The following is a 41,247-nucleotide window of genomic DNA, read 5'->3' as shown; positions in this document are numbered from 1 at the left end:
GGCGCGACCTTCGGTTACAACGCCCAGACCGGCGAGTATGGCGACATGATCGCCATGGGCATCGTCGACCCGGTCAAGGTCGTGCGCACCGCTCTCCAGGACGCGGCCTCGGTCGCCGGCCTGCTCGTCACCACCGAAGCCATGATCGCCGAAGCCCCGAAGAAGGAATCTGCCGGCGGTATGCCGGGCGGCATGCCTGGCGGCGGCATGGGTGGCATGGGTGGTGGGATGGGCTTTTAAAGCTCCACGCATCTCGACAATTTCGAAAGGGCGGCAAGCAAAGCCGCCCTTTCGTCGTGTCCATTGCGCCGGTTGTCGGCGACCCGCAAGCGGGGATATAGGCCCGACAAGGGTTAAGCTTATGTTTGGAGCAACTGCCCGACAACGCGGGACTCTGCTATTGATGATAATGCAAATTTGCATTATCTAATCGTGTCGATGAATTGGAGCTGTAAGATGACGACATTGACGGTGACGGCACGGGGACAGGTGACCTTTCGCAAGGACGTTCTGCAGCATCTGGGAATCAGACCGGGCGAGAAGATCGAACTTGATCTGCTCCCCGACGGCCGGGCGGAATTGAAGGCGGCGCGGGCGAAGGGATCATTCAGGGAGCTCTCCGGTTTTCTCAAGGGCAAGACGAATGGCCGCGTGTTGAGCATTGAAGAGATCAACGAGGCTATTGCGGAAGCGGGCACTGCAGCTGGATCGAGCAAGGAATGAAAGTCACGGCCGACACCAACGTTCTGCTGCGTGCCTATGTCGCCGACGATGAACAACAAGCGGAAGCAGCCGTCGATCTCCTGGCGAAGGCAGACATCGTGGCCGTTAGCCTTCAGGCCTTGTGCGAGTTCGCATGGGTTTTGGCCCGACAATATCAAACCGCACGCTTAGATATAGTGGCGGCAATCAGGGCCTTGTCGAACACCGCGAATGTCGTCGTCAACCGGCCAGCTGTCGAGGCAGGGCTTGCAGTGCTTGAGGCCGGCGGTGATTTTGCGGACGGCGTGATTGCCTTCGACGGCGACTGGCTGGGCGGGGAGACATTCGTCTCCTTCGACCGCAAGGCGGTTAAACTTCTGTCTGCGCAAGGACATCCTGTTCGACTTCTTTCGTAGCCGTCTTCAGGAGTGTCGCATGACCGCGCTTGGCGGTTCCGCGGTGACCACAGTTAACCATTGCGCGCCGATGGTCGCGCGCCGCCATCGGGCTGCGCAAGCCGAACGCCCGGGCCGCCGCCATTTTGCGCAATGAACTCGATGCCTGCCACCTCAAAGGCCGCGGTCGCCGTCGGCACCCCTAACCGGGAACGTGATGCCATGCTCCGACACCATGTTCCCTCGCTTCACCAAAGAACGTGCGCACGGCCTTGTCCGATAGGTCGATCTCCTTCCAAGCAACCAATGTCACAGCACGCAGCCCATGGCGAAGCACGGGATCGATGTCGAAAAAACCTTCTCGACGTAGCGTTTCACCCAGTCAGGCGAATAGGTGGTCACATAGAATGGCTTGCGCGGTTCCTCATAAACCGGCCTGACGGTAAGAAAGGCCGCCGTCTCAAGGCCGTAGACGGAGGCGATGGCCAAGTCGCCGAGGTTGGACACCCGGAGAGTAAACGGTAGCGAAACTGCTGATGGGCGCGCCACGCAAATGGGGCGCGATTGCAGACATCGCGTGACTACTCTATTCTGCGCTTTTGTGCGATTTGTCTGACTAAGAGGAAAAACGTTGGCCGAGGGTGAAACGAGCAACGCGTTTATTGAACTAACCGCCGAAATTGTTTCGGCATACGTATCCAACAACCCGGTTCCAATGGGAGAACTTGCCTCTGTGATCGACCGGGTATACCGATCGTTGAACTCGTTGCCGTTTGGTGCCCAGTCCCAACCAGAGGCAGAGCCGCTGAGGCCGGCGGTTCCGATCAGAAAATCTGTGACGCCGGATTTCATCATTTCGTTGGAAGACGGCAAAAAGTTCAAGTCTCTCAAGCGTCACCTGGCTACGAGCTATGGCATGACACCTGCCGACTATCGTGCGAGATGGAGCCTGCCTTCCGATTACCCTATGGTTGCACCGAACTACGCGGCAACTCGCTCGTCTTTGGCGAAAAAGGCGGGCTTAGGGCGAAAACCACCCCAGCAGGCTGCAAAAGGATCGTCGGTTCAGAAATCTGGCAAGCAGAAGCCCAAAGCCTGATCGAACGTTTCCAGCAAAGATCGCTCCTTCACTCAGGGAAGCTCTGCACCGAGGACTGGCACGCGTTCTACAGTGCTGCTCTCTTCAGTAGTGGTTTCCTTGTTCAATTGGCATGTAATCAAGGAAGAAGTTATGACGCGGCAAACCCGACCGTTTATCGTGGAAGTCAAGCAAAGGCGCGGCTATCAAAAACGCGACAATTCCATTTGGGGCGACATGGATCTCTCAGCCGCTTTCGCCGAGACGACACGGCAACTCGAGGAGATGGACATGTCAAACCGTAAGTTTGTTGATTCCAATATCGTGACCTTTAATGCTGAACGTTTGGACCAGGAAAAAGTGGAGCATCACATGGCAGAGACCGAGCATACTGAATCGTTAAACGCCGCCACGAAAGGCGCTGCGAACATCGAGGCTCCAGAGACGAAGAAGAAGAGCCGCCCGCCGCGAAACACAAAGACGGATTTGAAATCACCTGCTCCTAAGAACGGCGCCTCATCCGAGGCCAGTAAGGGGGTCGGATCAGTACGGCTCGGCCGCAAAATGTACTCCGAAGAGGAGCGCGTCAAAAAGCTCAGTCAAATCGAAAAGTTGCTTGGTGGCGGCGCCACTCTAAAGAGCGCCGTTAAGCAGGCCGGCACAACGGAGCAGACCTATTATCAATGGAAGAAGAGGGCCGCGGTGACCGCGGAGGCCGCGCCAGCGAGTGACGATCTCAAAGATCTTCTGGCGCTGGAGGAAGAAAACAAGCGGTTGAAGAACCTGCTTGCTGAACGTCTGCGCGCGGAGAACGCGGAACTGAAGAGGCGGCTGGGGCTGTAACATGGCAGTCCAACCCCCACGGGTTCGAATGGGAGCGGCGCCGTCGCCGCGTAGCCTTTGCGCCATGCAGAAAAAAATCGGATATCGCCGGCTCCTGAAAGGCGCGGAAGTCAATGCGGCAGCTCGTACATCCGCCTGTTCAGCCGATCGGCCGATCGGGCGAACCCGCTAGCAAATTGCGCACTCGGAGTGCCCTCACCCTCCGGGCCACTTCTAACGTATCTGGTGCTCGCCCCTTGCTGCCAAAGGCATAAGCCTGATCAGTCGCCAGGTGGTCCTCGCTTGCCAACAGGGTCAGATCCGGTGTCGATCGGCTGCTTGCCTCCATCACTCCAACACTCGGATCCGGCTCGCGCTTTCGCCAGAGGGGCAAGCACAACCTACCTTCGTAAACTGCCTCTTTCGCGGCTTAAGATCGACCGATCTTTTGTCCAGGATCTGCTGACCGATGCCGACTGCGCCGCGATTGTAAGATCATTGATTGAGCTAGCGCATGAGCTTCGAATTGAGGCAACAGCCGAAGGCGTGGAAACTCCCGAACAACTCGCCTGTCTGCGCCCACGTCAGATGCGACGAAGCTCAAGGCAATCTGATCTGGAACCTGTGGTGATAGATGACATCCTGGCATTGCCGCGAAGCCGTTTGGTCAGGAGCTAAGACCTTGAATAACAGGACCGGCGCTTTGGCGGCGTGGTCTTGGTTGGGCATGCCGCGGTCGCCCTCAAGACGTGGCTTATGGCTCGCTCAGCCCATTGCTATTCTCGGCCGATAGGTCAATGACGAGGAAAGTAAGGGTTGGCCGTGCCACGTTACGTTTGAGGAGAGGGGTCGCAAGCAATCTGATCTTGGAACAGAAATGTCGTGGGATCCAGACATAGCGACTTCGCGATGCCAGCAATTGTATTGACACTGATATTTCCAGCGCCGCGTTCCAACTTCGCTAACGTCATCTCCGAGACGCCGATCAACTTTGCCATCTGATAGCACAGAAGATTCCGGCGCTCGCGCTCGCTGTTGATAATGGTGCCAAGACGCCTCCGGATTGATTGGTCTCCAAGCTCATGAATCCAGGGCTCGATATCGGTTTTAGCTGTCAACAACGTGGCAATCGAGATCCGAAGCGAACGGGCCATCATGTCTAAGGTACGCAAGGTGACATTGTTCCTACGCTGAGCAGTTTTGATATACGTCCGGTAGGCGAGACCCTTACCAGGCGACGTATGAAACAACTGCGCCATGTCCTGGAGACGAAGCCGCCTTTGTCGGCGTTCGGCCTCGAGGACCGTCGTATGTTGACGCGAAGCGGGTTGTCCACTTCGCCCTTTCCATTTCGCTTCATAAATCGATGCGTGCGCACAACCTGCCTGTCGCTCGGCCCTTTTTGCCCTGACGATATAGCCCATAGTAAAATGACAGACAAGATAGCCCGAACGCCTGTCATTTTCCCACCCCGGCGTTCATTCGGCAACTTTAGCGATTGCGGCTCACCGGGGATGTCAGCGTCGATGGTAGTGCACCAAAATTTCTATGCAATGTCGCTCGTCGGATGCCGCGTAGACCACGGTTCCAGCCAACTGGATAATGACGCGTCTGGCGTTATCTCGCCCTAACATGTCCCCTGAGAGTCAGGGTGTCGCATGTCTTTGTCGTAAGTGGTAATTGTCTTTGCGACAGGAAACCCCCACCATGATGATTGGCTATGCCCGGGTCTCGGCCCAGGGCCAGGACCTCGACCAGCAGCGCGCGGCGCTTGGCGCGGCCGGCTGCATTCGCCTGTTTGAGGAAAAGGTTTCCGGCAAAGCGTGATCGGCCCGAGCTGGCGAAGCTCCTCGATCATTTGCGTCCAGGCGATGTCGTGGAGCGCACCAGCGCCGGCCGGATCGCGACCAGGGCGCATGGTGTGCGGTTCGGTCCTTCCCCTGCCCTATCGGCCGAGCAGATCACACACGCCCGCCAGCTCTTCGCCCAGGACAAGCCCGTCATCGAGGTTGCACGGCTCCTGAAGGTGCATCGAGCAACCCTCTATAGGGCGCTCGAACAGCGGCTTCGAGAAGCTCGCAGCGGTACCAGGCAAGGCTACCCCCGAAGCCGCTGAGTTCGTCCAGTCGGATGCCGCTGCGGCATAGCGCGCTTTCAGCTTGCGATTGCCCCATGGTCCAGCCTTGCCGAAATCCAGCAAGTCAGGACCGCCCAGCGTCAACTCGACACTGAGGCCCCTCCCTGGCCCATCGGGCACCGGTCCGGATACGAGCACCCTCCCCTCCCACATCGTATGATGTCAGAGGCACTTGCACAGCGATTTGCAAGATAGTTTATTGACTCAATGACTCTGGAGAGGGCGATTCATGGGAACCAGTAATCAACTTTGCGTCGTGCACCTACGGCGGCATCGTCGGCTGCGACCTGGGCCAGACCGCGACGCTGGGAAAGCAGACGTGGCCTTATGGCGTTGTCGCCATGGCATGGCCCGCTCCACCGGAAATCCTCGCCTGCAATGACCCCCGATCCAGATATGCGTTCTTGTCGTCACATCCTCCACCTCGTCGCATCCGCGGCCCTGCTCGCCGGTTGCGCCGGGCGAGTGCCGGATGCTTCACATTCGGCCGGCCCCGTTTCGGTTACGGACTCCTATTGGAAGCCCGATCGGGTCAGTCGCAGCCGGCAAGAATATGCGCCCGATTTGGGCCGCTTCCCACCGGTCATTACCCAGCGAACCGGCTACCCCACCGAAGCTCAGGCGAATAGCGCCTTGCGCCGCTCGCATTGGAGCTCCGTGCCTGTGCGCACGCTCGTTACCAAGGAAGGCATCCAGACGATCTCCGTCCCTGCGGAAGCCCCGCACACGATCGCCGCAGGCGTTCGTGTCTTTGCGTGCCGGCCCGGAGCGCTCAACGGCTATACCGGCCGCGTGCAACACTACGACGGCCCCGTCGTCGTCTGCGCTTCCGACCTCCTGTCTGCCGATCGTCGCGTGCTCGCCCGAGTACCTCTCAACTTCTACTACTGGCAGAAGGCTTGGCGCGTCCAAGACCCGAGGCCCTCCTACACGTCCGTACCGTGGGCTGATCAGGAACCCTCGCCACCCAAGAGCAAGGGCTGGTTCGGCAACCGCTATTGAGCAGCGGCCGTCACACTGACGCGTGTCGGCTGGCCAGATGCGCACAGAAGCCGACGGCCAAACCAATGGCAAGGCGCCACGGAGGCCGCATCGCTCACCTCCAGCCGAAAAACCGTGCTCCCGTAATTTTTCTTTTAGGCACAAGCCCGGCGAGCGACGTTTTCGCAAGGCTTTCGCTCAATCCCTTTACGTAGTGAAATCAGTGTCAGTGCTCGGCATTGCTGACGGTCGCCCAACTCTCAGGGTATCGCGCATTCGGCATTTCGGGGATCAAGCGGCGGGCTGCCCAGCCTCCCAACATCGTAGCTACTTCACGGTCCTATCGGTTAGGTTCTGCTCTTCTGCTGGGGGCTCGCTTCGTACGAAAATGTCCAGCACTTGAGCGATATCGACTCCTGACGGCGATCCGTTGCGCACCATACCCCTCGATACCGCCGAGCGCATGGCTCCAATGACGCAGCAGGCCGCCACGAGCGCTGCCACGGCATCGCCATCGGTCTCGGTCAATAGCTGCTCCGCCAGCGCCCTCGCTCCTCGCGGAATTTGATCGACATCTCCACCACAAAGCGACCACTGACGATTTTTTTCCGTCACGGCGACAACTCCCCGACTGTTCGATTTGACCATTGGCGGCCGAGCTGGCGGAGCGGATCTCCGATCGCCGCTGTCAGCACATGAGACAGCCCGATCGCAATCGCGATCGAGAGCGTTGCCGTCGCCGGAGCGCCCAGGAATTGGCCAAGGGACCATTTGAACAGCCCCAGCACCGGTAGATGGATCAGATAGAGAGCATAAGAGATGTCTCCCAAGTGCCGCAGAATCCGCCTTGGCCAGTTCACAGAACCATTCCGCAAGGTCGCCCTTGTCACGACCCATCCGCACATCAGCGCCAGTGCGGCAGTCGCCACGCCATGTGTCGCCGGCGGCAAGATCGCCAGCATGAAGGCCCCGACCGTCATCCAGAACGCCGCTTCCATGTTGCCGATCTCCCGAAGGTGTTCCGCTAGCCGTGGCCATGCGCTCGTCCCGATGATGGCGCCGCTCGCCAGCCCGACCGCGATTGCATCGATGCGGAACGTCCAGAGCGTCCCGCCCCATGGCCGCGGCGTGAACGCCCCGGCCACGAGAACGAGCCCGGCCAGCGCGACGAGCGCCCGCCGCGGTAGCAAGAACACCAAGAGCGGAGCCAGTAGATAAAATTGCATCTCGGCGGCGACCGACCAGAATGGCCCAAACGCAAAGGCGTTACCGCATCCTGTGGCGCCCCCGAAACAGGGCGCCCAATGCGCATTCGAAATGAAGGCGAATGCCGCCTTCGCGTCTGCAGGCTCAACGCCGCTTCCCGGGATGATTAACCCGATCGAGAGAATGGCGCCGACGCACCAGGCCAGCGGCACGATCCGCATGGCACGCCTGATATAGAAGGCGGAGGCCGCATCGAGCGCTCCGCGCTCGAGGCGAAGGCTTCGCAATGAGCGTTCCACCACCAAGCCGGAAATCACAAATAACAAGTCGACCCCGACGCTCCACGCTGGCGCAAGCAGCAAAGCGGCGACCGTCCCGCCTTCTCCGAAGACCGGCCCGACATGCGAAAGCACCACCAGCCCAATCGCCAGGCCTCGCAATTCATCCAGCCCGAATAGGCGGGCTTCTTGTTTCATTCAAATATCACGCTCGACAATCACTACGACATTGATTTAATCATAGGGCATGAGAGCGAGGAAAGGAATGCATGGACGGCCTGACATTTGTCGCAGTCGCGACTGCCCTTACATTAGCGCCCCACGCTTCGGCTCAGTCGCTCACGCATGATCCGAACGCCTGGCGCGCCGTCGCGTACGCCGATCTCGAGCTCCCGAATTCGGAAGCCGTGCCCTACGCCTCCCTATGGGCGGATCGACTGAAGAAAAACAACGACGCCTATGTGGCTAAAGGCGATATGCGCTTTGCGGTCGCCAATGCGCCAGCTTCCGAGAGTCACATCGTCGTTCGCAGCCCGACCAAAACCGTCGTCCTCTCGGTCCTGCACACGCTCACCGGCTGCTCGCCCATTCGCACCGATCCGGTCGGCAAAGCCACGCTGAAACGGTGTCCCATGCGCTTGGCGATTTATCAGAACGGCCGATCCACGGTCGCTGACGCTGGCTCCGGCTGTTTCATCGAATATGGCGCGCAACCGAATAGCGTCCGCCCTGACCTCGCTCGGAATGGTGCAATGGGTGCGTATGACGTTCAGGCCAAAAGCATTCGCGCCGGCATCGTATTCCAAGGTGAAATCGCCCCGGAATGCCAATTCCGGGTCCCTATCCCGCAACCCTAGGGGAAGCCGCGATGCCTGGTTTGATTCCGGCAACCTCGATATTCGGAAGGAGCGCAACCATGATCGACGTGGAAAACCTGACCTTATTCGGTACACCAGCGTGCCACGGGCCATCGCCAGCGGATCAAGGCTTCTTTCACAACGCGCGATGCGCGGCATTGACCGCGGCTCCCGCCGGCGGTCACGGCGGGATGATGTTGGGGAGATTTGGCATGGCCAGCCCGACAATCTTCGCGACTCTAGCCGTCTTGATCTCGCCGGCGATCGCGCAAGCGCTTGATCCGCTGAAGGCTCCGCAGGGATCATATGTAGTTTCCACGCACACATGTGCCGATCTCGACCAAGGCGTCGGCGCTCTCGAACTTGCGGAGTTCGACGGCTCCGCAATCACCGTCGGCCCGAGTACCTGCAAGATAGCAGGCACCCGTCATGCAGACGATGCGTTCCAAGCCTCATGTACCGAACGTGGCAGCAGCTCCCCGGTTATCACGCCGATGAAGATTACGCGCCCATCCAGCGACGCGCTCTCCATCAATGGCGCCATCTATAATTTCTGCCCGGGGAAGTAAGATGCTGCGTCCCTTCCCGTTACTCCTCTCCGCGCTCCTGGTCGTTGGACAAGCGCCTGTCGCGCAAGCGAATTCCTTCGATCAGGATGCAAGTTCTTGCGACCTCCATGACAAAACAACATTGCGTTCGCTTTGTACGAACGGAGCGGGTCTGCCGAGCTATCCGTCCACACAGGAGATGATCGAGCGCAGCCCGAACATCGCCAATATGATTGTAGACGCCGCCAACAAGTATGGCGTTGATCCCAAGCTCGCTCTTGCCGTATCGGCTCACGAAGGCGCGATGTCAGCATGTGCCGGCTCTTTCAGTGGCGTTCTTGGGCCGATGCAGCTTACGGGGGCGACCGGCCGGACCTACGGAATGGATCGGGGTATCTTGTCCGAAAACATTGAAGGCGGCGTAATGACGCTTCGCGATGCCGTCAAATCCTGCGGCGGCACGTCAAGTATTCGCTGCCTCGCCGATCGCTACAACGGAAGCACTGAAAGCCAGCGCCGTAACTGGACGAACGACGTAAACCGCCGCTATGCCGCCCTCAATTCGGCTGGCCAATCCATTCCTCAGGGATGCGGCGCGCAAGCGGTCTGCCAAATGGGACCAGGCGACTTTCCGACGCCCAATGGCGGTGACACAAAACTCGCTTCATCCGCTCCCGGTCCCGCCGGCAGCGACATCAACGTTGCCCCTGGTCAGGTGTAACCCCGCCTATTGAGGGCCACGCCGCCGGCCCGCGGCCTTCAATGCGAGAGATTTCGCGACGAGAGCTTTCCAACCCCCCGTTTCAGATGGCTTGCCAGCTCCTGGCGCACATCATCAGGCCATTGCTCCATCTCAACGCAGTTCACTTCGGCGGCAACCAGCGACCAGTACAGCAGATCCGCGTGTCGTCCTTCGAACAGAGCCGCCACAATGAACTGTCCGATCACCAACGTGATCGTCTCGGGCTTGCCTTTCTGCCGTAGAAAATCCGAAACCTCTTCCACCCATGGTTTCGGGTGGCAATCGACGAACGCGGCCGCTTCTTTATAAAGCGCATCGTCTCCTGTGACTTGCCAGATATTCGCTCGCATCGTGAACCCTTCAGCAAAATAAGGCCATTGCATCGACGCTGGCGGATTTCTTGGCGCGAGTCAAAGAAATATAAAATAGATTTCCTGCCAATCGTAGCAAATGAATCTACGCTCGTTGTTTAGCGTCTCCTACTTTACTTGTATCTACTGGTTTGCCCTGCGTCCCTTTTTGGCCGGAGGCAGCCGCTTCTTCTCAGAGGTTGCCCCAGCGGGGTTGGCTGCCTCTTTCAAAGAAGGAACACCACTGAAATCCGTCATCGAGCGCTTCACAGCCCGCGTGGCCTCAATATGCCGCGCAATCTCGGTGAAGCTGAAGCCGAACGTCTCGATGTCCCGCTTCACGCTGTCGTCGTCACCAGTCCGACCAATGAGCGTCCACACCGGAACCTTCAGGTGCCGCGCCAGCCGCTCCAGGGTGACGAATGTCGGGTTCCCCTTCCCCGTCCGCAACTGGTAGAGAGTGCCGCGCGATAGCCCCGTAGCGTCGGCAAAACTCGCATAGTCCGGGTACTCGTTCTCGATTTGCCGAAGTCGCAGCGCCAGCAGGATCGAAAGCCAACCATCGCTGTCTTCTGTCTTGTTTTTAAATATCGGCACAGCTGCCCCCCTTGCTATCGGTCGGAATATGACGGCCATTTTTTGCAGAATGTCTAGTGCTCAGGGCTTGTAGCCCAAACGATAGCTCATTGCCCTATTAAAGTGTCTCGGCATTCTCCCCGTCGGAAAGTGACGGTGCGCGGCTTTTGACCCGCTAAATCGTTCGAGATGCACGACGGCATTTGACAATCCGCATGCCTTTTTGAAAGCAAATAATTAAATGAATCCAGCTTGGATGTCCGGGAATCCCTACACTATCAATTTGTCATGTGCCACCTCATCTGGAGGGACAACCCTGATCTCTGCCCTTGCGGTAGGGAGCCCTGCAATCGTTGCCAAAATCCCTCGAAAGGCCCGGTTCAGGTCGACCAGACGCGAGACCTCGGCGCCGCTGGATTTGGCGATTGCGAAAAGCGCTTGATCCAACGGGGGCCATCCTATCTCCATGATCATTATAATGACGGTCAATCTGTGATATTATAATGATCAACATCGAAAATAGGAGACTCTCCGTCATGTTCATGAGGTTGGCGTTCGCAATTTTCTCCGGCGGCGTGCTCGCTTTCTTCGCCCTGCCCGATCAGGAAGCCGGCCTTCGCATGCTCAGCTTTTCCACTGCTTTCTTGATCCTGTCCCTCGCCGCCGTCTGTGTCATCGAATTGGTAAGCCGCAGTATCGGACATTTTCGTCTTCGGCCGTCGTCACAATCGCCGCGCTGTGATGACGATCTTCCTTTGCAAGACGCTGCAGAGGTTGAGCGCTCCGCCTGGTCAACGTCCGGCGTCAACCCCAAGGATTCGAAACTGGCCTGGCAGTACCGCGTCAACGATCAGCGTCTTGGCCGCTTCAAACTCTAACAGGCTCTGCGTGCCAGGATCTGCCCAACACGCACACAGACGATCCTGCCGGTCCGTCAGGTCTGCGAGCTCTAGATACGGTAGTCCCAAATGATTCGAGGGTTTCGCAACGCAGCGTCCCGAATTCCCAAAAGGCCCCGACCGAGCCGGCCAGGAACGCCACAAATGTGCCGATCGTCTAAAGGGTTCCGCGCCCGCGCGCAGTCACAAGGCGTTCCTGCGCAGACACCACCATGCGGTTCACGCGCAAATGGTTCTCTTAACTACCTCATGCAACGGCTCCTGATCGCAAATCTCGAGTGATGGCGCTCTCAGCGATGCAGGGCTTGGGCTACCTGCCCGAGGCGATCCTGCCGTCAGGACGGCTAAGTCCTGGCCCTTGAACCGCCGCGGCTATTTCACCGGCAATGTTCATCTCGCTATTAAGTCATTCTATTGATCCGAAAGCGGGTTGGCGGCATTATCAGGTCCATGACAAAGGTGTCGTGGCCAAGCGCTGCGCAGGTATATAGCGCTTTAGGAGGGTACCCGGCGCGCGGGAGCTACTTGTGCCGTTGCCCAGTACCAAGTCACGGGCAGGGGAAAGGCGACCGCCATCCCTCCCTCTCTGTTCGTGACGGGGATTATCGTCTTATGCTCTACTGCTTTGCGGGCTGCGATCCCGTCGACATTGAGACCGCCATTGCGGACCTGGATTTGTCGAAGCGCGCGGCCGAGCCTCTGCGTCGTGTTCGTCCGGCGGCGCCCAAAACCACGGCGACGGACGCGCTCGCGCTGTGGTCGAGAGCGATTGCGCTCGCCGGCACGCACGCCGAAGCTTATCTTGCCTCTCGCCGTCTGCCGGCGACATTGCCAACGTTGCGCTATCTGCCGGATTATCGGTTGGGGAAGAATCGCTTTCCCGCGCTGGTGGCTGCTCTGCAGGCCCCAGACCGTTCAATCTGTTCGGTGCAGCTCACTCTCTTGCACCCGACACGGCCAGAAAAGGCAAGGCTGGACGAGCCGCGCCGCATCATCGGCCCGAGCCGGGGCTTTGCCTTGCGGCTCGCCCCAGCGGCCGCCGTCCTTGGTATTGCCGAAGGCTATGAGACCGGCCATGCTGTAATGCTGCGATACGGCCTGCCCGTCTGGTGCTCACTGGGAGCACCACGTTTGCCGTTTCTTCAGCTGCCCGAATGCGTACAGCGGATCGTCGTCTTCGCCGATCCGGACAAGCCCGGCCTCAGCGCGGCCGAGCGCGTTCGCGAAGCCAACCCTGAGCGCCAGGTCCTCATTCACAGACCGCCCGACGATCGGGATTTCGCGGAACTGTGGGAGAACGATCCGACGCCCGAGACCTTACCCTTGGATCTTCTGCTGCGCGAAACACTCGGCGAAGACACCTGAACCTCTCGGCGAACCAGCTTGCCATCAACTTTGATCACAAATTGGCACCACTTGTTCTGGCGAAGGGCGCCTTCGCTCAGTCGCTCAATGAGGACTCACATCGCCAAAGTGGAGGAAGGGAATTTTACAAGCGGACACAAATACGCAATTCTCTTTCTCTATAGATTTTATATACAAAGTTATCCTGCCCTCGTTGTCGCTGCTGCGGCCGCATTTTCAAGGAGAGGGACAGGACCGAATGACCAGACCCGCAATCGTCGGATTTTCCGGCAGCTTCAGTTCTCCTTCCCGAACCCGCGCTTTGGTCGAAGAGATCGTGAGGCGAACGGCGCAACAATACGACAGGAGCTTCGAGGTCATCGAGATTGGCCAGTTCCTGCCTTCGCTGGGCGCCGCGTCCCGCCTTTCTGATCTGGACACGAAGGCACGGAGACTTGTTGACCATCTCCTGCAGGCCGAAGCACTGATCGTCGCAAGCCCGGTCTACAAAGGCAGCTACGCTGGCCTGTTCAAGCATTTCATCGACCTGTTGGAGCCCACCGCTTTCCTAGGCAAGCCGGTACTTCTGGCCGCGACCGGCGGCGGAGACCGACACGCGTTGATTGTCGAGCATCAGCTGCGGCCGCTCTTCGGGTTCTTCGAGGCGCGAACGCTGGCGACAGGCATCTATGCTTCAGAACGCGACTTCCTCGACCAGACCTCCGTCTCTCCGACACTCGCCGATCGGCTCGATCGGCTCGATCGAGCGATCGGGCAATTCGCGCCGTATCTGGCGTCAAGAACTCGAGACCAGTTGGTTGCACATTCAGACCTTCCTCAGGCGGACATCGCTATCGCCCGCGGCCAATGGCGCGCTTCGAACCGGGTTTCAAACGCAAATCTCGGCTGAAGCGCCTTCTCCAGCCCTGTCTGGATCTTCGAGAAATCGTCAGCCGCAGCCACAAAACTCAATCCGCCTGGAGACTAGCCATGACCAAGCCTGCTTTCATTGGTGCAACCATTCCGGAAGCCGATGTTGCTCCACTCACATCACGCGTCGGCGCAGAGATCCGCAACGTGCGTCTATCCGGTGATCTGCCCCATGCTGTCGTGGTGGCGATCAACGGGCTTCTGCTGCGCCACAAGGTCGTGTTCTTCCGCGACCAGGGACACCTGGACGATGCCGAGCAGGAGCGTTTCGCCCAACGGCTCGGCGATTTGGTAGCGCATCCGACGCAAGGGCCAATCGTGGGAACGGCCTCGATCCTCGAACTCGATTCAAGCCGCGGTGGAGGGCGCGCCGATCAGTGGCACACCGACGTTACGTTCGTCGACGCCTATCCAAAATTCTCGGTCCTGCGCGGCGTGGTCATTCCGCCGGCCGGCGGCGACACGATCTGGTCGAATACCGCGGCCGCCTATGAGAGTTTGCCGCCAACGCTCAAGCGCCTCGCCGACGATCTTTGGGCGGTCCACAGCAACGCCTACGACTACGCGGCGGTGCGACCGCGGGCGACAGAGGCGGAAACAAAACACTTCGACGAGGTGTTCACTTCGACGATCTACGAGACCGAACACCCGGTTGTGCGGGTTCATCCGGAGACCGGTGAGCGCACCCTCCTGCTCGGCAATTTCGTGCAGCGGTTCGTCGGCCTGTCCAGAAGCGACTTCCACCGGGTCTACGAATTGTTCCAATCCTACGTTACCGCACCGGAAAACACCGTTCGCTGGCGTTGGCAGCAGGGTGATGTGGCGATCTGGGACAACCGCGCCACGCAGCACTACGCCGTCAACGACTACGGCGATCACCACCGGGTCGTCCACCGCGCCACTGTCGACGGTGACGTGCCGGTCGCGGTTGACGGGCGGCGCAGCGTCTCGCGCACCAAGGCAGCCAAGCCGGCGAGGATCAAGGCGGCCTGAACACCAGGGGACGTCTCTTCAACTGATGCGACAAGAGGGAATTTGATAATGCCCAGACAGATCAAGCTCGGCGCCTTCCTGCCCGGTGGCGGACAGCATATCGCCGCCTGGCGCCATCCCGATGCGCCGGCCGATGGCGCCACCAATTTCGAGTTCCACAAGCAACTTGCGCGGACCGCCGAGCGTGGGCTGTTCGATGCTTATTTCCTTGCCGACAATCTGACCGTAGGTCTCGGCGCCCGCGAAGCCGGCAACGGCAAGATCGCGGGCTTCGAGCCGGTGACCCTGTTTGCGGCGCTGGCGCCGCTCACCAAGCATCTCGGCTTCATCGCCACCGCCTCCACCACCTATGAGGAGCCCTACACGCTGGCGCGCAAATTCGCCTCGCTCGATCTGTTGTCGAATGGCCGCGCCGGCTGGAACGTCGTGACCTCGGCCGGCGACGAGACCGCCAAGAACTTCAACCGCGACGTCCAGCCCAACCATGCCGACCGCTATGCCCGAGCGCATGAACATGTCGAGACGGTCAAGGCGCTGTGGGACAGCTGGGAAGACGACGCCTTCATTCGCGATAAGAAGACGGGCCGCTTCTACGACAAGGATAAGCTGCACGACATCGACCACAAGGGCGAGCATTTCAGCGTCAAGGGTCCGCTCAACGTGCCGCGCCCCGTGCAAGGTCATCCGGTGGTGGTGCAGGCAGGACAGTCCGAGGATGGGCGTGGGCTCGCGGCGGCCTCGGCCGAGGTGATCTTCACCGCGCATCAGAACCTGGCCTCGGCGCAGGAATTCTATCGCGACATCAAGGCGCGTGTGGCGCAGGCCGGCCGCGATCCCGAACAGGTGCTGATCATGCCGGGCGTTGCGCCCTTCGTCGGTCGCACCGAGGAAGAGGCCCGCGCCAAATACCAAGAGCTCAACGATTTGATCCTGCCCGAGGACGGTGTCGCTCTGCTCAACGCGCTCGCCGGTCAGACGCTCGACATAAGAGGCTATCCGCTCGACGGGCCGCTGCCGCCGAGCAAGGAAACCGAGGGCATGAAGAGCCGTCAGGCGCTGATCCGCCAGATCGCGGACGAGCATAACTTCACCATCCGCGAGCTCTATCAATGGGTGGCGACCGCGCGCGGCCATTACACGGTGATCGGCAGCGCCGTTCAGGTCGCCGACCAACTGGAAGAGTGGTTCAGCAACGGGTCCGCCGACGGCTTCAACATCCTGCCGCCATGGCTGCCCGGCGCGCTCGACGATTTCGTCGATCTGGTCATCCCGGAGTTGCAGCGGCGCGGCCTGTTCCGCACCGCCTATGAAGGCCGGACGCTGCGCGAGAATCTCGGTCTCAGGCGACCGCAGAATCCCTGGACGGCAGCACGTTCGACCGTGCTTGCCGCCGAATGATATCCTGAGGCCGGAGGCACGACGATGACCTTACAGCATATCGAAAGGACGTCCGGCATCGGCCGGCACGAGGGTGGCAGCAATTTCGGCACGGAGACGCTGCGTCTCCTGGCGCGGACTTCGGCGCGCATCCTGTCGCGTTATGGCGTGCTGCTGGGCTTCCTGGCGCTCTGGCAGGTCGCGGCGAGCAGCGGCTGGGTCAACGCAGCCGTGCTGCCGCCGGTCGATGCGATCGTCGTCGCGCTCTGGAAAGGCCTTGCCGGCGGCAGCCTGCTCGGCGACATCGCCATCAGCCTGCAGCGCGCCGGCCTTGCCTTCAGCGCGGCGGTCATCGTCGCCATCCCGCTCGGCCTGGTCATGGGCCAGACGCGCGCGGTGGAGACCGCGCTCGACCCTATCCTGCAGCTGTTCCGCCAGACCTCAGCGCTGGCGCTGTATCCGGTGTTCATCCTGCTGCTGGGACTGGGCGAAGCCTCGAAAGTGTTCGTCATCTTCTGGGCAACGCTGTTTCCGCTGCTGCTCAACACGATCAGCGGCGTGAAGGAGGTCGACCCGAAGCTGCTCGAGATGGCGCGCGCCTATGGCGCCCGGCGGCTCACGATTTTCCACCGCGTCGTGCTGCCGGGTGCGGTGCCCTCGATTTTCGTCGGCCTGAGGTTAGGGGCCACCACCGCGCTGCTGCTCCTGATCGCCTCCGAGATGATCGGCGCCAACAAGGGCATCGGCTTCCAGGTGATGAATGCGCAGTACAATTTCCAGATCCCGCTGATGTTTGCAGCGATCGTCATCCTGGCCGCACTTGGCCTGATCGCCAACCAGGCGCTGGTCAGCCTGCAGCGGAGGCTTTGCCGCTGGAGCAACCCAGCCGCCTGAGCCGCCACCCCAACATCGTTGTCTAAAGGAAGGCCCTGATCATGAGCATCACACGCCGTTCGCTTCTTCTGCGCGTACCGATTGCCGCCGGCCTCTTCGCCGCCGGCCTGCCATCGATAGCGCGTTCGCAAGCTGCATCCGTCAAAATCCGTTATCTCGCCAGCCGCGGCGGCATCTCGCCGCACGAGCTTGCCTATGAGCTCGGCTATTTCAAAGGCCTCGGCATCGAGCTCGAAAATGTCGGTTATGTCGGCGGTGGCCCTGAGTCACTGTTTGCGCTCGCTTCCGGCAGCGTCGACCTCGGTTCGGCCGCAACGCCGGCGGTGATCAACTCGATTGCCGGCGGCAACGACTTCGTCGCCGCTTATCCGAGCAACGGCATCAACAAGGATGTGAAAAGCGTCTTCTACGTGCTTGAGGACAGCCCGATCAAATCGATCGCAGACATTGCCGGCAAGACGATCTCGGTCAACACGCTGGGCGCTCATCTCGACTATACGGTGCGCGAGGCGCTGCACAGCGTCGGCCTGCCGCCGGATGCGGCAAAGCTGGTGGTGGTGCCGGGACCGCAGCTCGAGCAGACCTTGCGCTCCAATCAGGTCGACATGGCCGGTCTCGGCTATTGGCAGGCGACTTTTGCCGGCCAACTGGTCGCCAATGGCGGCGTGCGCGGCGTCTTCAACGACACCGATGTGCTGGGTGAGATCGCCGGCGGTTTCGTCGTGCTGCGGCGCGACTTCATCGCCCACAACCCGGATGCCGCGCGCAACTTCGTCGAGCAGTCGGCGCGCGCATCCGACTGGTCCAGGCAGAACCCCGACCAAACGCGCAAGCTGCTTGCCGACATCCTCAACAGGCGCGGCGAGAACGGCGACCTGGCGCGCTACTGGACCGGCTTCGGTCTGCGCGAGAAGGCCGCCGTGACGGATCGCGACATCGACTTCTGGGTGAGCATCCTGGAGCGCGACGGTCGCGTGCCGAAGGGCAAGATCAAGGCAACCGACATTCTCTACCGTCCCGGCGAAACCAAGATCAACTGAGCACGGAGGCCGGCGGCATGGCTACGTCACGCGGCGGCGAGGTCACGGTCCGCGACCTGTCGAAGTCCTTCAGCATTGCCGGGCGGAAGCTTGCCGTGCTGCGATCGCTCAACCTCGACATCCGCTCCGGCGAATGCCTGGTCATCGTCGGCGCCAGCGGCTCCGGCAAGACCACACTGCTGCGCATTCTTGCCGGACTGGAAAGCGCCAACAACGGCACGGTGGCGATCGACGGCAGAAAGGTCGATGGCGTCGGCGAGGAACGGGCGGTGATCTTCCAGGAGCCGAGGCTGCTGCCCTGGTTGACAGTGCTCGGCAACGTCGCCTTCGGCCTCGAGGTGCGCGGCGTGGCGAAAGCGCAAGCCGAGGAGCGGGCGCGCTTCTACATCGCGCTGGTTGGCCTTGCCGAGTTCAGCGACGCGTATCCGCGGCAGCTCTCCGGCGGCATGGCGCAACGCGTCGGCATCGCGCGGGCGTTGACAGTGCAGCCCGAAATCCTGCTGCTCGACGAACCCCTAGGTGCGCTCGACGCCATGACAAAGATCTCCATGCAGGAGGAACTGGCGCGCATCTGGAGCGAGGAGAACGTCACTATGGTCATGGTCACCCATGACCTCGAGGAGGCGATCTATCTCGCCGACAGGGTGCTGATCCTGCCCAGGGAGAAGGGCGGCACGGCACGGCTGATCGATATCGACCTGCCTCGTCCGCGCGAGCGCAGCGAAAGCCGCTTCGTGCGCTACCGTGAAGAGTTGCTGCGCGAGTTCGGCCTGCACTGACGGAAGCGAACAGATCGGTACCACGCATGAAACGGCAATACGCTTTGAGCCATATGCGATTGCTCTGGAGTAGCAGGGGAGGACAGAAAGCCCCTCCCCTTACGCGCCAAACAGCCGCCGGTCCCAGTAGACAGGCTGATGGAGACTCGTCTGGATCCTTGAAAAATCCGGATGCGCCGGATTGATCAGCACATTGCTATCGAGACGCGCCACGACGCTCGGCACCAGCAGGATGACACTGCGCCGCTCAAAACACCAGGTTTCGCCAAATCCCTTGCTTACCGTCGCCGGCATCGTGTCCCAGCCGGGCAGCGACGGCTGCGAAAAAACCTCGTAGCTCAGTCCGCGCGGAATTGTGATTTCGATGTAGTGTTGGTTGGGCGGCAGTCGGCCACTGCCATGCACCAGCTTTTCCAACAGGGCCGTCGAATAATGCTCGCTGGTGTATATGATAGGACTTCCGGGCGTGTTCCATCGCCCTGGCGCGATTGTCGAGCCGGTTGCGTCGAAGATCGGGTAGGTGCCGGCCGGATCGCCGATGCGAAAGGACGATAGCGTGCGATCGAGAGTCTGCGCCGTCACGCAGCACTGCCGTACTTCAGACTTGCGAGGATATCGACCACCATTTCGGCGCCGAACTCGCTGAGGATAACGATATCGATCGGTCGCTTGTCCTCAATCATCGGATGCGGCCTAAACAGGAAATCGCGTGCCTCCTCTTCGTTCTGCCAGACATCGACAGCAAGCCCCCAGACGCGCGCCACACGGGCCAGTCGTGTGCCCTCATCCGACGACAGGCGATGTGCCGTCTTGCGCCGCTCGTAGGTTGCTTTGGGGATCAGCCGGTATTTGAAATGAGCATCTCCCGGGGCAACGAGATGGGCGACGCGCTCGACCACCCCAATGGGAAGTCCGCTCTCGATGCGGGAGATCAGTCCGAATGGCGACCGCGCCGCCACCTCCTTAGCAGGCAGACCCAACACGTCGGCTACATTTCCGAACGCAAGCATTCCACTCTCCATTTCATGTGAGGCACAATATAGCCTCACATGATGCGCCCTGCAAGCGCAAACCGATCCGATCACCCTGCGATCCTTGCTGTCACGCGTCAGCCTTTGGCGCCCGCCAGCAGCATCAGTCCCACGACACCTCCCCTGCATAGCCTTGGAAAAGCGCAGAGGCGGCGAGTGCCAACCGCCCGGGTCGCGAAGGATTGACACCAGGAAAACGCGTTTGCGCCCGCGCTAACAAGCAAGCCCGGAAGAAAGAATGGCCGGGCTCGGATACGGCCCGGCCAAAGAAGGTTAAAGCCTTCAGGGAGGAACACCGTCCGGTGGAAATGGGAACCCATCGAACGATTTTACCTGTTTGGCCTTATTTCTACGCGTTGGCGACGAATGGGATTCCAAAAAACAGATAAGACGGCACAAATTCTTGCGCCACCCTACAGAAGGTCGCAAGCGCGCGGTTCGGGTCTGGAGAGGTCACACCAAAGTGGCGTAGCTTCCGGCACGAGTACATGGCCGCGTGCTCTTGATGCGCGCCATCCATGAAACATGTCGAGGATCGGATTGTCATCATGCCACACCATCCCGGGGGATCACGCCGCGGACGGCTACATCGCCGCCACAGCCGCTGTTTGCGGCTCCATGGTCGCCCACCTGAAACATCAGCCTATTCGAGTCAACCGGGTTAACCACTGTCAATCCATGGGAAGCATGGTTGACCAAATGGGTTGAACGAGACATCGGTTCAATGATTTAATCATAAGGCGAACGATCTAAGTCGGATGGCACCTTATGAGTGACTTTGCTATTCTGGGTCGCACGATTGGCCCCCAGCACCCGGAAATTCAGACGCTCTTGCGTCAGGCGCGGGATCAGCAGGCTCGCGTCTTGTGTTTGTGTCGGCATCCCGGAGTGCCGATGTACATCGCCGCCGTCGGCGAGGAATTGATCATCAAGCGCATGCCGAACACCGGCAAGGACCATGCGGTAGACTGTGATCGCTATGAACTGCCCCTCGCACTGTCGGGAAAGGCGGAGGTCCTAGGTCAAGCAATCGTCGAGGATCCAGCATCGGAGACGGCGCGGCTGAAGCTGGCCTTCGCACTGACACAAGGCAAGGCGCGACAGGGACCATCCGGCGAGGGGCCTACCCACCACACTGTGAAGGCCGATCCGAAGAAGCTCACGCTGCGAGGCTTGCTCGACTATCTCTGGGAAGAGGCGGAGCTGACATTAATGGCACCCGGCTTCGTGGGAAAAAGAAATTGGTGGTTGGTCCGGAAATTTCTTTGGGGCGCGGCCGATGCGAAGTCGAGCCAGAAGTTCCAGTTGCGCGAGCTGCTGTTCATGCCGGCAATGTACTCCCCTGAGCACAGGGATCGGCTAGCGGCGGATCGGGAGCAGGCTTTCGCGGCGGCAGCTAAGGCGGGTCACAAGAAGATCGTGATCGGCATTGTGAAATCGCTCGATCCTGCCCGGTTTGGCGGCAAGCTATCGATCAAGCATATGCCCGACGCGCCGCTCTTCATGGATGAGAAAATGTTCAAGGCAGTGCCGAAGCGTTTTGGAGCAGAATTCGACCTGTGGCGACTGCACGAAAATTCGCACCTGATCCTCATCGCAACGGTCACGCAGACGCCGTCCGGCATCCTGTCGATCGACGAAATCGGCTTTATGAACGTGACACAGAATTGGATCCCGTTTCAGCACAATGACGAAAAGGAATTGATCGAGGTCCTGACCGGGGAGCATCGGCGGTTTGTGAAAACGTTGCGCTATAACGTCCTGCCAGCGGTGCCCATGGCGTTCGGTCTTCTGACCGACGTTGACCAGCAGGGAACGGCACTTTTTGTCGTGCCGCATGATGCCAAGGAGGCGGTACGGTCGGAATTCGACCGTCTGGTCTCTAGCTGCGAGCTTGAGACCTGGTGCTGGGACGCTAGCGGTCCCCGGCCGGCGCTGCCGGGCAAACAGGAGCGGGTTCCCGGGCCGGACAGCAGACCGGCCTTGGAATATCAACGCAACACGTGAAAAGCAAAAGTCCGTGCGAGGGCCGTGACCGCAGTGCGAAAGGAGAATGCCATGCTGAAAAAATTCGAGATGGATCCGGGAACGGGCATCGTCATCGCAACAGTCTTGATTTTAGTGCTGTCCGGCGCCCGGCTTTTGAATCAGTGGGACAGCCTATCGTTTTGGCGAGAGCCGGGGCTGATCGCGACTATTGTTCTCGGCTTGATTTCGGCGATTGCGCTTGCCGTGGCGTTCGTGATGTGGCGGTGGACTCAGCGGGATGTCAGGCATGATCCAGCCCGCCAGGGACCGGTTATCGACTTGCAGGCGGATTCGAAGACTGACCAGCCGCGTTAGATGCGTTGCGGATGTTCTGGAGAATGATGGCATTGGGATCAGGAACGTCGGCGAACTGCCACAGGCCAAGGTGCTGCTTTTTAGCGACCTCCTGCGCGACAATATAGGGAGCATGAACCGGAGTGCCGTTTGGAGTGACGGCCGCAAAGGCCCAGCCGGTTGAGATCAGCGCCGTGCCGAGATCGATGCGAGAACCGGCCGCGGATCCTGAGACAGGCTGTGCGACGCAAACGACGAAGCGCGTTTTGGTCGCGTCCTGCCAGGCGGCCGTGTAGCACTGGGGTTTGAGATCCCGGATGAGAGCGACGAGCATGGCGAGGCTGGCCTCGCCGCAATCGACACGCCCCCCTGCCGCATTTGTGAAATAAGTGCCTCGCAGGCAGGCTTGAACGCCGTAGAGGCGGTGGGTCTCGCCGGCATAGGTCCAGGTGTCGCCGGTGCTGAAAGATGCTGCGGCAGGGATCTGAAACCAGGGATTGGGTTTGTCCTCGGCCCGTGCCGGAACACTGGCGAGGACGGCCGCGAGAAGGCCAACAACGGCTGAGAAGCCAGGCTTCATTATTGATACCTGCTCAGATCGAACCAGAAGCGCTGTTTGCCGTCTGTGGTCGTGAGATCGAGATAGTTTGGCTCCGTCCTCTTCTCGCGCGGCGTCACGGCGGATGTTGGAGGCGCACCGGAACCGGAACCTCTCGAGTAAGTGCCCCATGAGGCATTCGTTGCATTGCGCGGCGCGCAGAAAGCGCCGTTGCTGTTGGGCTTGTAGACAGTTTGTGATCGAGAACTGTTGTCGCTTCCGCCCGATTCCGTCTCGGGCGAAACGGCGATCGTGCCGTCCGGGCAGGGTTTGAATTTCTCATATCCGATACGACCGGAACTGCCTGCCTCGGGGCACTGAGGCCAGGGGTCCCCATGCGCGACCATACGGAAAGCGCGCTCGACCGGAGGCACACATTCCCCGACGCTCGCCCAACCCTGCGGGTTGAGGATGCACAGCAAAACCTTGCAGCCAAAATCATCAGCATGGGCCGGCGCCACCGACAGAGCCGACGAGGTCGGCAAAAACGCCACAACGGAAAGAACCCTGCTCATTTTCATTGCGCCAGCCTCATTTTCGCGATTGCGGTTCATCGATTCATTGTATTAATTCAGCATTTCAGAATCGGCAACGGCGCAGGATTATTTTAATGATTCGATCCCGCAAAACAGTACTGGCCGTGGGTGCGATCCTGGCGACGTGCCAGGCAGCGTCTGCACAGGAAGCTTCCGGGAACTTCCAGGGCAACGTCACGGCAACTACCGGTCGCATTGTCAACGCTGCTGTCGACGCAAAGGGCCGGGTGATGCCGGCCGTTGAGGTTGGCAGCCATGACGTGCAGCGGATCGGTTCGGCGGGAAGCGCTGACAGCGCGGCTGCTACGGTGACATCGACCAAGGCCGACAACCCCTGCCCCGGCGTCGCTGCCCTGTCGAAGGAAGACGGACAGCGTATCGTCGAAACGGTCGCGCGCCAGCAAGGCTTTGCCCCACCGCTCGTCCTCGCGGTTGCCCGGGCCGAAAGCCGCTTCAATTCCGGCGCGCTATCGCCCAAAGGTGCCTATGGCCTGATGCAGCTTCTGCCGTCCACGGCAGCAAGCTACGGGGTCGATATCTGCGACCCCGCGGATAATGTGAAAGGTGGGATCGGCTTTCTGCGGGATCTGCATCGCAGATTTCCGAACCCGATATACATGCTCGCCGCCTACAATGCCGGCGAGGTCGCGGTTCTCAAATACAAGGGCGTGCCGCCCTACCCCGAGACGGTTGGCTACGTCGCCAACGTCATCAACGATTTCTACCAATGGCCATCGGTCGGGTCCGAGGCAGTGATGCCAGGTGGGGCGGTGAGCCTTGACCTAGCCGGCGTTCAACCGGCTGCGGCCGGCGCGGCGGATCAACAAAATGTTCCGACATCCCGCACCAACGCCCGCAATGGCGGCACCACGACGTCTCGCGAAGCGACGGCGCCGGTCTGGCAGGGCGGGATGGTGCAAAACTTTGACTGAGGAGAAGCTTTGATGACCATGTGGAAGATGATTGCGACACGCAGTGCTGGTGTGGCGATGCCGCTCATGCTCTTGGCAACGCAGGCGATGGCCGGAGGCGGAAATCTCCAGCCTGTGCAAAGCACGCTGCAGACGTTGGTGCAGACCCTGACAGGGCCGATCGCGACGGCTTTGGCAGTTCTGTTCTGCATTTTCATGGGCTTCATGGCCTGGGCGGCACGCCTGTCATGGTTTGTGGCTGGAAGCTGGGTCTTGGGTATCGTGCTGGTCTTCGGCTCGGCACAGATCGTCGAATTCTTTCAATCCGCGGTCGGGAGGTGATCGGCATGGCAGACGGCCGGATCGATCCTGGCGAGCCCAGATTGTTGATCACTCCTCTCGTCAAGGGCCTGACCCGAGCGCCGACGGTGCTCGGCATCCCCTACGAGCTGGCGGGGTTCATCGGCGTGCTGACCGCCGTCGTGTTCCTTGCAACCCATAATCTGATCATGCTCTGTATCTGCGTGCCGCTCTATGCGGTTGCCAGGATCGCGATCATGCGCGATCCCATGTTCATCGAGATCATGTTCATCCGTTCGCGAAAGATGCCGCCCCGGAGCGCCAGCTTCTGGGGGGCGCGCAGTTACCGGGTGTGACGTGGCGATCGCACGGGCTCTGCGCGATGAACTGAGTTTCGGGGCCGTGTCTCGTCGGGAGAACCCGGTTTCAGCCCACATACCCTATTCGCGGCATGTGTCCGACGAGGTGATCAAGACGCAGGACGGCATGTTGATGTCCTTCGTTCACATGAGCGGGCTGTGCTTCGAGACGATCGACATCGCCGAGATCAATTCGCGCCTGCTCGGTCGCAACGATCTCATTCGGGGGTTGGCGAATTCCCGCTATGCGATCTACTCGCATATCCTGCGCCGCGAGGTGAAGCCGGCGATCGAGTCGAGCTTCGAGAATAAGTTCTGCCAAGAGCTGGATCAGCGCTATACGGCGGCCCTGCGCACCCAGCGCATGTTTGTGAACGACATCTACCTGACGATCGTGCGGCGCGAATTGCAGGGAACCGTCGGGACAGCGGATCTTGTGATCCGCAAGCTTTTGGGACGCAGGGCGGCGGACGGTCGCTCTTCGAGCGAGGAGCGGTCGCTGATCGAACTCACGGACGTGATGAAAGCCGTCCGAGAGAGCCTGCAGGCATATGGAGCGCGGGTTCTGACGGTCGTCAAGCGCAACGACGTTTGGCATTCCGAGCCGCTGGAATTCCTGGTGCAGCTTGTCAATGGCGGGTTTCCGCGGCCGATGGCACTGCCGCGCATGAAGCTCGCGGAGGCGCTGGCGACCAAGCGGCTGTTCTTCGGCCCGAATGCGCTGGAAATTCGCGGGGCGTTCCCTGGCGAAACGCGATACGGCGCCATCATTTCGGTAGGCGAGTACCCTTCCATTACGGGACCGGGTATGCTCAACCCAATGCTGAAGGTGCCGCACGAATTCATCGTGACGCAATCCTTCGCGATCATCGACAAGCCCCAGGCGCTGACCCAGATGGAGCGGGTCGGGCGCAAGATCGACATGTCGGATGAAGCCGGCTCGATTGTCGCCGATCAACTCGGCGAAGCGCGCGACGAGCTTTTATCTTCCGAAGCGCTTTATGGTTTGCATCATCTGACGGTGCTGTGCCTTGGGAAGACCATGGACGACGTGGCGCGCTGCGTGACCGACGTCGGCACCGCGCTGACGGAGGTGTCCGCCCTGTGGGTTCGCGAGGACCTCAATTGTGAACCAGCGTTCTGGGCCACCCTGCCCGGCAATTTCGCCTATGTGGCGCGCAAGTCGATGATCTCATCGAAGAACATGGCAGGCTTCTCGGCCTTCCATAACTATCCGAGCGGCCGGGCTGGCGGGGTGCATTGGGGAACGCCGATAAGCGTCCTCGAGACGACGTCGCAAACGGCCTACTTCTTCAACTTCCATGTTCGAGATCTCGGCAACTTCACCCTGAACGGTCCCTCGGGCTCGGGCAAGACGGTGCTGCTCGGCTTTCTCGCGGCACAGGCGCAGCGCATCACGCCGCGCCCCAAGTTGGTGATGATCGACAAGGATCGCGGCCTCGATATCTTCGTACGGTCGCTTGGCGGCCGCTATGAGGTTCTCAAGGCCGGCGAGCCTTCCGGCTTCAATCCGTTGCGCCTGCCCGATACGCCGCACAACCGGGAATTTCTCTTCCAGCTTTTCAGTTTCATGCTGCGTCGCGCCGACGGACACGCCCACTCGACGCGCGAGGAGCAAGTCATCCGCAACGCGATCGCCCAGGTGGCAAGCGCGCCGCCCGAAGGTCGAACAATGGAGGAGTTCGCCGAGCTGTTGCGTGGTGCGATGCGCGCCGGCGACGACGATCTTTATTCGCGCCTTCAGCCATGGATGAGGCCCGATCAGCGTGGTTGGTTGTTCAACAACGCCGAAGATTCGTTCTCGATGTCGTCCATTTTCGGCTTCGACATGACGAGCGTGTTGAGCGACGCGACGACCAGCACGGCCGCCCTGCTCTATATCTTCCATCGCATTGAGGAGCTGCTTGACGGGCAACCGGTCATGATCTTCCTCGATGAGGGCTGGAAGCTCCTGGACAATGATATTTTCAGCTACTTCATCAAGGACAAGCTGAAAACCATTCGAAAATTGAATGGCATCATTGGCTTCGGCACGCAGTCCGCGGCGGATATCGTGAAATCGTCGATCGCCAACACGCTGATCGAACAGACGCCGACCAATATCTTTTTCCCCAACCCGAAGGCAGATGAGGAGTCGCACAGGGCGTTCGGGCTGTCCGAGCGCGAGATCAAATGGATCCGCGAAACCCCGCCGGAAGCCCGCAAATTCCTGATCAAGCATGACCAGGACAGCGTCATTGCGCGCCTCAATCTGGGCGCGATGCCTGACGCGATCAAGATCCTCTCTGGTCGAATTGAGACGGTCCAGGAGCTCGACGCGCTGCGCGCGCGGGTCGGTGACGATCCGCAGGTTTGGTTGCCAATCTTTCTTGGGAGGGACCCGGAATGAATGCCATCGTTGGCGCGACGGCCGCCGTTGTGATGATTTTCGCCGGATCGATGGCGATGGCGGCCGTGCCGGTTTCTGACAGCTCTATTCTGTCGCGGCGGAGCGAGGACAAGGCCGACAAGGTTGAGATCAAGCTGATCCAGGAGGACACGAAGTCCGCAACGCAGGGCGTCAAATGCTCGGTGACGACCCCCAAAAAGGCGCAGAACGTGACGAGCCCCAAGCCTTCGCTTGATCCCGCGAGTGGCCGGGCCTCCCTGGAACAGGCCAATCCCGACATCAAGGGCTCAACGGCGTTCGCTTCGACAGGAACGGGATCAGGCGCTGTCGGCGGCAATGCCGGCGAACGAAGCCTTTTGGACAGCACCGGCCAGGTAGTCGGCGGCATGAATGGCAGCATGTCGACCGTGGGTCCCAACAAGCAGGTCTTCGAGACCATGGGCCAGGATATCGGGACCGATAAAACGGCCATGGAAGCCTTCGACCGCAACAGCGCAATCCGAGCCCAAGGCGGACTGACCTTCAACGAGGTGATTCAGGCAACTGGGTTCTTCGCCCAAGCTTTCAACGTGCGAAACATCGGCACGGCCGCACTGACAAGCCGGGGATCCTCCGGCCTCGTGGTGCCCAATCCCCCGCCCGCGCCGCCTGGCCCGGGCGGCTCGACGAGCTGTCCCGGACGGACGAGCGGCGGCACGGCCGCCAATACGTGCTGCCCCTCGACGGACAGCGCATGCCCGGTGCCGCGCACGACCGACACGGTTGAAAACGTGTCGCCCAGGCTTTCGCAAATCCAACGGGACGCCAACAGCGCTCCCGTCACCATGACGACCGACGAACTGATGTCGGCCGTCAAGCAATATCAGGCTCAATAGGAGAAAGCGCTATGCGTGGAATTCCGTTAACAGCGGCACTCTTGCTTGGCTTTGGCGGCATCGCCATTGCCCAGGTGCCTACGATCGACGAGGCCAATCTGGAACAGGCTCGGCAGATTGCATCGGCAACGAGCGAGATCCTCAGCACCGACCGCAACATCATGAACTATACGCAAGCGACACTGCAGGCCGTCACGGGCGACCGGTCGGGCGAGGCTGGTCAGCTCGCGCAGATCGCCTTGGGCAATGGCGGCTTCTCCATGGGAAGCGCGCCTTCGCTTGGCAGCGTGATCTCGGGCGGCTCGTTGTCGTTTGCCGGCCTCGGCAACGGATCGCAGGGAATGGTTTCAAACCTGATCAACGGCCTGCAGCTGGTGAAAACCATTTCGGGTCTGATCAATGGTCAGACGACGCAGATGGACAAGAACTACAGCGCCCTGGTGAACGTCGCGGCCACGGTCACCGGGCTGGTGGACTCCTCGCAAAATGGGGTGAAGACCCGTTCCAGCGCTTTTCAGTCGGGCGCTCAGCGGATCGGCACGGCGCAGGACATCAAGGGCTCGATCGATCAGAATAGCCAGATCATGGTGCAAACCGGTCTGACCGTGAACGAACTGATCGGCGCGGTGAACACCGCCACGGCGGCCGCCAACCAGGAAAACATCGATCGTATGAACCTGATCACCCAGGCCACGCGGGGGCTCGAATACAAGTCCGGCCAATGACGGTGCGCTTGCTTCTATCAGTGGCCGCCCTCATTGGCGCTCTCGTGACCTCGGGGTGCGGCCACAAGCCACTCAAGGCTCCATGCGCGCGCGATGAGGGACCGATGCAGCCGATGGCGTTCGCGGCGCCCGAACCAAGAACAGAAGCGAAGAAGCCATTCGAGTGTGGTCCGATGAAGGCACTCAATAGCGATCCATCGCTGTTTACAGGCGGGACGGCGAACAAATGAATTTCAATATCACGACGCTTCTGCAACAGGTCGACAAGTTCGGCAATAACTATGTATCGCAAGCCTACCAGAACCTCGCGTCGGCGCTGACCGGCGGGGGACAGGTGGGTGTCGCGGGCCTGATGCTGACGCTGTACGTGATATTTTGGGCCATCAGCATCTGGCAGGGAACCTCGACGGGATCGGGAAAAGAGATGGTCTGGCGCCTGTTTCGCGCCTTCGTCATCTACGCTCTGGCGACCAGCTGGGGGGACTTTCAAACATATGCGTATTCGTTCGCGAATGACACACCTTCCGCGATCGGGAACAGCCTTCTCACGAGTGTTTCGGCCAATGTGACCGGGACATCAGCCGGGCTGAACTCCGTCAACTCCGTGCAGACGGCCCTGCAGAATATCTGGGATTCGCTCGCCAACTCCACGTCCGCTTTTATCAAGAGCCTTGGGGTGTTGAACTTCGGCGGCTACGTGCTGGCGGCGATCATCCTTGTCGTTGGCGCGCTGCTCATCGGTTATGCGATCTTCCTCATCATCCTGTCGAAGATCTTTCTTTGGCTTTTGCTGGCGCTCGCCCCCGTGTTCATCATTCTCATGCTGTTCGGCTACACAACCCGGTTCTTCGCCGGCTGGATAACCGCGATCGTGCAGTACATGTGTGTGCAGATTCTGGTCTACGCCTTCTGCGCCTTCTTCATCTCGATCACCCAGACCTATTTCGACGCGGTCAACCGGTCGAATGGTGCTGCGACCACGACCTTGACCGAAGCCGCGCCGCTAATCCTGATCTGCCTCGTCGGCGTGCTGCTGCTGTCACAAATCACCAACGTTGCCGCCTCGCTAGCAGGCGGAATTGGTATTGGAACGCCTTCGTTTGGGCGCTTCTACGGCGGCGCCTTCGCGGCGATGGGCCAAGCCGGTCAGCGCAGGCTGATGGGACGCTTGGGCTGGAGCACGCGGCAGGAACGCCTGGCGGGTCGCGAGCGGGCGCGCGTCAGCCTCGCACAAAGAAGGTACGAGGATTCAGCGGAATATGCGCGGCTTTCCCGAAAGCTGACGGATCCCGCATAGTCTTGGGGCGCACCAATGAGCGATGTGAAGGAAAACGCTGGGGCACCGGCGAAGGAAATCCAGTCTCCCTTGCCGTACTATGTGGATGCGGCAATCTGGGAAAAAGATATCGCGCGGCGCAATCGTTGGTCGCGATCCCTGGCGTGGTGTGTGGCGAGCGTCGCCTCGGTCATTGCCGTAGCAGCGGTGGGCGCGCTGATCCTTGCGCTGCCGCTCAAGACTTATGAGCCCTATATGGTGGTGGTCGACAAATCCACCGGGTTTGTCGAGGTCAAGCGGCCGCTGGCCGACGGGCCTTTGCAGCAGGACGAGTCGATGGGGATGTTCGATATCGTCCGTTATGTGAAGGCTCGCGAGACCTACGATCCGAAGGCGCTGAAGGACAACTTCGATCTGGCGCAATTGCTGAGCGCCGGCGATGCCTCGAGGGAGCTCGTCGAGCTTTTCAGTCCGGCGAACAAGGTGACGAACCCCGTGGTGTTGTACGGGCGAAACACCGTCGTGGCGGTGACTGTGAAGTCGGTGACATTTCCTAACCAAAGGACCGCCCTGGTCCGTTTCATGACGGAGGAAAAGAGCCAGGCGAACACGGTGCAGCGGCATTGGGTATCGTTGATCCGGTTCCGCTACACCGGTGTGCCGGCCAAAAACGAGATCCGCTTTCAAAATCCGCTTGGCTTCCAGGTGCTCGAATATCGGCGCGATCAGGAGACGGCGCCGGCACCCACGGCGGAGACACCGCAATGAAGGTCGCCGGCATCCTGATGGCAATCGGGCTCGGCGTTTGCGCGGTTCAGCCGGCCCTTGCCGAACAGACCCCTCGGGCGGGATCTCGTGACAGTCGTATTCGCTTCGTCTGGTATCAGAAGGACGATGTGGTGTCGGTGCCGGCCAGCTACGGCGCCTCGACCATGATCGAATTCGGCGATGACGAGAAAATCGAAACCCTGGGCGCTGGAGACGTCCCGGCCTGGAGCATTGAGCCCAACAAGAAGGGCAATGTGCTGTTTGTGAAGCCGATCGAGAAGAATGCGGGCGGGAATCTCAATGTCCTGACCAACAAGCGCAGCTATGTGTTCTTCCTCAACGGCGAGTTTCGGCCGGTTGCACAACAAGTCTACGCGATCAAGTTCCGCTATCCCGAAGAGGCATCGGACGCGGCGCTGATGGATGAAGCCCAGGCCCGGGCGGCCCAGCCGAACCGGCAGGCATTCAAGGCCGAAAACGCCAACTCGTCCTATGCCTATAAGGGGGCGTCGGCAAATAAGCCGCTCGTGATCTACGACGATGGCGTGAAGACCTGGTTCCGCTTCGATCCGGCAAGGGAAGTGCCGGCGATCTATGTCGTCGACAGCGAGCGCAATGAGACCCTTGTGAACTATCGCCGCGAGGGCGCGTACATCGTCGTCGACAAGGTCAACTACCAATGGACCCTACGCAACGGCAACGACGCGACCTGCGTCTTCAATCTGAGGCTGAACAATGTGAACGAACCGACCGGGCTTGAACCTTACGAGCCGCAGCGTGTCGGCGGTGGGACTGTTCGGAAAGTGAGGGGACCCTATGCCATCTCCCAATGAGTACAGAATGCTCGCTGAGGAAGGCACAGCCGTCGCCGCGCCAAAATTCGGGGCGACCACATTCTTCAAGATCGCGGTGCCGCTGGGCGCGGTGGTGTTCGCCGGCTGGATGATCTATGCGGCGACGCGTGCGCCAGACAAGCCGCTGTTGACGGCGTCGGATGGCGAGGAGTTTCACACCACGCAGTTTCCCGCACCGGGGCTCGATACGCCGCGCCCCCAGCTTGATAACGGCACCCTGAAAATACCGACGGCTCCCGAGGAGCCGCCGGCAGCGCCGGCACAGCCGCCGTCGGCGGTCGAGGCGCCGCCGCCCCCTCCACCGGCCCTGCAACCGCCCGCAGCTCCACCACAGGTGCAGGATGATTCCGAAGCCCGTCGTCTGGCTGAGGAAGAACGGCGCAGGCAGGAAGAAGAGGAGCGGCGCAAATGGGAGCGCTTGCGCGCCAAGCAGCTCGTCGTCGATAGCGGCGACGCGCCTGGCAGTGCATCAGCACTGGCCGCCAATGGAGCGGATGCCGCGGCGCTCGGAAATGCAGGCGAGGGCGAGGAGGATCCCAACCGGCGTTTTTTGGCAAGGGCGAGCCAGAGCGGAGCGGATACATCGAAGGCCACGATGAACCCGCGCACGGACGCTCTGGTCGCCCAAGGGACGATGATCAAGGGCGTGCTCGAGACCGCCATCCAGAGCGATCTTGCAGGCATGGTTCGGGCCGTGGTCTCGGAGGATGTGTGGTCGTTCGACGGCCGCAGGGTTTTGATCCCCGCTGGCTCCCGCCTTATCGGTGAATATCGCAGTGGCCTCGCAACCGGCCAAACGCGGGTGTTCATTGTGTGGACACGCCTGCTTCGATCGGACGGCATGTCGGTGCAGCTCGGCTCGACCGGCACCGACGAGCTCGGTCGGAGCGGTATGCCGGGCGAGGTCGACAACCACTATTTCGAGCGCTTCGGCTCGGCGATCCTTCTGAGTGTCGTGGGCGGCGCGACGCAGTTCATCGCCAACCTTGGCAACGACCAGAACGGGTCGAACACCAACCAGACCTACACGGACCCGCAGACCGGACAGACGGTGACAATCCAGACGCAACCCAACCAGTACATGCAGAGCGCGCGCCAGATCGGCGCGCAACAGATTTCGCAAAGCCTCAACCGCATTGCCGAAGAGGCGCTTCGCAACTCGATCAATATCGCGCCCACGATCCATGTCGATCAGGGGTCGCGCATCATGGTGTTCGTCCGCCGCGACCTCGATTTTTCCGAATTCTATCCGGACCCGGTGCGCGAGGCGTTGAGGGAGATCCGACGTGAGCGGGCAGCAAAGAACCGTCTTTCTAAATAAGGCGCTGGAGCCCGTGCGGCGCTGGCTCGACGACGATCGCGTGGTGGAAATCTGTGCAAACGGGCCTGGACTTGTGTGGGTCGAAATCGTCGGCTCGACACATATGGAGCCCTTCGACGTGCCCGAGCTCGACCGCGCCGCGATCACCTACCTCATGGAACGTATAGCCGCATCATCCTCGCAGTCCGTCAGCGAGGAAAATCCCTTGCTTTCGGCCGCCCTGCCCGGCGGCGAACGCTTTCAGGGCGTGCTTGCGCCGGCGACACCGGCAGGAGGCGCCTTCGCAATCCGCAAGCAGGTCGTGAAGGAAATGCGCCTTGAGGATTATCGCAAACGTGGGTCCTTCGATACGATCTCCGTCCAGGATCTCGGCGAACTGAGCGACACCGACAGCGCCCTTTGCGAATATCTCGACGCCGGCAAGATCGAGGATTTCCTGCGCCTGGCAGTGCGGGAACGGTATTCGATCTTGCTTTCAGGAGGCACGTCGTCGGGCAAAACGACCTTTCTGAACGCGATTTTGCATGAGGTACCTTCGGATGAAAGGATCCTCACCATTGAGGACACGCGAGAGGTCAAACCACACCAGCCCAACTATCTGCCGCTGGTGGCGTCAAAGGGCGACCAGGGCCTGGCGCGCGTGACCGTTGAAACGCTGCTGCAGGCGGCAATGCGCCTGCGGCCGGATCGAATCTTCCTGGGCGAGATCCGGGGAGCCGAAGCCTATTCGTTCTTGCGCGCCGTCAACACGGGTCATCCCGGATCGATCACGACGATCCATGCGGACAGCCCGGCCGGTGCGTTTGAGCAGCTGGCATTAATGGTCATGCAGGCTGGGCTCGGTCTGAGCAAGGCGGAGATCATCGATTACGTGCGGTCGGTTTTGCCGATTGTGATCCAACAGACGCGCCGGGGCGGCTGGCGCGGCACTTCGGCGATCTGGTTCAACCGCATGACTGAATGGAGAGCCGCCAGAAAGGTTCCCCAGGATGTCTCGCGTATTGGCCTATAGACTTTTCCTCGGCCTCATCGGTCTCGCCGCTTTCTTTGCCCTTTGGAGCCTGGCTTACGAGCTGGTGGCGACATGGCGGTGGAATCCCGCCCTGCCTTCTGAAGGAGCCTCGCGCTGGGGGCTTTTGCGGTACCAGAACGCGCAACGCAGCCTGAGCGGCCTGTTCGTTGCCTGGCAGCACTTCAGTCAGCGCTTGGCCTATCATCCCACGCAAAGCGAGACGATCATCCGCGGCGCGGTCGCGGTCGCAATTGTCGTGGCGATCGGCGTCGGCTTGATCTTTGCAAGCCTGATCAACCGCAAGCCAAAGCACTACGGCGATGCGCGGTTCGGCACAATCATGGACGCCGAAAGGAAAAACCTGCTGGCAAAGCAAGGCTTGATCCTCGGCAAGATGGGCGGGGCGACGATCCGCTCGGACGATCCCGCGCACGTCCTCGTGGTCGGGCCGACCCGATCCGGCAAGGGCGTCAGCTTTGTCATACCGAACGGGTATATGTGGCGAGGATCCTCGGTGTGGTTCGATCCGAAGCGGGAGAACTTCGAGGCGTTCGGTGCACACCGGCAGGCTCTCGGTGACAAGGTCTTTTTCTTTTCGCCCGGCGAGCAGGATTCGCATCGCTATAATCCGCTGGATTTCATCCGGAGCGATGCGCGCATGCCGACGGACTGCGCGGTGGTCTCCTCCTTCATCATCCCGGAGGCGACAGGGAGTTCCGAGATCTGGGCGCGCGCCGGCCGGCAGCTGCTTTCGGCCATGATAGGTTATGTGCTGACGTCACCACGCTATGAGGGGCAGCGTCATTTGCGCGCCGTCGCGATGCTCCTTTCGACCGGTGTGGATTTTCTCAGGGTGCTGACGAATATCCGCAATGACGAGGAAAAATATCTGCCTTCGTGGGTCGTGCACGGGCTCAACCAGTTCATTGCGCTGGAAAAGGAAACGCGAAACTCGGCCTACTTCAACCTGACGGCGGCTCTCAACCCCTGGACCAATGATCTCGTTGCAGCCGCTACGGCGTCGACCGATTTCGATATCTCGAAGTTTCGCAAGGACCCGACGGCGCTCTTCATCGGCTGCTCGGTGGCGCAGCTCGACGTGTTCCGGCCCATCATCAAACTCCTGGTTCAGCAAATCCATGATGTGCTGATGGCTTCCTCGCCAGGTCCTGACGAGCCATATCAGGTCCTGGTGATGATCGACGAGTTTCGCCAGCTCGGCAAAATGGAGTCTATCGTTTCCAAGCTGGCGATCAACGCGGGCTATGGCTTTCGCATGGTCCTGATCCTGCAGGATCTTGCCCAGCTTGACGAAGTCTATGGAAAAGCGACGCGGCAGACCACGGTGACGGCGTGTCAGGTGAAGCTTTTCATCCGCATGAACGACGTTGAGACCTCGGAACATGTCTCTGAAATGCTGGGGCCGACCACGATCGAGGTCGCCACACCGATCATCAGGGCCGGGCAAGGTATATTTGGGGGCCGAGACAAGAGCTTAAGTTATCAGGAAAGACCGTTCCGGACGGCGGCGGAGCTTCGGCAGATGCCGGCGAACCAGGCCGTGGTTCTGGGCTCGAGCCCCCCTGGTTTTATGGTGCGCAAGATCACCTATTATAAGGACGCTCCCTATAAGGCTACCTACCAGCAATTTCGGCACCGGCGCTTGAAGGTTCCGCCTCTCTCACGATGGCAGGATCTTCCGCTGCGCTCCATGGCGGAGGTCGAAGCGGCGGCCAACAACGCGCCGGCGGCACCTTTCGAGTTGGGGGAACCCGATACCGTCGAAGCGCCGGTTTCGAGCGATACAGCCTATGCCGATGCGGTGCCGCCTGCGACTGGTGCGGCGGCTGAAAGGGCTGGTCCCGTCGAGTTAAAGCCGAAAGTAAAGAGCGACAGCGCGGACGCACCACAGGCGCTGCCAAGCTCAGGCCTTCCAACGGGCGGTGAGGCTGAAGCAAGGAGCGAGGTCGCCGCCGAGGTTCCGGAGTTGAAGCCGAAGCGGACCGATCAGACAGCCGATGATGCGCCGCGGCCGCTTCCCACCCTTGGCCGGCGATCGGCGCCGGCAGCATCAAAGGCGTCCGACCCGAGTGCGTCTGAAGGCAAGGCGAGTATCTTGCAATTCCAAGTCCGGCCGGGAAACAAGTCCACGTCGATCGCCGCGCTGCTCGCATCGCTCGATCAGGAAGTGGAGGCCGGCGCTCGTTCCCTGTCACCGTCAGTGGATAGCGGAGATGTCGACGGGGTACCGTCAGCCGCTCTTGAGGCGCTGCAGGATCAAATTAGACGTCACGGCGATCGCTAGGACGTGAAATTCAGTTGAATACAAATGAGCGATTTGTGCCTTCGGTGCCTATGTCGAGTGTGAGAACCAGACGAAACGTCCCTAATCCGATGGCGGGCGAATCGAGCCGGTTCGCGCGCCTCCCGGTTCTTGGTCGGGACGTGAGCTGATTTGCTCGTCCGTAAAATGCGATTGATTTTCACCCTAGGCAGCCTGTATCAAAACCGATACAGTGCACCGCGATGAAGGTGATTGAGTGGCTTGGAAGCAGTAGGCCGGATGTTCGAGCTTTTCCTGACGATGCGCGGATAGATGCCGGCTGGCAGCTTGAACTTGTCCAGCGCGGCGACGATCCCGACGACTGGAAGCCTATGCAGATCGTTGGGGCCGGCGTCAGGGAAATCAGAGTCCGGGAGGCATCGGGAGCGTTCCGTGTCATCTATCTGGCAACCCTGGAGGACCGCGTTTTGGTGCTTCATGCGTTCCAAAAGAAGACACAGGCCGCATCCAAGAAAGACCTCGATCTGGCGGCTCAACGGCTAAGACGATGGAAGGCAGAACGATGAACGTAGAAACCTATGAGAACGTCTGGGACGCCCTGGCGGACACCGAACAGGAGGCAGCAAACCTTAAAGCGCGCTCGGCGCTGCTCTACGAAATCCGTAAGGCAGTCCAGCGTTGGGGCATTCCCCAGGAGGAAGCCGCCAAGCGGCTCGGCCTGACGCGCCCTCGTATCAATGATCTGCTGCGCGGTAAGCTCGCCAAGTTCTCGCTTGACGCGCTCGTCAACATCGCCGCCTCCGCTCACCTGGATATAGAAATCCGGGTGAAGGAGGTTGCATAATCACGAGGTGTCTAATCCTCGTCTTTCCTCGGAGTACATCCGCGTTGGACGCGAGCGTGTGCCGAACGGAGCCGCTGCCAGAGCCCGGCTTAGGGAACAACGAGCCCACACAGTGGTGCATGGCGAGGCAACTACTGCTTTTGCGGCTTTTGTGAATCCGGAACTTCGCCTTCGACTGGAGCGATGTTGATGCTTCTCGACTGCAGGCGCTGCAGTTCTTCGAGCCGTTCGCCTTTGACGATCTCGGGATCAAGCGGCTCGTGAGGATTGTGCGCCAATGAACGCGCGGCTTCACTTGCGGCTTGTGCCTCGCGGGCTTCCTTCGCAGCAATGCTTTCGGCATTGCGCACCATTTCGCGGTCTTGCGCGACCTGCTCAAGCGAGGTCGGATCAGCCGATCCGGCGCGTTCGTCGCGGACCTCCTGCTCCATGGCGCGATTGCGTATTTCACGAGCCCGATCGGCCTCAAGCCGCTCAGCCGCCTCGATCTCCTGGGCGCGATGAATCAAAGCTTCGGCGCGCGCACCGGCAATCCGATGGGCCTGGTCTTCGCTGACATGCGTGACGCCACCTTCCTCCATCGATTTGAGATCCGTCCGGATCGCCAATAGCTCCATGGTGGGCGCTGCGCGCCGTAAGAACTCCGCTTTCGTCTGGCCGTTCATCATGGCCGCTGTCTTGTTAACGGTCTCGTTGATCTGTTTTAGGTTTTCCCGCATCTGGTCCGCGGTGGCATCTGAACTCATTTGAACACCCTTTCCATCTCGAATAGCGACCACAACAGTACCGGATCGGAAAGCTCGCGTCATCCGATCAATAAATTGACTCGCTATCGCGTTATTCGGCTGAGAAGCAGCAACCGAGTGCCAGTCCCGAAGGCTTGCCTGGGTGGCCTGCAGCTGGCGCGCCGAAATCGGAATCTTGATCGGGTTGGCCCTCGCGTAGTCGATCCGCTGGCGGGCTTTCTCAATGACGTTCGGGTTTGCACGGGCGTAGGCGCGATCACGCGCCTCCCTGCCCGGTCGCGGCTTTTCGGCCGTGGCCACAATCGCCCTGTCGCGCGGGCCATAGCTTTGTGATGATGCTCGATAGGCCGCGGAAGTCGCGACGATTTTCATGCCCTGCGCTTGTGCGTGCTGGGCATAGAGCGCGCGCCATTCGCGAAGCTGGGCCGGACCTGGTCGCAATCGCTGACCATCCTCGCCCTTCACCGCGACGATGGCATGGACATGAATATGGCCGCCCTCCTCGGCCATGTCGGCATGCATCCCAAAAGCGAATTTGTGATTGGGGAACTGTTCATGCAGGAATCCACGTGCCGCCCTCACCAGGGCTTGTCCGTCCTCACCTGCCTTGGCCGACAGGATCATATGCATGGTGTCGCGAGGCTTATAGGAATTCAGCGTCTTGTCCCAGGATTGCGCGGTCTGCCGGACCGCCTCCTCAGACGCAATCGTGACGCCGTCGGCGCCGATCACCGCTCCGTCATGGGTAAGGCGCGAGAGCTGGAACACGACACCAGCTTTGCCGTGGCTGGGTTCCCCAATTGGCTTGACCGAAACAGTATCCTCCTTGACCCCAAGCGTCTCGGCGATCCGCGAGGCGATCATGGCCCGGGTCGGTGCCGAGAACTGGCGATCCTGCTGGCGCCGATCGGAAAGGTGAAACCGATGCTTCTTCTTCTCGTCTCCATTCTCGCCCCGCACGACGCTGTGTCCGGCCATGGTCGCGACGACACGCGCAACGCTCGATCCGTCCTGCAGCTTGTCGATACGATAGGCGAAACCGTGGCCGGCAAAGCCAGCCTGAACCGCCAATGAAAGGCGCTCGGCATTCTCCTCTCCTGCCACCGAAAGCCGGAACGTCGCGACATCGTCGCTTTCCCGCCGCTTGTCGAAGCCCTTGCCCCACTGTTTCATTTCCTCGGCAACGGCGGCCTGCGTCGCGAGGATGCGGGCGTCGTGAGTTTCGAGCGCGACGCCCTCCTTCTGGATATATTGACTGATGGCGGCTGCTCTTGTGACGCCATGCCCATAGGAAATCACCTTCAGAACCGCCGGCTGATACCCGGCCGCCAGCCGGTCGGCAGCCGCTCTCGGCGTAGGTCCGCCGGCGAGCTTCCGCCGCTTCGTTGGCAGGGCGAAGTTTAGTCGCCCGGCTTTACCGCGCGGCGGCTCCAACTCCCGGGCAGACGAGCGCGGCACGGCCGGTTCCGGGGGCTGACTTCCATCGAAACCGCCCTCCCCCGGCCGGCCGCGAACCGTCTTGAACAACCAATCATCGTCATTTCCAGCAAAGGACAAAAGGGCCCGACGCCGGCGCTTGCGGTTCTCTTCTTCAAAAGCTGCGCTCGCTCGAATCCGATCGGCTATGGCCTGTATGGACGGCGGGTCTAGGTTCACGCGTCCTCACCATCCAGCAGATGCGCCGCCTTCCGAAGTTTCAGGCCATGGGCGATCGTCATTGCCGTCAATTCGGCGTCGACAGCTTTCACCCTGACATCCAGTGCGTGCCATATTGGCAACGTCGCCTCCATTGGGACGGCGTGGCCGGAATGAATGGCATGCAGAAGCTGGCTGAGGTTTCGGCCGACCATCCGGAATTGCGAGGCCAAGGCCGCGACATTGCGTGAATTCTCTGCCGACAGAGCGGGGCCGATATCCAGGCTGGCCCGGATGATGCGCCGCAACGTCTCCGCTCGGTCAAGCTGGAACACCTTGCAGGCCTCGTCCAGGAGTGCGCCCGCCTCCGGCCCGATATCGATCCGGGAGCGCTTTCGAGTGTCATTTTGGGCGGGTCTGGTGTCGAAAATTCTCGCCATGGCGGATGGGCCTCACGTCGAAGACGGTCCAGGTCGAAGCGAAGCGACGACCTGCTCAGCCAATTTGGACCCAAATTGCGTATCTTGTCAATTAAATACGCAACATTATACTAACTCACTGATGCACCAATCCTGAGTCGCATTTGCACACTCGAACATTGCACTAAATGCCGGAATTCATATTATAATACAGTCGCTTATGCGCCTTTGCACTTTGTCGCATCGGCGCATTGGCACAATGAAAGAAGGTCACTTTGGTGCCAGTTCGCCTCTGCGCTTTGGCGTCAAGGTGGCACACGAACATTGGGAGAAAAAATGCCGGAACAACGCGCGGTTCAAATCACAGTGGCCTCGCCCAAAGGCGGGGTCGGCAAGACCATGACCACCATTCTGCTCGCTGGCGAATTCGCCGCCGCCGGTCACCGGGTGACGGTGCTCGACACCGATCCGCAATTGTCCGCGGTGGAGTGGAGCAAAAACAGTCACCGCGCCGGGTACGCTCTTTCGAACATCAACGTCATCCCTATCAGCTCGACCGACGAACTGATCGACCGCCTGGCGCAATCTGACGGCGAGGACCTTCTGCTGGTCGACGTCCAGGGCACGGCCGTGGCTGCCCTCGGCCCGGCCGTCGCCAACGCTGACTTCGTGCTGATCCCAACGAAAGCGCACGTCTTCGATGTCAAGCAGTGCCTCGGCCTGATCCGGCACATCCGCTCGCTTGGCGGACGCCACCGCGAAATTCCCTACGCGGTGATGCTCAACATGGTTTCGGGGATCGAGCACAACACCATGGCCTTTCGCACGGCGATCGAGCTGCTGCGGCAGGCCGACGCCAGCGTGCTTGAGACCTTTTTGTCGCAACGGCCGACCTTCGCCTCAATCGCAACCGCCGGGACGCTCTACGAAGTCCAGCCCGTGAGCAAGGCGGTGCAGGACGCTCGCGACCAGACGAATGCCCTGACCGCCGAGATCATCCGCAAACTGAACGGAGCCACCTCGCAATGAACGAGAAAAGCGATCGGACCGCAAACCAGCTGCCGCTGCCTGCCTTGAAACCGCGTGCCCGTTC

At 60.5% G+C, this 41,247-nt stretch carries 51 protein-coding genes; 36 read left to right on the top strand and 15 right to left on the bottom strand.

Features of this window, described 5'->3' with window-relative positions; all coding sequences use genetic code 11:
* From AC04SH_RS31975 to AC04SH_RS31965, 3 genes are all read left to right on the top strand, one after another.
* A partial coding sequence (locus tag AC04SH_RS31975) for a TCP-1/cpn60 chaperonin family protein (protein WP_488481638.1) occupies nucleotides 1–240 on the top strand: 240 nt, incomplete at its 5' end.
* Between the two features lie 216 nt (nucleotides 241–456).
* Nucleotides 457–723: an AbrB/MazE/SpoVT family DNA-binding domain-containing protein gene (locus AC04SH_RS31970; protein ID WP_488481637.1), complete on the top strand. Its 267-nt coding sequence runs from the start codon at nucleotides 457–459 to the stop codon at nucleotides 721–723.
* Nucleotides 720–1,118 carry a type II toxin-antitoxin system VapC family toxin gene (locus AC04SH_RS31965; protein ID WP_488481636.1) on the top strand — a complete coding sequence of 133 codons (399 nt, stop codon included), beginning with the start codon at nucleotides 720–722 and terminating at the stop codon, nucleotides 1,116–1,118. The genes AC04SH_RS31970 and AC04SH_RS31965 overlap by 4 nt, the downstream gene beginning before the upstream one ends.
* Nucleotides 1,119–1,171: 53 nt before the next feature.
* Here AC04SH_RS31965 and AC04SH_RS31960 read toward each other — a convergent pair whose 3' ends face one another.
* Genes AC04SH_RS31960 through AC04SH_RS31950 form a run of 3 tightly spaced genes read right to left on the bottom strand, consistent with a single transcriptional unit; the run spans nucleotide 1,172 to nucleotide 1,586 of the window.
* Nucleotides 1,172–1,321 carry a hypothetical protein gene (locus tag AC04SH_RS31960; protein ID WP_488577800.1) on the bottom strand — a complete coding sequence of 50 codons (150 nt, stop codon included), beginning with the start codon at nucleotides 1,319–1,321 and terminating at the stop codon, nucleotides 1,172–1,174.
* Nucleotides 1,300–1,410: a hypothetical protein gene (locus AC04SH_RS31955; RefSeq protein ID WP_488481635.1), complete on the bottom strand. Its 111-nt coding sequence runs from the start codon at nucleotides 1,408–1,410 to the stop codon at nucleotides 1,300–1,302. The genes AC04SH_RS31960 and AC04SH_RS31955 overlap by 22 nt, the downstream gene beginning before the upstream one ends.
* Nucleotides 1,407–1,586 carry a hypothetical protein gene (locus tag AC04SH_RS31950; protein ID WP_488481634.1) on the bottom strand — a complete coding sequence of 60 codons (180 nt, stop codon included), beginning with the start codon at nucleotides 1,584–1,586 and terminating at the stop codon, nucleotides 1,407–1,409. Before AC04SH_RS31950 ends, AC04SH_RS31955 begins: the two co-directional genes overlap by 4 nt.
* Before the next feature lie 142 nt (nucleotides 1,587–1,728).
* Here AC04SH_RS31950 and AC04SH_RS31945 point away from each other — a divergent pair, with 142 nt between their 5' ends.
* The 3 genes from AC04SH_RS31945 (at nucleotide 1,729) to AC04SH_RS31935 (ending at nucleotide 3,675) form a co-directional block, all read left to right on the top strand.
* Nucleotides 1,729–2,196 (top strand): Ros/MucR family transcriptional regulator, encoded by a 468-nt coding sequence (locus AC04SH_RS31945; RefSeq protein ID WP_488481633.1) that lies wholly within the window; start codon nucleotides 1,729–1,731, stop codon nucleotides 2,194–2,196.
* A gap of 132 nt (nucleotides 2,197–2,328) precedes the next feature.
* On the top strand, nucleotides 2,329–3,018 hold the full coding sequence (locus tag AC04SH_RS31940) for a transposase (RefSeq protein WP_488481632.1): 690 nt from the start codon (nucleotides 2,329–2,331) through the stop codon (nucleotides 3,016–3,018).
* Nucleotides 3,019–3,207: 189 nt separating this feature from the next.
* On the top strand, nucleotides 3,208–3,675 hold the full coding sequence (locus tag AC04SH_RS31935) for an EAL domain-containing protein (RefSeq protein WP_488481631.1): 468 nt from the start codon (nucleotides 3,208–3,210) through the stop codon (nucleotides 3,673–3,675).
* Nucleotides 3,676–3,827: 152 nt separating this feature from the next.
* Here the strand turns inward: AC04SH_RS31935 and AC04SH_RS31930 are convergent, their stop codons facing one another.
* Complete coding sequence (locus AC04SH_RS31930) at nucleotides 3,828–4,421, bottom strand: helix-turn-helix domain-containing protein (RefSeq protein WP_488481630.1); 594 nt, start codon at nucleotides 4,419–4,421, stop codon at nucleotides 3,828–3,830.
* 283 nt (nucleotides 4,422–4,704) lie between these two features.
* On the opposite strand from AC04SH_RS31930, the gene AC04SH_RS31925 reads away from it, so the two are divergent.
* Nucleotides 4,705–4,824: a recombinase family protein gene (locus AC04SH_RS31925; RefSeq protein WP_488481629.1), complete on the top strand. Its 120-nt coding sequence runs from the start codon at nucleotides 4,705–4,707 to the stop codon at nucleotides 4,822–4,824.
* A gap of 118 nt (nucleotides 4,825–4,942) precedes the next feature.
* Here the strand turns inward: AC04SH_RS31925 and AC04SH_RS31920 are convergent, their stop codons facing one another.
* Nucleotides 4,943–5,197, bottom strand: a complete 255-nt coding sequence (locus AC04SH_RS31920; RefSeq protein WP_488481628.1) for a hypothetical protein — start codon at nucleotides 5,195–5,197, stop codon at nucleotides 4,943–4,945.
* Between the two features lie 600 nt (nucleotides 5,198–5,797).
* Here AC04SH_RS31920 and AC04SH_RS31915 point away from each other — a divergent pair.
* Nucleotides 5,798–6,136 carry a hypothetical protein gene (locus tag AC04SH_RS31915; protein ID WP_488577799.1) on the top strand — a complete coding sequence of 113 codons (339 nt, stop codon included), beginning with the start codon at nucleotides 5,798–5,800 and terminating at the stop codon, nucleotides 6,134–6,136.
* Nucleotides 6,137–6,442: 306 nt separating this feature from the next.
* On the opposite strand, the gene AC04SH_RS31910 is transcribed toward AC04SH_RS31915, so the two are convergent.
* Both AC04SH_RS31910 and AC04SH_RS31905 read right to left on the bottom strand, forming a co-directional pair.
* On the bottom strand, nucleotides 6,443–6,730 hold the full coding sequence (locus AC04SH_RS31910; RefSeq protein WP_488481626.1) for a hypothetical protein: 288 nt from the start codon (nucleotides 6,728–6,730) through the stop codon (nucleotides 6,443–6,445).
* Nucleotides 6,727–7,797, bottom strand: coding sequence for an acyltransferase family protein (locus tag AC04SH_RS31905; RefSeq protein ID WP_488481625.1), 1,071 nt, complete (start codon nucleotides 7,795–7,797; stop codon nucleotides 6,727–6,729). Before AC04SH_RS31905 ends, AC04SH_RS31910 begins: the two co-directional genes overlap by 4 nt.
* 71 nt (nucleotides 7,798–7,868) lie before the next feature.
* Here AC04SH_RS31905 and AC04SH_RS31900 point away from each other — a divergent pair, with 71 nt between their 5' ends.
* From AC04SH_RS31900 to AC04SH_RS31890, 3 genes are read left to right on the top strand one after another with little or no spacing between them, the layout of a single operon-like run.
* Nucleotides 7,869–8,456 (top strand): hypothetical protein, encoded by a 588-nt coding sequence (locus AC04SH_RS31900; protein ID WP_488481624.1) that lies wholly within the window; start codon nucleotides 7,869–7,871, stop codon nucleotides 8,454–8,456.
* A 59-nt stretch (nucleotides 8,457–8,515) separates the two neighbouring features.
* Nucleotides 8,516–9,025 (top strand): hypothetical protein, encoded by a 510-nt coding sequence (locus tag AC04SH_RS31895; RefSeq protein WP_488481623.1) that lies wholly within the window; start codon nucleotides 8,516–8,518, stop codon nucleotides 9,023–9,025.
* A gap of 1 nt (nucleotide 9,026) precedes the next feature.
* Nucleotides 9,027–9,725, top strand: a complete 699-nt coding sequence (locus AC04SH_RS31890) for a transglycosylase SLT domain-containing protein (RefSeq protein WP_488481622.1) — start codon at nucleotides 9,027–9,029, stop codon at nucleotides 9,723–9,725.
* A 38-nt stretch (nucleotides 9,726–9,763) separates the two neighbouring features.
* Here AC04SH_RS31890 and AC04SH_RS31885 read toward each other — a convergent pair whose 3' ends face one another.
* Nucleotides 9,764–10,096: a hypothetical protein gene (locus tag AC04SH_RS31885; RefSeq protein WP_488577798.1), complete on the bottom strand. Its 333-nt coding sequence runs from the start codon at nucleotides 10,094–10,096 to the stop codon at nucleotides 9,764–9,766.
* A gap of 144 nt (nucleotides 10,097–10,240) precedes the next feature.
* Nucleotides 10,241–10,693: a helix-turn-helix domain-containing protein gene (locus tag AC04SH_RS31880; RefSeq protein ID WP_488481620.1), complete on the bottom strand. Its 453-nt coding sequence runs from the start codon at nucleotides 10,691–10,693 to the stop codon at nucleotides 10,241–10,243.
* Between the two features lie 482 nt (nucleotides 10,694–11,175).
* On the opposite strand from AC04SH_RS31880, the gene AC04SH_RS31875 reads away from it, so the two are divergent.
* The 8 genes from AC04SH_RS31875 to AC04SH_RS31840 all read left to right on the top strand — a co-directional run bounded on the left by AC04SH_RS31875 (nucleotide 11,176) and on the right by AC04SH_RS31840 (nucleotide 18,928).
* Nucleotides 11,176–11,550, top strand: a complete 375-nt coding sequence (locus tag AC04SH_RS31875) for a hypothetical protein (RefSeq protein ID WP_488481619.1) — start codon at nucleotides 11,176–11,178, stop codon at nucleotides 11,548–11,550.
* 633 nt (nucleotides 11,551–12,183) lie between these two features.
* A complete protein-coding gene (locus AC04SH_RS31870; protein WP_488481618.1) occupies nucleotides 12,184–12,936 on the top strand; it encodes a DUF7146 domain-containing protein in 753 nt (250 codons plus the stop codon).
* A gap of 238 nt (nucleotides 12,937–13,174) precedes the next feature.
* Nucleotides 13,175–13,825, top strand: a complete 651-nt coding sequence (msuE, locus tag AC04SH_RS31865; protein WP_488481617.1) for an FMN reductase — start codon at nucleotides 13,175–13,177, stop codon at nucleotides 13,823–13,825.
* 80 nt (nucleotides 13,826–13,905) lie between these two features.
* Complete coding sequence (locus tag AC04SH_RS31860) at nucleotides 13,906–14,838, top strand: TauD/TfdA dioxygenase family protein (protein WP_488481639.1); 933 nt, start codon at nucleotides 13,906–13,908, stop codon at nucleotides 14,836–14,838.
* Nucleotides 14,839–14,886: 48 nt separating this feature from the next.
* Nucleotides 14,887–16,236 carry an LLM class flavin-dependent oxidoreductase gene (locus AC04SH_RS31855; protein WP_488481616.1) on the top strand — a complete coding sequence of 450 codons (1,350 nt, stop codon included), beginning with the start codon at nucleotides 14,887–14,889 and terminating at the stop codon, nucleotides 16,234–16,236.
* A 24-nt stretch (nucleotides 16,237–16,260) separates the two neighbouring features.
* The gene (locus AC04SH_RS31850; protein ID WP_488481615.1) at nucleotides 16,261–17,109 is read left to right on the top strand and encodes an ABC transporter permease; all 849 of its coding nucleotides are present in this window, start codon (nucleotides 16,261–16,263) and stop codon (nucleotides 17,107–17,109) included.
* Between the two features lie 41 nt (nucleotides 17,110–17,150).
* Nucleotides 17,151–18,149 carry an ABC transporter substrate-binding protein gene (locus AC04SH_RS31845; protein ID WP_488481614.1) on the top strand — a complete coding sequence of 333 codons (999 nt, stop codon included), beginning with the start codon at nucleotides 17,151–17,153 and terminating at the stop codon, nucleotides 18,147–18,149.
* 17 nt (nucleotides 18,150–18,166) lie between these two features.
* Nucleotides 18,167–18,928: an ABC transporter ATP-binding protein gene (locus AC04SH_RS31840; protein ID WP_488481613.1), complete on the top strand. Its 762-nt coding sequence runs from the start codon at nucleotides 18,167–18,169 to the stop codon at nucleotides 18,926–18,928.
* 99 nt (nucleotides 18,929–19,027) lie between these two features.
* On the opposite strand, the gene AC04SH_RS31835 is transcribed toward AC04SH_RS31840, so the two are convergent.
* Both AC04SH_RS31835 and AC04SH_RS31830 read right to left on the bottom strand, forming a co-directional pair.
* The gene (locus AC04SH_RS31835) at nucleotides 19,028–19,510 is read right to left on the bottom strand and encodes an RES family NAD+ phosphorylase (RefSeq protein WP_488481612.1); all 483 of its coding nucleotides are present in this window, start codon (nucleotides 19,508–19,510) and stop codon (nucleotides 19,028–19,030) included.
* Nucleotides 19,507–19,938, bottom strand: a complete 432-nt coding sequence (locus AC04SH_RS31830; protein ID WP_488481611.1) for an antitoxin Xre-like helix-turn-helix domain-containing protein — start codon at nucleotides 19,936–19,938, stop codon at nucleotides 19,507–19,509. Before AC04SH_RS31830 ends, AC04SH_RS31835 begins: the two co-directional genes overlap by 4 nt.
* 789 nt (nucleotides 19,939–20,727) lie before the next feature.
* Between AC04SH_RS31830 and AC04SH_RS31825 the strand changes: the two genes are divergently transcribed.
* Nucleotides 20,728–21,966, top strand: coding sequence for a DUF1173 family protein (locus AC04SH_RS31825; RefSeq protein WP_488481610.1), 1,239 nt, complete (start codon nucleotides 20,728–20,730; stop codon nucleotides 21,964–21,966).
* A 51-nt stretch (nucleotides 21,967–22,017) separates the two neighbouring features.
* A complete protein-coding gene (locus tag AC04SH_RS31820) occupies nucleotides 22,018–22,302 on the top strand; it encodes a hypothetical protein (protein ID WP_488481609.1) in 285 nt (94 codons plus the stop codon).
* Here AC04SH_RS31820 and AC04SH_RS31815 read toward each other — a convergent pair.
* Entirely contained in the window at nucleotides 22,259–22,861 is a 603-nt protein-coding gene (locus tag AC04SH_RS31815) for a thermonuclease family protein (protein WP_488481608.1), read from the bottom strand. The genes AC04SH_RS31820 and AC04SH_RS31815 overlap by 44 nt on opposite strands.
* Nucleotides 22,861–23,394 carry a hypothetical protein gene (locus AC04SH_RS31810; protein ID WP_488481607.1) on the bottom strand — a complete coding sequence of 178 codons (534 nt, stop codon included), beginning with the start codon at nucleotides 23,392–23,394 and terminating at the stop codon, nucleotides 22,861–22,863. The genes AC04SH_RS31815 and AC04SH_RS31810 overlap by 1 nt, the downstream gene beginning before the upstream one ends.
* A gap of 5 nt (nucleotides 23,395–23,399) precedes the next feature.
* On the opposite strand from AC04SH_RS31810, the gene AC04SH_RS31805 reads away from it, so the two are divergent.
* The 14 genes from AC04SH_RS31805 to AC04SH_RS31740 all read left to right on the top strand — a co-directional run bounded on the left by AC04SH_RS31805 (nucleotide 23,400) and on the right by AC04SH_RS31740 (nucleotide 37,354).
* Nucleotides 23,400–24,347 (top strand): lytic transglycosylase domain-containing protein, encoded by a 948-nt coding sequence (locus tag AC04SH_RS31805; RefSeq protein WP_488481606.1) that lies wholly within the window; start codon nucleotides 23,400–23,402, stop codon nucleotides 24,345–24,347.
* A 12-nt stretch (nucleotides 24,348–24,359) separates the two neighbouring features.
* Nucleotides 24,360–24,668: a TrbC/VirB2 family type IV secretion system protein gene (locus AC04SH_RS31800; protein ID WP_006205835.1), complete on the top strand. Its 309-nt coding sequence runs from the start codon at nucleotides 24,360–24,362 to the stop codon at nucleotides 24,666–24,668.
* 5 nt (nucleotides 24,669–24,673) lie between these two features.
* Complete coding sequence (locus tag AC04SH_RS31795) at nucleotides 24,674–24,982, top strand: VirB3 family type IV secretion system protein (protein ID WP_040583984.1); 309 nt, start codon at nucleotides 24,674–24,676, stop codon at nucleotides 24,980–24,982.
* 1 nt (nucleotide 24,983) lies between these two features.
* Complete coding sequence (locus AC04SH_RS31790; RefSeq protein WP_488481605.1) at nucleotides 24,984–27,395, top strand: VirB4 family type IV secretion/conjugal transfer ATPase; 2,412 nt, start codon at nucleotides 24,984–24,986, stop codon at nucleotides 27,393–27,395.
* Entirely contained in the window at nucleotides 27,392–28,270 is an 879-nt protein-coding gene (locus AC04SH_RS31785; protein WP_488481604.1) for a hypothetical protein, read from the top strand. Before AC04SH_RS31790 ends, AC04SH_RS31785 begins: the two co-directional genes overlap by 4 nt.
* Before the next feature lie 41 nt (nucleotides 28,271–28,311).
* A complete protein-coding gene (locus AC04SH_RS31780; protein ID WP_488481603.1) occupies nucleotides 28,312–28,995 on the top strand; it encodes a type IV secretion system protein in 684 nt (227 codons plus the stop codon).
* A gap of 226 nt (nucleotides 28,996–29,221) precedes the next feature.
* A complete protein-coding gene (locus tag AC04SH_RS31775) occupies nucleotides 29,222–30,292 on the top strand; it encodes a TrbL/VirB6 family protein (RefSeq protein ID WP_006205830.1) in 1,071 nt (356 codons plus the stop codon).
* Between the two features lie 15 nt (nucleotides 30,293–30,307).
* A complete protein-coding gene (locus tag AC04SH_RS31770) occupies nucleotides 30,308–31,039 on the top strand; it encodes a VirB8 family type IV secretion system protein (RefSeq protein WP_488481602.1) in 732 nt (243 codons plus the stop codon).
* Complete coding sequence (virB9, locus tag AC04SH_RS31765) at nucleotides 31,036–31,872, top strand: P-type conjugative transfer protein VirB9 (protein ID WP_006205828.1); 837 nt, start codon at nucleotides 31,036–31,038, stop codon at nucleotides 31,870–31,872. Before AC04SH_RS31770 ends, virB9 begins: the two co-directional genes overlap by 4 nt.
* Before the next feature lie 109 nt (nucleotides 31,873–31,981).
* On the top strand, nucleotides 31,982–33,214 hold the full coding sequence (gene virB10, locus AC04SH_RS31760; RefSeq protein WP_488577797.1) for a type IV secretion system protein VirB10: 1,233 nt from the start codon (nucleotides 31,982–31,984) through the stop codon (nucleotides 33,212–33,214).
* Nucleotides 33,180–34,226, top strand: a complete 1,047-nt coding sequence (virB11, locus tag AC04SH_RS31755; RefSeq protein WP_488481600.1) for a P-type DNA transfer ATPase VirB11 — start codon at nucleotides 33,180–33,182, stop codon at nucleotides 34,224–34,226. Before virB10 ends, virB11 begins: the two co-directional genes overlap by 35 nt.
* Complete coding sequence (locus AC04SH_RS31750) at nucleotides 34,216–36,531, top strand: type IV secretory system conjugative DNA transfer family protein (RefSeq protein ID WP_488481599.1); 2,316 nt, start codon at nucleotides 34,216–34,218, stop codon at nucleotides 36,529–36,531. The genes virB11 and AC04SH_RS31750 overlap by 11 nt, the downstream gene beginning before the upstream one ends.
* A gap of 221 nt (nucleotides 36,532–36,752) precedes the next feature.
* Nucleotides 36,753–37,076, top strand: a complete 324-nt coding sequence (locus AC04SH_RS31745; protein ID WP_488481598.1) for a type II toxin-antitoxin system RelE/ParE family toxin — start codon at nucleotides 36,753–36,755, stop codon at nucleotides 37,074–37,076.
* Nucleotides 37,073–37,354, top strand: coding sequence for a helix-turn-helix domain-containing protein (locus AC04SH_RS31740; RefSeq protein WP_488481597.1), 282 nt, complete (start codon nucleotides 37,073–37,075; stop codon nucleotides 37,352–37,354). The genes AC04SH_RS31745 and AC04SH_RS31740 overlap by 4 nt, the downstream gene beginning before the upstream one ends.
* Nucleotides 37,355–37,485: 131 nt before the next feature.
* Here the strand turns inward: AC04SH_RS31740 and AC04SH_RS31735 are convergent, their stop codons facing one another.
* Entirely contained in the window at nucleotides 37,486–39,756 is a 2,271-nt protein-coding gene (locus tag AC04SH_RS31735) for a relaxase/mobilization nuclease domain-containing protein (RefSeq protein ID WP_488481596.1), read from the bottom strand.
* Nucleotides 39,753–40,175 (bottom strand): hypothetical protein, encoded by a 423-nt coding sequence (locus tag AC04SH_RS31730; protein ID WP_488577796.1) that lies wholly within the window; start codon nucleotides 40,173–40,175, stop codon nucleotides 39,753–39,755. Before AC04SH_RS31730 ends, AC04SH_RS31735 begins: the two co-directional genes overlap by 4 nt.
* Before the next feature lie 315 nt (nucleotides 40,176–40,490).
* Here AC04SH_RS31730 and AC04SH_RS31725 point away from each other — a divergent pair, with 315 nt between their 5' ends.
* The gene (locus AC04SH_RS31725) at nucleotides 40,491–41,183 is read left to right on the top strand and encodes a ParA family protein (RefSeq protein ID WP_488577795.1); all 693 of its coding nucleotides are present in this window, start codon (nucleotides 40,491–40,493) and stop codon (nucleotides 41,181–41,183) included.
* Nucleotides 41,184–41,247: the final 64 nt, after the last annotated feature.

This window comes from Mesorhizobium sp. CNPSo 4688 (genome assembly GCF_057784295.1).
Note: the sequence above shows the minus strand (reverse complement) of the source record. Positions and strands in the feature narration are given on the sequence as shown.

Excerpts from the sequence above, each read along its gene's own strand:
- AC04SH_RS31810 (WP_488481607.1), bottom strand. The coding sequence starts at position 23,394 with ATGAGCAGGGTTCTTTCCGTTGTGGCGTTTTTGCCGACCTCGTCGGCT.
- AC04SH_RS31830 (WP_488481611.1), bottom strand. The coding sequence starts at position 19,938 with ATGCTTGCGTTCGGAAATGTAGCCGACGTGTTGGGTCTGCCTGCTAAG.
- AC04SH_RS31885 (WP_488577798.1), bottom strand. The coding sequence starts at position 10,096 with ATGCGAGCGAATATCTGGCAAGTCACAGGAGACGATGCGCTTTATAAA.
- AC04SH_RS31825 (WP_488481610.1), top strand. The coding sequence starts at position 20,728 with ATGAGTGACTTTGCTATTCTGGGTCGCACGATTGGCCCCCAGCACCCG.
- AC04SH_RS31770 (WP_488481602.1), top strand. The coding sequence starts at position 30,308 with ATGAGCGATGTGAAGGAAAACGCTGGGGCACCGGCGAAGGAAATCCAG.
- msuE (WP_488481617.1), top strand. The coding sequence starts at position 13,175 with ATGACCAGACCCGCAATCGTCGGATTTTCCGGCAGCTTCAGTTCTCCT.
- AC04SH_RS31775 (WP_006205830.1), top strand. The coding sequence starts at position 29,222 with ATGAATTTCAATATCACGACGCTTCTGCAACAGGTCGACAAGTTCGGC.
- AC04SH_RS31845 (WP_488481614.1), top strand. The coding sequence starts at position 17,151 with ATGAGCATCACACGCCGTTCGCTTCTTCTGCGCGTACCGATTGCCGCC.
- AC04SH_RS31795 (WP_040583984.1), top strand. The coding sequence starts at position 24,674 with ATGGCAGACGGCCGGATCGATCCTGGCGAGCCCAGATTGTTGATCACT.
- AC04SH_RS31960 (WP_488577800.1), bottom strand. The coding sequence starts at position 1,321 with ATGGCATCACGTTCCCGGTTAGGGGTGCCGACGGCGACCGCGGCCTTT.
- AC04SH_RS31820 (WP_488481609.1), top strand. The coding sequence starts at position 22,018 with ATGCTGAAAAAATTCGAGATGGATCCGGGAACGGGCATCGTCATCGCA.
- AC04SH_RS31785 (WP_488481604.1), top strand. The coding sequence starts at position 27,392 with ATGAATGCCATCGTTGGCGCGACGGCCGCCGTTGTGATGATTTTCGCC.
- AC04SH_RS31855 (WP_488481616.1), top strand. The coding sequence starts at position 14,887 with ATGCCCAGACAGATCAAGCTCGGCGCCTTCCTGCCCGGTGGCGGACAG.
- AC04SH_RS31730 (WP_488577796.1), bottom strand. The coding sequence starts at position 40,175 with ATGGCGAGAATTTTCGACACCAGACCCGCCCAAAATGACACTCGAAAG.
- AC04SH_RS31840 (WP_488481613.1), top strand. The coding sequence starts at position 18,167 with ATGGCTACGTCACGCGGCGGCGAGGTCACGGTCCGCGACCTGTCGAAG.
- AC04SH_RS31875 (WP_488481619.1), top strand. The coding sequence starts at position 11,176 with ATGATCAACATCGAAAATAGGAGACTCTCCGTCATGTTCATGAGGTTG.
- AC04SH_RS31815 (WP_488481608.1), bottom strand. The coding sequence starts at position 22,861 with ATGAAGCCTGGCTTCTCAGCCGTTGTTGGCCTTCTCGCGGCCGTCCTC.
- AC04SH_RS31905 (WP_488481625.1), bottom strand. The coding sequence starts at position 7,797 with ATGAAACAAGAAGCCCGCCTATTCGGGCTGGATGAATTGCGAGGCCTG.
- AC04SH_RS31870 (WP_488481618.1), top strand. The coding sequence starts at position 12,184 with ATGCTCTACTGCTTTGCGGGCTGCGATCCCGTCGACATTGAGACCGCC.
- virB9 (WP_006205828.1), top strand. The coding sequence starts at position 31,036 with ATGAAGGTCGCCGGCATCCTGATGGCAATCGGGCTCGGCGTTTGCGCG.
- AC04SH_RS31850 (WP_488481615.1), top strand. The coding sequence starts at position 16,261 with ATGACCTTACAGCATATCGAAAGGACGTCCGGCATCGGCCGGCACGAG.
- AC04SH_RS31925 (WP_488481629.1), top strand. The coding sequence starts at position 4,705 with ATGATGATTGGCTATGCCCGGGTCTCGGCCCAGGGCCAGGACCTCGAC.
- AC04SH_RS31725 (WP_488577795.1), top strand. The coding sequence starts at position 40,491 with ATGCCGGAACAACGCGCGGTTCAAATCACAGTGGCCTCGCCCAAAGGC.
- AC04SH_RS31930 (WP_488481630.1), bottom strand. The coding sequence starts at position 4,421 with ATGGGCTATATCGTCAGGGCAAAAAGGGCCGAGCGACAGGCAGGTTGT.
- AC04SH_RS31860 (WP_488481639.1), top strand. The coding sequence starts at position 13,906 with ATGACCAAGCCTGCTTTCATTGGTGCAACCATTCCGGAAGCCGATGTT.
- AC04SH_RS31895 (WP_488481623.1), top strand. The coding sequence starts at position 8,516 with ATGATCGACGTGGAAAACCTGACCTTATTCGGTACACCAGCGTGCCAC.
- AC04SH_RS31900 (WP_488481624.1), top strand. The coding sequence starts at position 7,869 with ATGGACGGCCTGACATTTGTCGCAGTCGCGACTGCCCTTACATTAGCG.
- AC04SH_RS31800 (WP_006205835.1), top strand. The coding sequence starts at position 24,360 with ATGACCATGTGGAAGATGATTGCGACACGCAGTGCTGGTGTGGCGATG.
- virB10 (WP_488577797.1), top strand. The coding sequence starts at position 31,982 with ATGATCTATGCGGCGACGCGTGCGCCAGACAAGCCGCTGTTGACGGCG.
- AC04SH_RS31890 (WP_488481622.1), top strand. The coding sequence starts at position 9,027 with ATGCTGCGTCCCTTCCCGTTACTCCTCTCCGCGCTCCTGGTCGTTGGA.
- AC04SH_RS31965 (WP_488481636.1), top strand. The coding sequence starts at position 720 with ATGAAAGTCACGGCCGACACCAACGTTCTGCTGCGTGCCTATGTCGCC.
- AC04SH_RS31740 (WP_488481597.1), top strand. The coding sequence starts at position 37,073 with ATGAACGTAGAAACCTATGAGAACGTCTGGGACGCCCTGGCGGACACC.
- AC04SH_RS31940 (WP_488481632.1), top strand. The coding sequence starts at position 2,329 with ATGACGCGGCAAACCCGACCGTTTATCGTGGAAGTCAAGCAAAGGCGC.
- AC04SH_RS31970 (WP_488481637.1), top strand. The coding sequence starts at position 457 with ATGACGACATTGACGGTGACGGCACGGGGACAGGTGACCTTTCGCAAG.
- AC04SH_RS31745 (WP_488481598.1), top strand. The coding sequence starts at position 36,753 with ATGAAGGTGATTGAGTGGCTTGGAAGCAGTAGGCCGGATGTTCGAGCT.